This is a genomic window from Sphingomonas sp. NIC1 (genome assembly GCF_001638925.1).
GTDB lineage: Bacteria > Pseudomonadota > Alphaproteobacteria > Sphingomonadales > Sphingomonadaceae > Sphingomonas > Sphingomonas aquatilis.
Genome location: NZ_CP015521.1, coordinates 568369 through 621182, shown reverse-complemented (window position 1 = coordinate 621182; position 52814 = coordinate 568369). Strand labels below are relative to the sequence as shown.

63 protein-coding genes (2 of these 63 only partly in view) are annotated in these 52814 nt (G+C 66.6%); 31 read left to right on the top strand and 32 right to left on the bottom strand.

The genetic code is table 11. The annotated features are described in order from the left end of the window. The 9 genes from A7E77_RS03175 to tatC all read left to right on the top strand — a co-directional run. Positions 1-744, top strand: partial view of a DUF1501 domain-containing protein gene (locus tag A7E77_RS03175; protein ID WP_063685799.1) — the 3' portion only. Its footprint begins 405 nt before the window's first position; the window shows 744 of its 1149 coding nt (coding positions 406-1149); its start codon lies off the left edge, out of view; it ends in the stop codon at positions 742-744. Between the two features lie 267 nt (positions 745-1011). Continuing rightward, the gene (gene argS / locus A7E77_RS03170) at positions 1012-2739 is read left to right on the top strand and encodes an arginine--tRNA ligase (protein WP_063685798.1); all 1728 of its coding nucleotides are present in this window, start codon (positions 1012-1014) and stop codon (positions 2737-2739) included. Then, complete coding sequence (locus tag A7E77_RS03165; protein ID WP_017979570.1) at positions 2739-3458, top strand: SPOR domain-containing protein; 720 nt, start codon at positions 2739-2741, stop codon at positions 3456-3458. The genes argS and A7E77_RS03165 overlap by 1 nt, the downstream gene beginning before the upstream one ends. A 59-nt stretch (positions 3459-3517) precedes the next feature. Continuing rightward, entirely contained in the window at positions 3518-4519 is a 1002-nt protein-coding gene (locus A7E77_RS03160) for a glycoside hydrolase family 3 N-terminal domain-containing protein (protein WP_063685796.1), read from the top strand. A 10-nt stretch (positions 4520-4529) separates the two neighbouring features. Then, complete coding sequence (locus tag A7E77_RS03155) at positions 4530-5255, top strand: segregation and condensation protein A (protein ID WP_063685794.1); 726 nt, start codon at positions 4530-4532, stop codon at positions 5253-5255. After that, on the top strand, positions 5252-5830 hold the full coding sequence (gene scpB, locus A7E77_RS03150; protein WP_063685792.1) for an SMC-Scp complex subunit ScpB: 579 nt from the start codon (positions 5252-5254) through the stop codon (positions 5828-5830). Before A7E77_RS03155 ends, scpB begins: the two co-directional genes overlap by 4 nt. Before the next feature lie 27 nt (positions 5831-5857). Beyond that, positions 5858-6097, top strand: a complete 240-nt coding sequence (locus A7E77_RS03145) for a Sec-independent protein translocase subunit TatA (RefSeq protein WP_063685790.1) — start codon at positions 5858-5860, stop codon at positions 6095-6097. Between the two features lie 29 nt (positions 6098-6126). Continuing rightward, positions 6127-6534, top strand: coding sequence for a Sec-independent protein translocase protein TatB (tatB, locus tag A7E77_RS03140; protein WP_017979565.1), 408 nt, complete (start codon positions 6127-6129; stop codon positions 6532-6534). Further along, on the top strand, positions 6531-7310 hold the full coding sequence (gene tatC, locus A7E77_RS03135) for a twin-arginine translocase subunit TatC (protein ID WP_063685788.1): 780 nt from the start codon (positions 6531-6533) through the stop codon (positions 7308-7310). The genes tatB and tatC overlap by 4 nt, the downstream gene beginning before the upstream one ends. 66 nt (positions 7311-7376) lie before the next feature. On the opposite strand, the gene A7E77_RS03130 is transcribed toward tatC, so the two are convergent. The 3 genes from A7E77_RS03130 to A7E77_RS17870 form a co-directional block, all read right to left on the bottom strand. Beyond that, positions 7377-7511 carry an entericidin A/B family lipoprotein gene (locus A7E77_RS03130; RefSeq protein ID WP_017979563.1) on the bottom strand — a complete coding sequence of 45 codons (135 nt, stop codon included), beginning with the start codon at positions 7509-7511 and terminating at the stop codon, positions 7377-7379. A gap of 278 nt (positions 7512-7789) precedes the next feature. Then, positions 7790-9328: a sensor histidine kinase gene (locus tag A7E77_RS03125; RefSeq protein ID WP_063685786.1), complete on the bottom strand. Its 1539-nt coding sequence runs from the start codon at positions 9326-9328 to the stop codon at positions 7790-7792. Positions 9329-9390: 62 nt separating this feature from the next. Beyond that, positions 9391-9561, bottom strand: coding sequence for a NepR family anti-sigma factor (locus A7E77_RS17870; RefSeq protein WP_192930009.1), 171 nt, complete (start codon positions 9559-9561; stop codon positions 9391-9393). Positions 9562-9804: 243 nt separating this feature from the next. On the opposite strand from A7E77_RS17870, the gene A7E77_RS03120 reads away from it, so the two are divergent. From A7E77_RS03120 to A7E77_RS03115, 3 genes are all read left to right on the top strand, one after another. Continuing rightward, positions 9805-10614: a response regulator gene (locus tag A7E77_RS03120; protein ID WP_043060725.1), complete on the top strand. Its 810-nt coding sequence runs from the start codon at positions 9805-9807 to the stop codon at positions 10612-10614. A 95-nt stretch (positions 10615-10709) separates the two neighbouring features. After that, the gene (locus A7E77_RS17865; RefSeq protein WP_024310409.1) at positions 10710-10847 is read left to right on the top strand and encodes a hypothetical protein; all 138 of its coding nucleotides are present in this window, start codon (positions 10710-10712) and stop codon (positions 10845-10847) included. Between the two features lie 99 nt (positions 10848-10946). Further along, positions 10947-11603, top strand: a complete 657-nt coding sequence (locus tag A7E77_RS03115; protein WP_017979558.1) for a sigma-70 family RNA polymerase sigma factor — start codon at positions 10947-10949, stop codon at positions 11601-11603. Between the two features lie 23 nt (positions 11604-11626). Here A7E77_RS03115 and A7E77_RS17860 read toward each other — a convergent pair whose 3' ends face one another. After that, entirely contained in the window at positions 11627-11797 is a 171-nt protein-coding gene (locus A7E77_RS17860) for a hypothetical protein (protein WP_192930008.1), read from the bottom strand. Between the two features lie 73 nt (positions 11798-11870). Between A7E77_RS17860 and glnE the strand changes: the two genes are divergently transcribed. From glnE to A7E77_RS03085, 6 genes are all read left to right on the top strand, one after another. Then, positions 11871-14561, top strand: coding sequence for a bifunctional [glutamate--ammonia ligase]-adenylyl-L-tyrosine phosphorylase/[glutamate--ammonia-ligase] adenylyltransferase (gene glnE / locus A7E77_RS03110; RefSeq protein ID WP_063685784.1), 2691 nt, complete (start codon positions 11871-11873; stop codon positions 14559-14561). Further along, positions 14554-15009, top strand: a complete 456-nt coding sequence (locus A7E77_RS03105) for a peroxiredoxin (RefSeq protein WP_063685781.1) — start codon at positions 14554-14556, stop codon at positions 15007-15009. The genes glnE and A7E77_RS03105 overlap by 8 nt, the downstream gene beginning before the upstream one ends. A gap of 73 nt (positions 15010-15082) precedes the next feature. After that, the gene (locus A7E77_RS03100) at positions 15083-16351 is read left to right on the top strand and encodes a multidrug effflux MFS transporter (RefSeq protein WP_043060723.1); all 1269 of its coding nucleotides are present in this window, start codon (positions 15083-15085) and stop codon (positions 16349-16351) included. A 54-nt stretch (positions 16352-16405) separates the two neighbouring features. Next, positions 16406-16747, top strand: coding sequence for a hypothetical protein (locus A7E77_RS03095; protein ID WP_063685779.1), 342 nt, complete (start codon positions 16406-16408; stop codon positions 16745-16747). 349 nt (positions 16748-17096) lie between these two features. Beyond that, a complete protein-coding gene (locus A7E77_RS03090) occupies positions 17097-17756 on the top strand; it encodes a hypothetical protein (protein WP_017979552.1) in 660 nt (219 codons plus the stop codon). Positions 17757-17871: 115 nt separating this feature from the next. Further along, positions 17872-18207, top strand: coding sequence for an HNH endonuclease (locus A7E77_RS03085; RefSeq protein WP_226341829.1), 336 nt, complete (start codon positions 17872-17874; stop codon positions 18205-18207). 48 nt (positions 18208-18255) lie between these two features. On the opposite strand, the gene A7E77_RS18185 is transcribed toward A7E77_RS03085, so the two are convergent. Together A7E77_RS18185 and A7E77_RS03075 are read right to left on the bottom strand one after the other, a co-directional pair. Beyond that, positions 18256-18903: a hypothetical protein gene (locus tag A7E77_RS18185; RefSeq protein WP_226341828.1), complete on the bottom strand. Its 648-nt coding sequence runs from the start codon at positions 18901-18903 to the stop codon at positions 18256-18258. A gap of 176 nt (positions 18904-19079) precedes the next feature. Continuing rightward, positions 19080-19280 carry a hypothetical protein gene (locus A7E77_RS03075; RefSeq protein WP_017979549.1) on the bottom strand — a complete coding sequence of 67 codons (201 nt, stop codon included), beginning with the start codon at positions 19278-19280 and terminating at the stop codon, positions 19080-19082. Positions 19281-19399: 119 nt separating this feature from the next. On the opposite strand from A7E77_RS03075, the gene A7E77_RS03070 reads away from it, so the two are divergent. Beyond that, a complete protein-coding gene (locus tag A7E77_RS03070) occupies positions 19400-19825 on the top strand; it encodes an ExbD/TolR family protein (protein ID WP_017979548.1) in 426 nt (141 codons plus the stop codon). A 45-nt stretch (positions 19826-19870) separates the two neighbouring features. Continuing rightward, a complete protein-coding gene (locus A7E77_RS17855; RefSeq protein WP_157846246.1) occupies positions 19871-20038 on the top strand; it encodes a hypothetical protein in 168 nt (55 codons plus the stop codon). 159 nt (positions 20039-20197) lie between these two features. Here A7E77_RS17855 and A7E77_RS17225 read toward each other — a convergent pair whose 3' ends face one another. Genes A7E77_RS17225 through A7E77_RS03055 form a run of 4 tightly spaced genes read right to left on the bottom strand, consistent with a single transcriptional unit; the run spans position 20198 to position 22802 of the window. After that, positions 20198-21325 (bottom strand): DUF4238 domain-containing protein, encoded by a 1128-nt coding sequence (locus A7E77_RS17225; protein ID WP_192930007.1) that lies wholly within the window; start codon positions 21323-21325, stop codon positions 20198-20200. Between the two features lies 1 nt (position 21326). Then, the gene (locus A7E77_RS03065; protein WP_017979546.1) at positions 21327-22388 is read right to left on the bottom strand and encodes a ribonucleotide-diphosphate reductase subunit beta; all 1062 of its coding nucleotides are present in this window, start codon (positions 22386-22388) and stop codon (positions 21327-21329) included. Between the two features lie 4 nt (positions 22389-22392). Continuing rightward, positions 22393-22605, bottom strand: a complete 213-nt coding sequence (locus A7E77_RS03060) for a hypothetical protein (RefSeq protein WP_043060720.1) — start codon at positions 22603-22605, stop codon at positions 22393-22395. Further along, the gene (locus A7E77_RS03055; protein WP_063685777.1) at positions 22602-22802 is read right to left on the bottom strand and encodes a hypothetical protein; all 201 of its coding nucleotides are present in this window, start codon (positions 22800-22802) and stop codon (positions 22602-22604) included. Before A7E77_RS03055 ends, A7E77_RS03060 begins: the two co-directional genes overlap by 4 nt. A gap of 74 nt (positions 22803-22876) precedes the next feature. Between A7E77_RS03055 and A7E77_RS03050 the strand changes: the two genes are divergently transcribed. After that, the gene (locus A7E77_RS03050) at positions 22877-23125 is read left to right on the top strand and encodes a DUF2171 domain-containing protein (RefSeq protein WP_024310411.1); all 249 of its coding nucleotides are present in this window, start codon (positions 22877-22879) and stop codon (positions 23123-23125) included. 110 nt (positions 23126-23235) lie between these two features. Here the strand turns inward: A7E77_RS03050 and A7E77_RS03045 are convergent, their stop codons facing one another. Beyond that, entirely contained in the window at positions 23236-23652 is a 417-nt protein-coding gene (locus tag A7E77_RS03045; protein ID WP_063685775.1) for an endonuclease domain-containing protein, read from the bottom strand. A gap of 245 nt (positions 23653-23897) precedes the next feature. After that, positions 23898-25808 (bottom strand): ribonucleoside-diphosphate reductase subunit alpha, encoded by a 1911-nt coding sequence (locus A7E77_RS03040; protein ID WP_063685773.1) that lies wholly within the window; start codon positions 25806-25808, stop codon positions 23898-23900. Positions 25809-26221: 413 nt separating this feature from the next. On the opposite strand from A7E77_RS03040, the gene A7E77_RS03035 reads away from it, so the two are divergent. Further along, on the top strand, positions 26222-27127 hold the full coding sequence (locus A7E77_RS03035) for a protein-L-isoaspartate(D-aspartate) O-methyltransferase (RefSeq protein ID WP_063685771.1): 906 nt from the start codon (positions 26222-26224) through the stop codon (positions 27125-27127). A gap of 58 nt (positions 27128-27185) precedes the next feature. Here the strand turns inward: A7E77_RS03035 and A7E77_RS03030 are convergent, their stop codons facing one another. The 4 genes from A7E77_RS03030 to A7E77_RS03015 all read right to left on the bottom strand — a co-directional run bounded on the left by A7E77_RS03030 (position 27186) and on the right by A7E77_RS03015 (position 31607). Beyond that, positions 27186-27713: a hypothetical protein gene (locus tag A7E77_RS03030; protein WP_063685769.1), complete on the bottom strand. Its 528-nt coding sequence runs from the start codon at positions 27711-27713 to the stop codon at positions 27186-27188. A gap of 78 nt (positions 27714-27791) precedes the next feature. After that, a complete protein-coding gene (locus A7E77_RS03025) occupies positions 27792-28112 on the bottom strand; it encodes a hypothetical protein (protein ID WP_063685767.1) in 321 nt (106 codons plus the stop codon). 13 nt (positions 28113-28125) lie between these two features. Continuing rightward, the gene (locus A7E77_RS03020) at positions 28126-28863 is read right to left on the bottom strand and encodes a prolyl hydroxylase family protein (RefSeq protein ID WP_063685765.1); all 738 of its coding nucleotides are present in this window, start codon (positions 28861-28863) and stop codon (positions 28126-28128) included. A 149-nt stretch (positions 28864-29012) separates the two neighbouring features. Further along, entirely contained in the window at positions 29013-31607 is a 2595-nt protein-coding gene (locus A7E77_RS03015) for a putative bifunctional diguanylate cyclase/phosphodiesterase (protein ID WP_063685763.1), read from the bottom strand. Between the two features lie 160 nt (positions 31608-31767). Here A7E77_RS03015 and A7E77_RS03010 point away from each other — a divergent pair, with 160 nt between their 5' ends. After that, positions 31768-33300: a fumarate hydratase gene (locus tag A7E77_RS03010; protein WP_413243586.1), complete on the top strand. Its 1533-nt coding sequence runs from the start codon at positions 31768-31770 to the stop codon at positions 33298-33300. 162 nt (positions 33301-33462) lie between these two features. Here A7E77_RS03010 and A7E77_RS03005 read toward each other — a convergent pair whose 3' ends face one another. The 4 genes from A7E77_RS03005 to A7E77_RS02990 are packed head-to-tail and all read right to left on the bottom strand — an operon-like array spanning position 33463 to position 35244. After that, a complete protein-coding gene (locus A7E77_RS03005) occupies positions 33463-33981 on the bottom strand; it encodes a hypothetical protein (RefSeq protein ID WP_063685761.1) in 519 nt (172 codons plus the stop codon). Continuing rightward, the gene (locus A7E77_RS03000; RefSeq protein ID WP_063685759.1) at positions 33978-34484 is read right to left on the bottom strand and encodes a hypothetical protein; all 507 of its coding nucleotides are present in this window, start codon (positions 34482-34484) and stop codon (positions 33978-33980) included. Before A7E77_RS03000 ends, A7E77_RS03005 begins: the two co-directional genes overlap by 4 nt. Next, positions 34481-34993: a hypothetical protein gene (locus A7E77_RS02995; RefSeq protein WP_063685757.1), complete on the bottom strand. Its 513-nt coding sequence runs from the start codon at positions 34991-34993 to the stop codon at positions 34481-34483. Before A7E77_RS02995 ends, A7E77_RS03000 begins: the two co-directional genes overlap by 4 nt. Further along, positions 34993-35244, bottom strand: coding sequence for a helix-turn-helix transcriptional regulator (locus A7E77_RS02990; protein ID WP_063685756.1), 252 nt, complete (start codon positions 35242-35244; stop codon positions 34993-34995). The genes A7E77_RS02995 and A7E77_RS02990 overlap by 1 nt, the downstream gene beginning before the upstream one ends. 127 nt (positions 35245-35371) lie before the next feature. Between A7E77_RS02990 and A7E77_RS02985 the strand changes: the two genes are divergently transcribed. After that, on the top strand, positions 35372-35800 hold the full coding sequence (locus tag A7E77_RS02985; protein WP_226341827.1) for a hemerythrin domain-containing protein: 429 nt from the start codon (positions 35372-35374) through the stop codon (positions 35798-35800). Next, on the top strand, positions 35797-36288 hold the full coding sequence (locus A7E77_RS02980; protein WP_063685752.1) for a GNAT family N-acetyltransferase: 492 nt from the start codon (positions 35797-35799) through the stop codon (positions 36286-36288). The genes A7E77_RS02985 and A7E77_RS02980 overlap by 4 nt, the downstream gene beginning before the upstream one ends. A gap of 365 nt (positions 36289-36653) precedes the next feature. Here A7E77_RS02980 and A7E77_RS02975 read toward each other — a convergent pair whose 3' ends face one another. Continuing rightward, the gene (locus tag A7E77_RS02975; protein WP_063685750.1) at positions 36654-37196 is read right to left on the bottom strand and encodes a hypothetical protein; all 543 of its coding nucleotides are present in this window, start codon (positions 37194-37196) and stop codon (positions 36654-36656) included. 103 nt (positions 37197-37299) lie between these two features. On the opposite strand from A7E77_RS02975, the gene A7E77_RS02970 reads away from it, so the two are divergent. Beyond that, positions 37300-37677 carry a PRC-barrel domain-containing protein gene (locus tag A7E77_RS02970; RefSeq protein ID WP_017979527.1) on the top strand — a complete coding sequence of 126 codons (378 nt, stop codon included), beginning with the start codon at positions 37300-37302 and terminating at the stop codon, positions 37675-37677. On the opposite strand, the gene A7E77_RS02965 is transcribed toward A7E77_RS02970, so the two are convergent. Continuing rightward, positions 37641-38549 (bottom strand): acyl-CoA desaturase, encoded by a 909-nt coding sequence (locus tag A7E77_RS02965; RefSeq protein ID WP_226341826.1) that lies wholly within the window; start codon positions 38547-38549, stop codon positions 37641-37643. The two genes, A7E77_RS02970 and A7E77_RS02965, sit on opposite strands and share 37 nt — an antisense overlap. Before the next feature lie 119 nt (positions 38550-38668). Here A7E77_RS02965 and A7E77_RS02960 point away from each other — a divergent pair, with 119 nt between their 5' ends. Continuing rightward, positions 38669-38989 carry a metalloregulator ArsR/SmtB family transcription factor gene (locus A7E77_RS02960; protein WP_063685747.1) on the top strand — a complete coding sequence of 107 codons (321 nt, stop codon included), beginning with the start codon at positions 38669-38671 and terminating at the stop codon, positions 38987-38989. Positions 38990-38991: 2 nt separating this feature from the next. Here the strand turns inward: A7E77_RS02960 and uvrB are convergent, their stop codons facing one another. Then, entirely contained in the window at positions 38992-41181 is a 2190-nt protein-coding gene (uvrB, locus tag A7E77_RS02955; RefSeq protein ID WP_063685745.1) for an excinuclease ABC subunit UvrB, read from the bottom strand. Positions 41182-41318: 137 nt separating this feature from the next. On the opposite strand from uvrB, the gene A7E77_RS02950 reads away from it, so the two are divergent. Further along, a complete protein-coding gene (locus A7E77_RS02950; protein ID WP_043060734.1) occupies positions 41319-42140 on the top strand; it encodes a ferredoxin--NADP reductase in 822 nt (273 codons plus the stop codon). A gap of 49 nt (positions 42141-42189) precedes the next feature. On the opposite strand, the gene A7E77_RS02945 is transcribed toward A7E77_RS02950, so the two are convergent. The 9 genes from A7E77_RS02945 to A7E77_RS02905 all read right to left on the bottom strand — a co-directional run bounded on the left by A7E77_RS02945 (position 42190) and on the right by A7E77_RS02905 (position 51272). After that, on the bottom strand, positions 42190-43095 hold the full coding sequence (locus A7E77_RS02945; RefSeq protein ID WP_063685743.1) for an SDR family NAD(P)-dependent oxidoreductase: 906 nt from the start codon (positions 43093-43095) through the stop codon (positions 42190-42192). Between the two features lie 100 nt (positions 43096-43195). Next, the gene (locus A7E77_RS02940) at positions 43196-43618 is read right to left on the bottom strand and encodes a hypothetical protein (protein ID WP_017979521.1); all 423 of its coding nucleotides are present in this window, start codon (positions 43616-43618) and stop codon (positions 43196-43198) included. A gap of 110 nt (positions 43619-43728) precedes the next feature. Continuing rightward, positions 43729-44421, bottom strand: a complete 693-nt coding sequence (gene phoB / locus A7E77_RS02935; protein ID WP_020486556.1) for a phosphate regulon transcriptional regulator PhoB — start codon at positions 44419-44421, stop codon at positions 43729-43731. Beyond that, complete coding sequence (gene phoU, locus A7E77_RS02930; protein WP_017979519.1) at positions 44421-45125, bottom strand: phosphate signaling complex protein PhoU; 705 nt, start codon at positions 45123-45125, stop codon at positions 44421-44423. The genes phoB and phoU overlap by 1 nt, the downstream gene beginning before the upstream one ends. After that, the gene (gene pstB, locus A7E77_RS02925; RefSeq protein WP_017979518.1) at positions 45125-45883 is read right to left on the bottom strand and encodes a phosphate ABC transporter ATP-binding protein PstB; all 759 of its coding nucleotides are present in this window, start codon (positions 45881-45883) and stop codon (positions 45125-45127) included. Before pstB ends, phoU begins: the two co-directional genes overlap by 1 nt. Continuing rightward, positions 45880-47130, bottom strand: coding sequence for a phosphate ABC transporter permease PstA (pstA, locus tag A7E77_RS02920; protein WP_063685741.1), 1251 nt, complete (start codon positions 47128-47130; stop codon positions 45880-45882). The genes pstB and pstA overlap by 4 nt, the downstream gene beginning before the upstream one ends. Further along, complete coding sequence (gene pstC / locus A7E77_RS02915) at positions 47123-48499, bottom strand: phosphate ABC transporter permease subunit PstC (RefSeq protein ID WP_063685739.1); 1377 nt, start codon at positions 48497-48499, stop codon at positions 47123-47125. The genes pstA and pstC overlap by 8 nt, the downstream gene beginning before the upstream one ends. Positions 48500-48668: 169 nt before the next feature. Then, positions 48669-49739, bottom strand: a complete 1071-nt coding sequence (locus A7E77_RS02910) for a substrate-binding domain-containing protein (protein WP_063685737.1) — start codon at positions 49737-49739, stop codon at positions 48669-48671. A 297-nt stretch (positions 49740-50036) separates the two neighbouring features. Then, positions 50037-51272 carry an ATP-binding protein gene (locus tag A7E77_RS02905; RefSeq protein ID WP_063685735.1) on the bottom strand — a complete coding sequence of 412 codons (1236 nt, stop codon included), beginning with the start codon at positions 51270-51272 and terminating at the stop codon, positions 50037-50039. Between the two features lie 166 nt (positions 51273-51438). Between A7E77_RS02905 and A7E77_RS02900 the strand changes: the two genes are divergently transcribed. The 3 genes in view from A7E77_RS02900 to A7E77_RS02890 are tightly spaced (at most 4 nt apart) and all read left to right on the top strand, a layout consistent with a single transcriptional unit that may run on beyond the window. After that, positions 51439-51876: a hypothetical protein gene (locus A7E77_RS02900; RefSeq protein WP_063685733.1), complete on the top strand. Its 438-nt coding sequence runs from the start codon at positions 51439-51441 to the stop codon at positions 51874-51876. A 4-nt stretch (positions 51877-51880) separates the two neighbouring features. Further along, entirely contained in the window at positions 51881-52162 is a 282-nt protein-coding gene (locus A7E77_RS02895; RefSeq protein ID WP_063685731.1) for an HPr-rel-A system PqqD family peptide chaperone, read from the top strand. Next, on the top strand, positions 52159-52814 hold the 5' portion of the coding sequence (locus tag A7E77_RS02890) for an HprK-related kinase A (RefSeq protein WP_063685728.1). It continues 199 nt past the right edge of the window; 656 of the gene's 855 nt are visible here — the first part of the coding sequence; the start codon lies at positions 52159-52161; its stop codon lies off the right edge, out of view. Before A7E77_RS02895 ends, A7E77_RS02890 begins: the two co-directional genes overlap by 4 nt.

The window sequence follows — 52814 nt, the reverse complement described above, 5'->3', positions numbered from 1 at the left end:
CTCGGGATCGTGCCGACCGACGATGCCAAGGCGATCGCCGTCGCCGCCACCGTGCCGATGGCGCTGCGCGGCGCGCGCGAGGTCGCCAGCTACGCGCCATCGTCGCTCCCCGATGCGTCGGGTGACCTCATGGCGCGGGTGACGCAGCTCTATCGCGGCGACGACCAGCTCCACCGTCTGTGGGGCGAGGCGATGCAGACGCGCGCGCTGACCGACGATCTGGCCAAGGACAATGGCCGCAACGCCGCCGCCACCGGCGCACTCGCCGCCCGGCTGCTCGCCCCCGCCAATGGCGCGCGGATCGCGACGATCGAAACCGGCGGCTGGGACACGCACGCCGGCCAGCGCGGCCGGCTGGCGCAGCAGTTGAAGGGGCTCGATGCGATGCTCGCCGCGCTCCAGACGGGACTCGGCCCAGTGTGGGATGACACGTTGGTCCTCGTCGCGACCGAATTCGGCCGTACCGTCGCGGTCAACGGCACCGGCGGCACCGATCACGGCACCGGCACCGCCACGATGCTGTTCGGCGGCCCGGTGAAGGGCGGCCGCGTGCTCGCTGACTGGCCCGGCCTCGCCACCGCCAACCTGTACGAAGCACGCGACCTGAAACCGACCACGCAGCTCGATGCGCTGATCGGCGGTGCGGTGGCGGACCATTTCGCCGTCGACCCCTCCCGCGCGATGACTGCGCTCTTCCCGGCCAGCCAGCGCACTGCGGCGATCGGGGGATTGCTGCGCGTCTGATCGAGTGTCGGAGGGTGTGTGGCGTAACCCGCCGAGTACGAAGTTTAATCGAGCGGCTCTGTCCTGCAGGGCAATTTTCTGTCTCATCGCCCACGCCGTCACCCGAGCGCAGGCTATGGTCTCACACGGTTCGTTCTCAATGTCTCGCAACCGCAAACGATAACCCCGGATCGTTTCGCCCAAGGTGTTCATGTTGTCTATGTCCGGGCGATTTGAACCCACCCCCGTCTTGCGGTAGAGCGCGGCGCTTTCGCCGAACGGACGCTCATGACGCTTTACACCCGCTTTGCCGCGCATGTCGCCGCGGCCCTCGATACCCTGGTCGCCGCGGGCACGCTGCCTGCCGATCTCGACCGCCGCAACGTGACGGTCGAGCCGCCGCGCGACGTGACGCATGGCGACCTCGCCACCAACGCCGCGATGGTGCTTGCCAAGCCCGCCAAGACCAACCCGCGTGCGCTCGCCGAAGCGCTGGCGGCCGAACTCGGCACGCTGGACGAAGTGGCCGAAGCGACCGTCGCAGGCCCCGGCTTCATCAACCTGCGCCTGACCGACGCGGCGTGGCGCGATGAACTGACCCAGATCGCGGCGGCGGGCGACGATTACGGCCGCTCGACCAGCGGCAAGGGCGTGCGCGTCAACGTCGAATATGTCTCGGCCAACCCGACCGGCCCGATGCACATGGGCCATTGCCGCGGCGCGGTGGTCGGCGATGCGCTCGCCAGCCTGCTCGAATTCGCCGGACACGACGTGATCCGCGAATATTACGTCAACGACGCTGGCGGCCAGGTCGACGTGCTCGCCCGCTCGGCGCACCTGCGCTACCGCGAGGCGCTGGGCGAAGACGTCGGCACGATCCCCGAAGGCCTGTACCCGGGCGACTATCTGGTCCCGGTCGGCAAGGCGCTCGCCGACGAATTTGGCGACCGCTATGCGTCGGCGCCGGAAGGCGAATGGCTCGCGCTGTTCCGCACCCGCGCGGTCGCGGCGATGCTGGTCATGATCAAAGACGATCTCGCCCTCCTCGGTATCCACCACGACCTGTTCTCGTCGGAGGCGGAATTGCAGGCGGCGGGCAAGCCCGAAGCCGCCGAGGCATGGCTGCGCGATCATGGCCTCGTCTATGACGGCGTGCTCGAAGCCCCCAAGGGCGAAACGCCCGAGGATTGGGAGCCGGTCGAGCTGCCGCTGTTCCGCTCGACGCAATTCGGCGACGATCAGGACCGCCCGATCAAGAAGTCGAACGGCCAGTGGACCTATTTCGGCGCCGACCTGGCCTATCACTTCCAGAAGAGTCAGTCCGCCGACCAGCTGATCGACATCTGGGGCGCCGACCATGCCGGCACCGTCAAGCGCATCCAGGCCGCCGTCGCCGCGCTGACGGAGGGCAAGACGCGCTTCGACGTCAAGCTCGTCCAGATGGTCCGCCTGCTGCGCGGCGGCGAGCCGGTGAAGATGTCGAAGCGCGCCGGCAATTTCGTGACGCTTGCCGATGTCGTGCGCGAGGTCGGCAAGGACGTCGTCCGCTTCACGATGCTGACGCGGCGGTCGGACGCGCAGATGGACTTCGACTTCGCCAAGGTGGTCGAGGCGTCGAAGGACAATCCAGTCTTCTACGTCCAATACGCCCACGCCCGCGTCGCCTCGCTCCATCGCCGCGCCGAGGAAGCGGGGATCGCGGCCGAGGGTGCCGACCTGTCCCGGCTTGATACGGAAGAGCTGGCGCTGGTGAAGCTGGCGGCGCAATTCCCGCGTATCGTCGAAACCGCCGCGACGGCGCGCGAGCCGCACAGAATCGCTTTTTATCTGTATGACTTAGCTGCTGCGTTCCATGCCCTGTGGAACGTCGGCAACGACCGTCCGGAGCGGCGTTTCCTGGTGGTCGAGGATCATGATGCCACGCGTGCGCGTCTCGCCTTGGCGAGCGCCATTGCACAGACTATTCGTAATGGCCTCAGCATCATGGGTGTTGTCGCGGTTTCGGAGATGAAGTGATGACGGACGGTCTGGACCTGCGCGACGAGGAGCGGCTGCCCTGGCTCGAAACGGTCGAGCCGGACGAGGAGCGCGGCGCACCGATCGGCAAGGTGCTCGCATTGGTCGTGCTGGGCCTGGCCGTGCTCGCCGCGATCATCTTCGGCATCTACAAGCTCCAGAACCGCGCCACCCCCGACGGCGATCTGATCGCCGCGCAGGAGGGTGATTACAAGGTCAAGCCCGACGATCCCGGCGGCCTGAAGGTGAAGGGCGAGGGCAATGCCGCCATCGCGACCAGCGCCGGCAAGGCGGGCAACGGCTCGATCGACTTGAGCGCGGTGCCGGAGAAGCCGATCGACGGCCATCGCGTCGCGCCGACCGCAAAGCCCAGCGGTACGGGCGGTGCCAATGCGGTAGCGCAGGTGCCGGCTTCGGGCGGTCGCCTCGTCGCGGCACAGCCAGTGAGCGCGCAGCGCAGCGCGGCGGCGGGCCCGGCGGCCAGCGGCTCGCTGGTCCAGCTCGGCGCCTATCCCAGCGAGGCGGCGGCGAACACGGCATGGACCGGCTTTTCGAAGCGGTTCAGCTATCTCGCGCCACTTGGCAAATCGGTCCAGTCGGTCGCGATCGGCGGACGGACGCTGTACCGTCTGCGCGTGAATGCGGGCAGCGCCAACCAGGCGGCGGACATCTGCGGCCGCCTGCGCGTCGCCGGCGAAAGCTGCTTCGTCGCCAGCTGAGGCGTGATGCGGTGGCGCGGCGCTCGCATATTGGCGGCGTCCGCGCTAACCGGTCCGGCATGAAGCCCGTCATCTTCGGCATCGCCGGCCTAGAGCTCTCCCCCGACGAACGCGCCTTTTTCACCGAGGCGGAGCCCGCCGGCTACATTCTGTTCAAGCGTAACATCGCGACCCGCGAACAGGTGCGGGCGCTGACCGATTCGCTGCGGGCGCTGTCGGGCAACGATCGCCTGCCGATCCTGATCGATCAGGAAGGCGGCCGTGTCGCGCGCATGGGGCCGCCCGAATGGCCGGCCTTCCCTGCCGGTCCGGCCTTCGCCAAATTGTACGACACCGCACCCATGTCGGCGATCCAGGCAATGCGCGCCAACGGGCAGGCGCTGGGCCTGATGCTGGCAGAGGTCGGCATCACCGTCGATTGCGCGCCCATCCTCGACATCGCTCAGCCCGATACCACCGAGGCGATCAGCTGCCGGACCTATGGCGCCGGGCCGATGCAGGTCGCCGCCTTAGGGCGTGCGATGCTGGAGGGGCTGGCGGCCGGTGGGGTTGTCGGCGTCGTGAAGCATATGCCGGGCCATGGCCGCGCGGTGGTGGACAGCCACCATCTGCTCCCCACGGTCAGCGCGTCAGCGGAGGCGCTGGAGGCGGACCTCGAACCATTTCGTACGCTACGCCATGCGCCGATGGGCATGACCTCCCACATCGTGTTCGAGACCTGGGATACCGAGCGCCCGGCAACCCTTTCCCCGACCATCGTCAACGATGTGATCCGCGGGATGATCGGCTTCGACGGACTACTCATGACCGACGACATCGATATGAAGGCGCTGTCGGGCACCGCAGGCGAGAAGGCGGCAGGCGCGATCGCGGCGGGATGCGACCTCGTCCTCGACTGCTGGGCGCGGATGGGCGAGATGGTCGAGATCGCTGACCGGCTGGGCTCGATCAGCGACGCGGCGCGTGCGCGGCTGGACACGGCAATGGCGAGCGTCGGCGCGCCCGAGGGCGATTTCGCGGAGCTGATCGCACGCCGCGACGCCTTCCTCGCGCTGGCCTGACGGCGGATCGGTGGCGCAACCCGAACAGCTGACGCTCGACCTCGAGGGCTGGGAAGGGCCGCTCGACCTGCTACTGACGCTGGCGCGATCGCAAAAGGTAGATCTGCGCAGCATTTCGATCCTGGCGCTGGTCGAGCAATATCTGCGCTACATCCACCAACGGCAGTCGGTGCAGCTGGAGGTCGCGGCCGATTACCTCGTGATGGCGGCATGGCTGGCGTATCTGAAATCCGCGCTGCTCTTGCCGCGCCAGGCGGAGGACGAAGCGGACCCCGAGGAACTGGCGCTGCGGCTGCAACTGCGCCTCGAACGGTTGCAGGCGATGCGCGAGGCGGGCGCGCGACTGATGGCGCGCGACCGGCTGGGCCGTGACGTTTTCGTGCGTGCCGCGCCGGAGGGGCTGCGCACGATCCGCCATGCGCAATGGCAAGCGGAGATCTACGACCTCATCGCCGCCTACGGCCGCGTCAGCGCGCGAACGCGGCCCGTGATGCACGTCGTCGCCGATCGCGAGGTGATGACGCTGGAGGCGGCGCTGGAGCGCGTGGCGCGCCTCGTCGGCGAGCGGCTCGACTGGTCGATGCTCGAGAGTTTCCTGCCGGAAGGGTCGGGGCGGTTGCGCAAGTCGGCGCTCGCCTCGTCGTTCCTGGCCGCGCTGGAGCTCGCCAAGCAGGGGCGCGTCGAACTGCGCCAGCAGGCCGCGTTCGCACCGCTCTACGTTCGGGCGCTCGCATGACTCCGTCGGACGATGGCGTGCGGGCGGTGGAGGCGCTACTGTTCGCCGCCGCCGAACCATTGGCAATCGATACGATCCGTGCGCATGTCGGCGGCATCGACGTGCGCGCGGCGCTGGCCCGGCTGGAGCAGGATTATGCGGGGCGGGGCATCACGCTCGTCCACCGCGGTGGTCGCTGGCATTTCCAGACCGCGCCCGATCTGGCGCACCTGCTGCGCCGCGACCGCGACGAGGTGCGCCGCCTCAGCCGCGCCGCGACCGAGACGCTGGCGATCATCGCCTATCACGAGCCCGTCACGCGCGCCGAGATCGAAGCGATCCGTGGCGTGCAGACCGCCAAGGGCACGCTCGACGTGCTGATGGAGGCGGGCTGGGTGCGCCCCGCCGGTCGCCGCGAGGTGCCCGGGCGCCCGCTGATGTTCGCGACGACGCCCGGTTTCCTCGCGCATTTCGGGCTTTCCAGTCGGCGTGATCTGCCGGGCATCGACGACCTGCGCGCCGCCGGCTTGCTCGACCCCGTCGATCTTGCACTGGAGGAAGCTTTGGAGGTGGCAAAGGACGATGAGAGCGACTAGATAGTTGGGCATTCTAGGAGATATGCCATGGGCAGCTTCAGCCCGATCCATCTGCTCGTCCTCGCCGTCGTCGCGATCCTGTTGCTCGGTGGCGGGCGGTTCTCGAACCTGATGGGCGACGTCGCCAAGGGCGTGAAGAACTTCAAGAAGGGCATGGCCGAAGACGACGACGCGGCCACCAAGCCTGCTGCGCGTATCGAGGCGCAGAAGACCGCCGATCCCGCGTTCGATCGCGACGGTAACCGCATCCGCGACGAACAGCGTTGATCCGCGTCGCCCGATAGTATCCGGCGTCCATGTTCAACATCGATTCGAGCGAGTTCCTGCTGGTCGCGATCGTGGCGCTTGTCGTGATCGGGCCGAAGGACCTGCCAAAGGCGATGCGCGTCGTCGGCTATTGGGTCGGCAAGGCGCGCGGCGTCTCGCGCCAATTCCGGCAGGGCTTCGACAATATGGTTCGCGAGGCGGAACTAGCCGAGATGGAAAAGCGCTGGGCCGCCGAAAATGCGCGGATCATGGCGGAGCATCCGATGACCTCCGATGCGGAGTCCGAGGCGGCGGCTGGTGTCTCGCCCGCGCCGACGCCTGCCGGGCAGCATGAGGTCCAGCACGACGAGGCAGAGCCGGTTATGGTGGAAAAGCCCGTGGTTGCCCCTGCGCCCGAGCATAAACCCGCCCCACAGTCCGACGTTACGCCGTCATGAGCGACGTGGAAGACGAGATCGACGCCAGCCGCGCGCCCCTGCTCGATCACCTGATCGAGCTGCGCCGTCGCCTGCTCTATTGCATCATCGCGGTCGTCCTGGCCTTCGGCGTCAGCTATTTCTTTGCCGAAAACATCTTCGCCTTCCTCGTCCAGCCGCTGCTGGCCGTGGGGCAGAAGACGTTGATCTACACGCAGATTTTCGAAGCGTTCTTCGTTAAGGTGAAGGTCGCCTTCTTTGCGGCAATGATGATCGCCTTTCCGGTGATCGCCAACCAGCTGTGGCAGTTCGTCGCGCCGGGCCTGTACCGTAAGGAAAAGCGCGCGCTGCTGCCGTTCCTGCTCGCGACACCAGTGCTGTTCATCGCCGGCGCGGCGCTCGCTTATTATATGGCGATCCCGATGGCGCTGCATTTCCTGCTAGGTTTCCAGGGAAATATCGGCGGCGTGCAGCAGGAGGCATTGCCGGGCATCGGCAACTACCTGTCGTTCGTGATGCAGTTCCTGTTTGCCTTCGGTCTCGCCTTCCTGCTGCCGGTATTGCTGATGCTGCTGGAGCGCGCGGGTATCGTGACGCGCAAGCAGCTGATCGGCGCGCGCCGCTATGCCATCGTCGCGGCAACGGCGATCGCGGCGGTGCTGACGCCGCCCGATCTGATGAGCCAGGTGTTGCTCGCCGTGCCGCTGATCCTGCTCTACGAACTCGCCATCGTCGGTATCTGGTTCACCGAGCGTCGCCGCAGCAAGGATACCGGCACCGATATCGTCGAGGCATAAGAAAAGGGCCTTCGCTCGTCGAGGAGCGAAGGCCCTGCGCAGCCGGGTGAGGCTGAGCCCGAAGGCTTACTTGGACTTGTCGGCCGTCTTGGCGACCGTCTGGCCCGCCGAGCTGACGTCCTTGCCGACGCCTTCCACCGTGTTGCACGCGCTGACCATGAGCGCGCCCGCGACGACCGCAAAACCGAGAACCTTGCGCATAAAACCTCCTGAGCGTGATAGCCCGAGAACAATGATCGGTCGGGCCATTCGTTCCGGCTCCGCAACTGAGCGGGCAGGGAGGCGAAAGTTTTCCAGCTGGAAATGAGTAAGGCCCGAAAGCATCACCGGGGGGGGGAGGGTGGATGCTTCCGGGCCTATGTCGTGGATCGCGAGAGCGGGGGGCATAAGGTCGCGATCCGCAGTGCATAACACGGCCGACGGATCGCGGTTCCACGTCCGCCAGCGAATTTTTACGAATCTTTATCGTCGATAAGCCGTCAATCGCGGCCCATCACGGCGATCGCAATCTCATAGGCGCCGGTCATCGGATCGTGATGCAGGGGCGCGCGCAGCTGCCGCGACAGGCCCTCGATCACGCGGCCGTAGCGGGTCGACAACAACGTCTCCAGGCGTTCGCTTTCCACGAAGGCGCGCGAGACGACGCGCAGCTTTGCTTTCTTAGCGTCCTCGCCGGGTTTGACTGCGACCCGGACCTGGGCGGCGGCATCGCAGTTCATCGCCAGTTCGATCGTCTCGGTGACGAGGAAGGCAACGGCGACGGCGACGTCCTGGTTCACAAGGTAGGGATCGACATCCAGCACGATCGACAGACTAGTGGCCCCTTCCGGTGCGGTCGCGCGGATATTGGAGGCGAGTTCGCCAATCACCGATCGCAGGTTGAGGCCGCGATTGTCCTCCATTTCGGCGAAATGGTTGCGGTGGACGACCGCGAGCGCATCGACGCGGCGCTGGATGGAGGCATAGGCGGCGGTTGCATCGGGGCTGGGTGCGCCGCGGGCGTGGAAGTTGATCAGGCTGGAAATGACCTGGAGGTTGTTCTTCACGCGATGATGGACTTCGCGCGTTAGCTTGGTCTGACGCACCACCGCTTCGGCTAGGCCGGCCTCGTGCAGCGCGACCGTGCGGCTGATCGCGCGGAAGGTGTCGCCGAGTTCGCGGATCTCCTGGGCGGGGAGGGGGCCTAGCTTGCCCGGATCGATGACCTCACCGGGCGTATAAGCCGCGACACTTGCGCGGAGCACGCGCAGCGGCCGGATGAGCAGCCGGTCGACGATGAACCACGACAGGCCTGCCGCAGCCGCCCACATCAGCAGGGGCAGCATCAGCGCCACGAGGAAGGACGAGGTGATCGGTGCGCTGCGGATGCTCGTACGCAACGCCAGGCCGCCGAGGCCCAGATCGGTCTGTACCGTCTCGACGCGGTCGAACGCCCCGAGGTCAGGAATGCGCGAGAGGGTCAGCGTCTCGTCGTCATGCACCAGCGCGCTCGCGAGCGGCATGGCCCGCGTGCCGGGGGCCGCAAGTTGCGTCAGAAAGGCTTTGGGGAAGAAGACGCGTGCCGAGGGGCCATGGCGCAAGCCGGGCAGTGACAGGATCAGGCCGCGATCGGGTACGATGGCCGCGCCGACCGGCGTGCTGGTATCAAGCGCGACATTGGCGTCGAACGGTTCGCCGCACAGCAATCGGCCATTGCGATCGACGATCGAAAAGCGCGTGCCGATCGTCGATTGCTGCGCGAACACCCCCTGCGCACGGGCGCAGCTGGGCGCGTCACCGGCGTCGGCCTGCAACGCGGTGACGGCGACGCGCAACGCGGTCATGTCGCCGACAAGCTCGATGGCGATGCTGCGCGCGCTTTCGTTGGCGGCGATACGCAGACGGGCGCGCGCCTCGGCGTCCGCGGTCCGCCCGGTCTGCAATGTCGCGCCGATCGCGATCAAGGCGAGCAACAGCAGCGCAATGCTGAGCGTGATGAAGAGCTTGGCGCCAGTTGGCAGGCGCGACAGCATGGACATAGGGGCCATCGCCGTACGGCGCGGTAGAGAGGCTGCGTCGGGTTGGGAGGCCATGCCCCCTGCTAGGCGAGCTTGTTCAGCAGGTCGAGCATTTCGTCCGGCACCTGTTCCTCGATCGTCTTTTGATAGGCCGAGCGCAGGGCCGCGCCCATGTCGCGATCCTTGCTCTGAACCTTGGCAGGAGACTTCTTGGAAGACGCCTTCTTGTCCTTGTTGTCGGGCAAATCCAACATGTCCCCCTGGTGACCCGGCTGAACCCGGGCAGTCGACGCTACACGAACGGCCCCGCTTTGCAGGTGCGGTCTGGCCGTTCAAGTGGCGATGAAACCAAAGTCGCGTTCGTTGGTTCCATTGCAGCGCGAAAATTCCGCAGGTCCGAGGGGGCGGGTGGGTTCTTCGACAAACACCGTTGTAAAGGTACGGGCGCCCGCTCAGATGGGGTGCCCGTTCAGTATCTCAGGGAGTGAACACGACCCATGTCGCTTGGACAGCAACTCGCACCGCACCTTCCTTTCCTGCGGCGCTACGGCCGGGCCCTGACCGGCAGCCAGAATCAAGGCGACAAATACGTCCGTGCGACGCTGGAGGCGATCGTTGCGGCGCCGGATCAGTTCCCGCGCGACGTCGATCCGCGGCTTGGCCTGTATCGCATGTTCCAGGGCATCTGGGCGTCGGCCAATGCCGATGGTGAAGCGCAGACGTCGCAGAGCGATGCCGAGGGCACCGAAGCGGTGGCGCGCGCGCGCCTCGCTCGCATGACGCCGCTGTCGCGACAGGCGCTGCTGCTGACCGCGATGGAAGGCTTCTCGCCCGAGGACGCCGCCTATCTGATCGAAGTCGACACCAGCGAGGTGGAAACTCTGGTCGCCGAGGCGCTGGCCGAGATCGAGAAGCAGACGCGTGCGCGCGTGCTGATCATCGAGGACGAGCCGATCATCGCAATGGATATCGAGACGATCGTGCGTGATCTGGGCCATGAGGTGACTGGTGTTGCCGTCACCCGCGACGAAGCCGTCGCGCTGGCGATGGAGGATCGCCCCGGTCTGGTGCTGGCGGACATACAGCTGGCCGACGACAGCTCGGGCATCGACGCGGTGAAGGACATCCTCGCCGAGTTCGAAGTGCCGGTGATCTTCATCACGGCCTTCCCTGAGCGCCTGCTGACCGGCGAGCGGCCCGAGCCGACGTTCCTCATCACCAAGCCGTTCCAGCGGTCGACGGTGAAGGCGGCGATCAGTCAGGCGCTGTTCTTCGACGAAGCGACGGTGCCGACGGCGGTTGCGTGACGGCGTAGCGGGCGTGGTCGGGCGCTGTCCCGCCCGCCCGTGAGGCATTGACGAAAAGTTACGGACCCAAAACGGGTTTCGGGGGTTTGATGATCATGGCTGATCCGAACGAACCAGTGCATGTCACCGCAACCGAGGCCCGTGCGGGCGCGACTCCGGGAGTTGCCCGCTATGTGCTCGGCATTTCGCTGGTGCTCGTCATCGCCATATTCGCCTTTCTGATCTTGCGCTGACCGCAAGGCTTTTCGGCCGCACGACTGGTATTTGCCGGAAGAGACACCTATTTTCGCCAGACAGGCGGCGATGTTGTCCCCGGCTTCGAACGGATTTGCATGACCCAGCCCGCTACGCGTGACGACCAGTATGACGATGACGACGATGCGGTGGTCGAGCCGGTCGAACACGTTGCGCTGTCGGATCCCGAGTTCAAGAAACAGCTGGCGCAGGTCATCCCGCATCTGCGCGCCTTCGGTCGCTCGTTGTCGGGCAGCCGCGATCTCGCCGACGATCTCGTGCAGGAAACGCTGCTGAAGGCATGGGCGGCGCGTCAGCGCTTCCAGGCGGGCACGAACATGCGCGCTTGGACCTTTATCATCCTGCGCAATCTATATTTGTCGCAGATGCGGCGTGCGCGCTTCAAGGGCGAGTGGGACGATCTGGTCGCGGACCGCATTCTGGCGGCGCCGGCAAGCCAGGATCGTCACGTCGAACTGGGCGACATGCAGCGTGCCTTGCTCCACCTGCCGCAGCCGCAGCGCGAGGCGTTGATCCTCGTTGGTGCCGGCGGCTTCGCTTATGAGGAGGCCGCTGAAATCTGCCAGGTCGCGGTCGGTACGATCAAGAGCCGCGTCGCGCGGGGACGCGTGGCACTGGAAACGATCCTGAACGATGGCACGCTGCCGTCGCGTCGTGAGCATGAGCAGGACGTCAACAAGACGGCGCTCGATACGATCATGGGGGAAGTCGACGAACTCAGCCGCGGGCGTTGAAGCACCCGCTGCTGGCGCGCGGATCAGTGGGTCGCGCGGTCGATCCGCTTTAGCAGCATCGCGAAGTCATCGGGCATGTCTGGACTGCCGAATGCGCCGCGCAGGCTATGGCCGAGTGCGTCGGTCGAGCGCGGGCGCCGGACGACATAGTCGCCCTGACGGCTTTTCTCGACGGGATGCGCATCGGCGTTCATAATCGTTCCAACGGCCGGATACGCGAATTGTTGCGTGCGAACGAAACCGGTCGTTCGCGGAGGATGTGACGCGATGCCCCCCGGTTCTGGCCCCGATTTTACCGATGCCATCCAGCGTGCGCGGTCACATGCGCCGTTCCTGTCGCTGTTGCTCGATCGTGAGTCGGTGCTGGCGGAGCGACTCGCGGCGGGGCAGATCGACCTGGGATTCACCAGCGCCGAGGCGGATATGCCAGTCGCACGGCAATTACGTTTGGATCGGCGGGCGCTGGCGCTGTCAGTGGCGATCGGCGATCTGGCCGGTGCGCTCAATCTCACCGCGGTTACGCACGCCTTGACGGATTTCGCCGACGCAGCCCTCGATCGCGCGATCCGTGCCGCGATTGCGGAACGTACCCCGGGGGAGGAGCCGCGCGGCTTCGTAGCGATCGCGCTGGGCAAGCAGGGCAGTCGCGAGCTTAACTATTCATCCGACATCGATCCCATCCTGCTGTTCGACCCCAAAACACTGCCGCACCGGGCGCGTGAGGAACCGGAAGAGGCGGCGGTGCGGATCGCCAAACGTGTCGTCGAGTTGCTGCAGGCGCGCGATGGCGACGGCTATGTGCTGCGCGTCGATTTGCGGCTGCGCCCATCGCCCGAAGCGACGCCGATCGCGCTGCCGGTCGAAGGGGCGATCGGCTATTATGAAAGTCAGGCGTTGGCGTGGGAACGGGCGGCGTTCATCCGGGCCCGGGTGGCGGCTGGTGATAAGGCGCTCGGCAGCTATTTCCTCGACGCGATCCGCCCGTTCGTGTGGCGGCGCGGGTTGGACTTTGGCGCGATCGGCGAAATCCGCGACCTGTCGCGACGCATCCGCGACCATTATGCGAGCGGTCAACGCTTCGGCCCCGGCTACGACCTGAAGCGGGGGCGGGGCGGTATTCGCGAGGCGGAGTTCTTCGCGCAGATCCATCAGCTGATCCATGGCGGGCGCGATCCTGCGCTGCGGGCACCAGCGACGCGCGATGCCTTGGCGGCGCTCGCCGGGGCGGGCTGGATTGGCGCCGACGAGGCTGCTGCGCTCGCCCGATCCTACACCTTGCTGCGCACGATCGAGCATCGCGTTCAGATGGTGGACGATCGGCAGACGCACACGCTGCCGACCGGCGAGGCGCTGGACGGGGTGGCACGGCTACACGGGCTGGCGGACGGCGCAGACTTGGTCGAGCTGTTGCGCGAACCGGTGGCGACCGCCGGGCGGATCTATGATGCGCTCGACGACGGGCAGGCTGCGGGACTGCCGCACGAGCCGCGGGCGCTGGCCGATTGGCTCGAGACGGCAGGGTTCGCGGCAGACGGCGAGGGGGCGAGCAAGGCCGCCGCGCGCATCGCAGGGTGGCGGGCAGGACGCTATCCCGCTCTCCGCAGCCCGGCGGCGCGCGCGGCGCTGGAGGCGGTGCTGCCCGTGCTGATGCCGGCGCTGGCCGGAGCGCCGGACCCCGCCGCGGCCCTGCTGCGGCTGGATGTCTTGTTCGAGCGGCTGTCGAGCGCGATCAACATCCTCCGCTTGCTGGAAGCGCGGCCGGGGCTGGCGACGTTGCTCGCGACGATCCTCAGCCATGCTGCGCCGCTCGCCGACGCTTTGGCGACACGGCCGGAACTGATCGACTGGTTGATCGACGCGAGCGCGTTCGAACCCCTTGGCAGCGTTGCCGAACTGGCCACCGAATTGGGGGCGGCGGACGAGGGCGATTATCAGGCGCTGCTGGATACCGTGCGGCGCTTGGTCGGCGAGAAGCGCTTTGCCGTGGGGGCGCAGATCGTCGCGGGGGCGGCGGACCCGCTCGACGCGGCGGGCGGTTATGCGCGGCTGGCAGAGGCGGCGATCGAGGTGCTGGCGGCGGGGACGGTCGCCGAATTCGCGCGGGCACATGGCCGGGTGCCGGACAGTGAATTGGTGATCCTTGCCTTCGGTCGCACGGGCGGTGGTGCGTTGACGCATGCCAGCGATCTCGATCTCGTCTATCTGTTCACGGGCGACTTTGCGGCGGAATCGGATGGTGCGAAGCCGTTGGGTGCGACGCTCTATTACAACCGACTGGCGCAGCGGATCACGGCCGCACTGTCGGTGCCGACGGCGGCGGGGCCGCTCTATCCGGTGGATACGCGGCTGCGGCCGTCGGGAACGCAAGGGCCGCTGGTGGTGTCGGTCGAGTCCTTCGCGCGCTACCAGCGGGAAGACGCGTGGACGTGGGAGCATATGGCGCTGACGCGGGCGCGGCCGGTGTTCGCATCGCCCGCGGCGCGTGCGGCCGTCTCCAAGGTTATTGCCGAGGTGCTGAAGGGCGCGCGGCCCGAGCGGGACCTGCCCGCAGAGGCGGCGACGATGCGAGTCGATATGGCGCGGCACAAACCGCCCGCCGGGCCGCTCGATGCGAAGCTGCTACCGGGAGGGCTCGTCGATCTGGAGTTCGCCGTCCATCTGGCACAGCTGCTGCACCGGAGCGGCTTCGACCCGGATCTGCGCGTCGCCATCCCTGCTCTGAATGCGGCGGGGGCGTTGCCCGATGGGCTGTTGACCGCGCACGATCTGCTGACGCGGCTGCTTGTGACGCTGCGGCTGGTCGCGCCGGACGCGCAGGAGCCGCCGCCCGCGACGCAGGCGCTGATCGCGCGGGCGTTGCGGCTGCCCGACTGGCCGGCGGTGCTTGCTGCCTTCGCGGCAACGCGGCAGGAGGTGGAGGCCGCATGGCGCGGCATGACAGGAGGATGCGATGGATGACGGCGCGCCGATGCCGGCGGTGAGCGTGACGACCCCCGATGGCCAGACGATCCGGCTGACCGATCTGCCGCTGCCGGCCGTCGTCTATTTCTACCCCAAGGACGACACCAGCGGCTGCACCCGCGAGGCACAGGATTTCTCCGCGCTTGCCGAGGACTTCGCCGCGGCGGGCGCGCGTGTGATGGGGATCAGCAAGGATTCACCGGCTGCGCATACCAAGTTCATCGCCAAGCATGGCCTGACCGTGACCCTGGCCAGCGACGAGGATGGCAGCGTCTGCGACGCCTTCGGCGTGTGGGGCGAGAAGAAGCTCTACGGCAAGACGTATATGGGAATCGAGCGCGCGACCTTCCTGTTCGGTGCCGACGGCACGCTGGTGCGCGCGTGGCGCAAGGTGAAGGTGCCGGGCCATGCCGCTGCCGTGCTGGAGGCCGTGCGCGCCCTTTGACACCGGCGAGGCGGCACCATCGGTGCCGTAGCGGGTTCCTGTTCGCGTCGCTTGCGCCTACAGGGAAGCCATCGTGACCCGTCAGACCTTGTCCACCGCGCCGGCCGTTGCCGGCGCCCCGTCCATCGTTGCCCCGGAACCTGCGGGCGCCCCGATCGGCTTCGTCGAGTTCGTCGCGCTGGTGGCGGCGCTGATGTCGCTGGCGGCGCTGGGTATCGACTCGATGCTCCCCGCGCTGCCGGCGATGGGGCGGTCGCTGGGCGTGGCGACCGAGAACCAGCGGCAGTTCATCATCACCGCCTTCATCCTGGGCTTCGGCATCGCGCAATTGGCGCATGGGCCGCTGGCCGATCGCTATGGGCGGCGGGCGGTGCTGCTGTGGGCGATCGGGGGCTATGTGGTCGCCAATATCGCCTGCGCGGTGTCGGCGAGCTTCACGCTGCTGCTCGCGGCGCGGGTCTTCGGCGGCGCGATGGTCGCGGCGACGCGGGTAGCGACGGTGGCGATCGTGCGCGATTGCTATCACGGCCGGCCGATGGCGCGGGTGATGTCGATCGCGTTCATGGTGTTCATGGTCGTGCCGGTCATGGCGCCGGCGTTCGGGCAGACGGTGCTGCTGTTCGCCAATTGGCGCGGCATCTTCTGGGTGGTTGCGGGCCTCAGTCTCGGCATCTGGATGTGGTTCTTTGTCCGCATGCCCGAGACACTGCGCCCCGAAGCGCGGCAGCCGCTGTCGGTGTCGCGGATCTGGGCGGGGTGGAAGCAGACGCTCGGCGACCGTTTGTCGCTGGGGTACACGCTGGCGTCGACGTCGCTGATGGGGGCGCTGTACGGCTATCTCAATTCGGTGCAGCAGATCATGTTCGACACGTTCGACCGGCCCAAGCTGCTCGCGGTAATGTTCGCCGTGACCGCGACGCTGATGGCGGGCGCGAACCTGACCAATGCGCGGCTGGTGATGCGGCTGGGCACGCGGCTGATCAGCCATAGCGCGGTGACGATGCTGGTGGTGCTGAGCGCGATCCACCTCGCCATCGCGCTGGCCGGATATGAGACGCTGGTCGGCTTCGTCGTGTTGCAGGCGCTGACCATGGGCTGCTTCGGCCTCGCCACGTCCAACTTCTCGTCGATGGCGATGGAGAATATGGGCGGGATCGCCGGCACCGCCTCCAGCGTGCAGGGGTTCACCAGCATTACCGTCGGCGCGGTGGTGGGCGTCGTCATCGGGCAGGCGTTCAACGGCACCACCGCGCCGCTGGCCGCGGGGTTCCTGATCTGCGGCCTGATGTCGCTGCTGGTCGTCGCGATCACCGAGCGGTTCCGCCTGTTCCGTCCCGCCTGACGGAACCCGGCCCGCATCCCCGCCGTTCGACCCGGGTAATCCAGGAGAGATACGATGGGTGGACATCAGGTGCAGAGCCACGGGTCGGGCGACGACGGCTATGACGAGGAAGGCTATGACGAGAGCCAGCGCGCCGAAATCCTGGAGGCGACGCGCAACGGCCCCAGCGACGGCCTGGTCCTGACCGATCTGAACCCCGACCTGGGCGATGACGATGTCGAGGACGAATCGATCGACGAGGTCGACATGGATTCCGAAGAGGTCGGCGAGACCGACGCCAGCGTGACCATGGACGAAGCCGACATGGACGAGGACGACGCCCAGGACGATTTCGACGCCGGGGCGACCGACGACGACACGCTGGACGATGCCGACGACGCCGCGCTGCGGCCCTGATCGTCCCCCCGTTCCACCATGCGCTGACGGCGCTGCCTTCCGCCCGGAAGGTGGCGCCGTAGCCACGTCTGGCCCCGATCCTTTCGCACCTGCGTTAGTAGATTTGCCAGTGCCTTGGTATTTCCGTCACACCCCAATTGCGGCACTGCTGGGGCATCTGCCTTGGAATTGCGCGCTTTCGTTCATCGGTTAGACAGGAACTGTGGCAAGTTTGTCACGTTTCCCGGCCGATCCGGTAAAAGCCGTCCCGCGCTGCAACAAAGCCGTAATCTCCGTGTTTGGAGGGGCCTGGGCAGCGAGCGGACACGGTCCCCGCCGCCCGAGTTGAGGCAATAAAGGTATTCACATCATGCGTAAGCTCGCCCTCGCGGCCGCCGTTGCGGCAGCGTCCTTTGCCGTCCCCGCCTTCGCGCAGGACATGTCGACCACCGCGACGACCGACGCGACCGCGCCGGCCCCCGTCGACGCGCAGGCCGACACCGCGCCCAAGGCTCCGGACGGCACGCGCGCTTTCGGTATCGAGCCCTATGTCGCCGTGATGGGCGGCTGGGAGCAGTTCGATCGTCAGACCGTCGCCGGCATTCCCGCGCAGCCCAAGGGCTACAACCTGGACGGCGCGCTGATCGAAGGCATCGTCGGCTTCAACGTGCCGCTGGGCCCCGTGTTCGTCGGCGCCGAGGGCGCGGTCGCCAAGGGCGTGTCGGGTGACATCGACTGGCAGTATGGCGCGTACGGCCGCTTCGGCTTCCGCGCCGGCGACAGCGGCCTGTTCTACGGCAAGGTCGGCTACCGCTGGAACAACTTCAACAACTTCGCACCGGGCGTGCAGGGCGACCTGAAGCGTGACTATCACGCGACCGTGTACGGCATCGGCACCGAAGTCGGCCCGAAGGACATCGGTCTGGGCGGCCTGACCGGCAATTCGGGCCTGCGCCTGCGTCTCGAAGTGTCGACCTTCGACAACGCGCACAGCTTCCGTCCGATGGGCGGCGTGGTCGCGCACTTCTAAGTGCATGACGCACCCGGCAACGGGTGACGACTGACACGCGAGGGGGCGGATCTGCTGCGGGCAGGTCTGCCCCCTTTGCATTGGGGCGGGGCGCGGGCGTCCCTATATCCGGGCGATGACCGGACGCGTGAAGCGCAAGGCGGGGCTGGCCGCCGCCCAGGCCCTGGCCGCCCGCGCCGCGGCGCCCGCGACGTGCGCGCTGTGCGAGCGGCCGCTGGGTGCCAAGGTGGAGTGGCACCATCTGGTCCCCAAATCCGAAGGCGGCCGCGTGACCGCGCCGGTCCATCCGATCTGCCATCGCACCATCCATGCGACCCTGCCCAACGCGCAGCTGGCCCGCGACTATGCCGAGCCCGCGGTGCTGCGCGCGCACCCCGACATCGCGCGCTTTCTGGCGTGGATCGCCGACAAGCCCGCCGATTTCCATGTGCCGGTGCGACGGCGACGCTGAGCCGCGGACGGTTCGAAAAGTCACAAAAGTCACGCCGACGCACGTGTTTTACGGTTCATGGTCGGGCGGCGGGTGCGGGCGGTAATCGTCGATGTCGATCAGGTCCGCCTCGACATCGGTGTCGGTGATCGCCTCCATCGCCGGCCCGAAGCCCATCGCGCGCACGGCGAGATGATGCGCGCGCAGGTTCGCCGCATCGCGCGAATCGAACAGCCCCGGGTTGAGGTGCCGCAGCAGGAACATCAGCATCCGGTCCGACGGCCGGCAGATTTCGGCGGCGATGCGGCCTTCGCGCCAGACGACCTGCGGCGTGCCGCTGATCGCGCGCTCCATCGCGACGCTGAGCAATCGGCCGCTGGCCCGCATCATCGCGGCATCCCACGCCTTGGCAAAGGCCGCGCCCTGCGGATGGTTGCGCAGGCGATAGGCGGAGCGCGGTGTGATGTCCGCCATCTCCGCCGCTTCGGTGATGCGGCCGGTGTTGGCCAGCGTGTTGAGGAAGATGCGCTGGCGTTCCGCGGTCCAGCCGTCGTGACGACGGCGCAGCTCGACGGTCAGGCGATCCTCGACGATCTCGCGCGGCGCGCGGGGCGGGGGTTTGCGCTTGGGCCGGCGATAGGACGGCGGGTCGAAGGCGTCGTCGTCCGCATGCGAGCGCGGGATGGGGCCGGGATCGTCGTCGGGGAAGGATGACATACACGATGCTCCTGTTCGAGGAGCCGATCCAGCTACGCGCGATCGGGCGTGTAGGACAGGGGGCCTCATAGGGCGCCGGAAAAGCCGCGATCGATCAGCGGCTTGGCCGGGCGGCGGGCGCGGTGCGATCCAACAGGCCATGCCGGATCGCCGCGGCGCAGCCCTGGGGCGCGCGATCAGGGGGCGAGCAGGTTGGCGACGGCGGCGACGTCGGCGGCATTGGCGCCCGTGGCGGTCGCATCGGTGGTGGTCGCAGGGGTGGCGGCGCCGTTGCCGGCGGGCGCCGATCCGGCGACGTCATAGGCGAACCACAGCACGCCGCCCGCCCAGAGCAGCGCCGCCCAGCGGCTGCGGAAGAGGCGCGGGTTGGGGAGCATCGCGGCAGTCTGGCGCGGTCCGTGTTGTCAGACGGTTGCGGGGGAGGGTTAATCACCGGCCCTTGACGGCGGACAGGCATCGTGATGGTCTACCATCACATCGATGAGGAGACGTCAGGATGCCACGCAAGCGTGCCTTCTCCGCCCCGGCCGGCCCCGCCTTCGACGCGCCGCTGTCCGACCTCAACATCACGCCGCTGATCGATGTGATGCTGGTGTTGCTGGTGATGATGATCCTGACGCTGCCGACCGTGCTGCACAAAGTGCCGATCGACCTGCCGCAGGGCAAGGCACCACCGTCCGAGACGGTGACGCACCCGCTGGTGCTGGCGCGCGACGGCACGGTGACGCTGGATGGCGTGGGCCTGAGCGATGCCGGCATGCCCGCGCGGTTCAAGGCCCTGGACGCCGACCCCAAGGCGCTGCTGGTGATGCGCACCGACCCGGAGGCGCGCTACGCCCGGTTCGACGCGGTGCTGGCCGAGGTGAAGCGCGCGGGGATCACGCGGCTGGGGTTCGCGGGGAACGAGGCGATGGTGGAGTGAGGGGCGGGTCTTACATTGCTGCTGCGCATGAGGTATCCTTCTAGCATGGCATCCGTGGTCGATCAGCGCGACAAACTCGACGCCGAGCCGGTCGCGACCGAGGCCGGGTACGACGCGTGGAAGCGCGCCAAGATCGAGCGGGGGCTGGAGCAGAGCCGCGATCGCGCTGCGATGATCCCGGTAGATCAGGTGCTGCGAAACCTCTCGCTTTGAGAGTCAGTTTCACTCCGCAGGCGCAGGACAACCTTTGGGCGATCCGCGACTGGATCGGGAGGCGCTAAGCATGGGTCGAAACGTTGCTAACCGGGGTTAAGCGCCTGTAGCATGCGGGTGAGACTCACAGAATGAAGCGATGGGGGAGTTGGGAAGACGTTACTCCGCCAGTTTCAGAATGCGCCGCAATCCTCTTGTTAGTTCATTGCCCGCCAAATGCCGGCGCTCATTTTCTACCGAAAACTCATACCTTGCTGTGACAGGACCTCGCTTTTGCGATCTATTGGTTTCTGTCCGAACATCCACTTGGCCCTTATCAACCGCGGCGCTGTAATTAGCAAAGCCAAATGATAGTTCGATTGGCGCATGAGGTCGAAAGTGTAATATTAAAGAGGAAGTCTCTCCATCTTGCCTGCTTACGGGCGCGCTTTCCCGAATGGATACGCGCTCATAATTCATATAATTGTCTGATATCTCTGCAATCAAATGCACCATATGAGATTGATCAATAGAACTTAAATAAACGTTTTCATCGCTCCATAAAAAATTGAGTAAGTTTATCTTCGCGGCATCATCCTTCCTGATTTTCCGCGACGGTGTATTTGATGGATTGGCATAGACGTCGCTATCATACAGATATATAGCGAGGCGTGGGCTGATAGGAAATATAATCTGAATTCCCGCAGAATCTAGCCCTATAACTCCCCTATCTTGCCAGTGAGATCTCTGACTATTGTAAAGAATTATCGGATTGTCCGAGCAGATAAATGGCAGCTTTTCGCTGTTTACCAGTAGGCAGCGGCCAAGGCTGGCTAAATATTCATATGACTGTACTGAGATCTGTATTGGCATCGCTGTTGGATACGTCTCTCTGACCTCAAACTCATCAATATTAATATTTTTTAGTTCGGGCGCCCCTCTTGCCATTGTTTTGGCAAAATAATCGGTCATGGCGTTATTCGAGTCGCCGCTCATTTTGGTTCTGGCTGATTGGATGGCTATAAAGACAAGGAGTATCTGCCATTCATCAGAGTGAACTGGAGGAAGCGTATTGGAATTGTCAATCTCTTTAAGAAGAGAGGCAATGTACCCTTCTAAAATTCCAAGCGATGGTTCAACCTGATCATTCCAACTATAATAGTTATCTATTGCGCACTGCCCCTTTATGGACGCTCTCGGAATTAAGAGGCGCTTGGCCTTGTTGTAGCAAATAATTGATCTCCGGTCGGTTGAAAACCGCCGGAGATAGAATTGTGGTACATAGTGATGCCGCTTGGGCTTGTTCATCTTACTCCGCCGCAACCCCAGCGCGCGAGAACATGTCACCGCCATCAAGCAGCCCCAGGTCTTCGTTCGCGGGCTTGACCGCCTTGGCCTTCTGGCGCTTGTCGAAGCTATCCCAGACGTCGTTCCACTGGCCCTTGGTCGCGGCCTTCGAATATTCGGTCGCGCGAGTTTCGAAGAAGTTGGCGTGCTCGACGCCGTTGAGCAGCGGGGCGAGCCAGGGCAGGGGGTGTTCGTCGATCATGTAGATCGGCTTCAGGCCGAGCTGGCCGAGGCGCCAGTCCGCGATGTAGCGGATGTACTTCTTGATCTCCTTGGGCGTCATGCCGTTGACCGGGCCCATTTCGAACGCGAGGTCGATGAAATTGTCCTCGAGCCGGATCGTGGTCTGGCAGACGTCGGCGATATCGTCCTTCACCGCCTTGGTCAGGCACTGACGTTCCTTCACGAAGGTGTGGAACATCTTGATGATGCCTTCGCAGTGCAGCGACTCGTCGCGCACCGACCAGCTGACGATCTGGCCCATGCCCTTCATCTTGTTGAAGCGCGGGAAGTTCATCAGCATCGCGAAGCTGGCGAACAGCTGCACGCCTTCGGTGAAGCCGCCGAACATGGCGAGCGTGCGGGCGATATCCTCGTCGCTGTCGACGCCGAAGTTCTGCATGTAATCATGCTTTTCCTTCATCTCGGCATATTCGAGGAAGGCGCCGTACTCGCTCTCGGGCATGCCGATCGTGTCGAGCAGGTGGCTGTAGGCGGCGATGTGGACCGTCTCCATGTTGCTGAACGCGGTCAGCATCATCTTGATCTCGGTCGGCTTGAACACGCGGCCGTATTTCTCGTGGTAGCAATCCTGCACCTCGACGTCCGCCTGCGTGAAGAAGCGGAAGATCTGCGTCAGCAGGTTGCGCTCGTGATCGGTCAGCTTCTGCGCCCAGTCGCGGCAATCCTCGCCCAGCGGCACCTCTTCGGGGAGCCAGTGGAGCTGCTGCTGACGCTTCCAGAATTCGAACGCCCAGGGGTATTCGAACGGCTTGTACTGCTTGGAGGCTTGGAGGAGGGACATGGGGTTACTCCGGGATAAGCTTGGAAGAATAACTGGCCAGGGTCATCGCGCCGAGAAGGATCGCGACGATGCCGAGGCCGCGGATCGTGCGGGGTACGGTGATGGGAATCACGCCGTGGCCGACGAATCGGTTCGGGTGGCGCGCCCAGCGATAGCCGAGAACGATCAGCCATGCACCGAACGCGACGCGGATCCATGGTTCGATCGCGGCGATCATGGCTGCGCACTCCACTGCCACATCGCATAGGCTGAAAAGCCGAGGACGATGCCGCCGGCGACCATCATGATGCCGGCCATGCGATAGACGTAGACGCGCGCCGGGCCCTGGGGCGCTCGCAGCTGGAGCAGCAGCCACAGGCCGGCAAGGCCCAGCACCGCGGCGACGGCGAACATGATGAGGCTCTCGCGCGGCATCAGTGCTGCGCCTCCGATGCATCCATTTGGAACACGGGTCGTTTCACCGCCGAACCCAAGCCAGGAGACGCATGATGCACGATCACAGCAACATCAAGGAACACATGAAGGTCATCGGCGCGGACGGCGTCCACGTCGGCACCGTCGATCATGTCGAGGGCGAGCGCATCAAGCTCACCAAGACCGACAGCCCCAGCACCGAAGACGGGCAGGGCGCCAAGCACCATTACCTCCCGGCCGGCCTGGTCGCCGAGATCGAAGGCGACACGGTCCGCCTGTCGGCCACCGCGCAGAACGCCCAGGACATGTTCGAAGAGGCGTGATGGGCGGGCGCACCCGGATCGCATAAGCGATCCGGGAGACGCCACGGCGGGCAGCGGGGCGGCATAGCCGTCCCGTCTGACGGCGTGGCGGAGGAGAGGGGTGGTGCCGCTCATGCGGTGCCGCCCTTTTTCTTTGGTGCGACACCCTCATCCTTCCGCGGCTTCGCCGCTCCCTCCTTCTCCCGGAGGGAGAAGGAGATGTGTTCGATCACGCCTTCGAGATTTGTCATCACGTCCGTGTTCGAGACGCGGATCGTTCTGTAGCCTTCACGGGCCATGAAACCTGCGCGGGACGCGTCTGAGCCTTCCGCGCCGGCGTGGGTATCGCCGTCGACCTCGATGACCAGCTTTTCGGAAAAGCACAGCATGTCGGCGTAGAAAGGTCCCAGCGGCGCCTGATGGCGCCATTTCAGATGCGGATAGGTGTCGCGGAGCGCTCGGAGCAGGTGGCGTTCGGGCCCGGGGGCATTGCGGCGTAGATCTCGAGCGCGTTGGACGGTGCCGGACGGTGCGTCTTTGTATCGCATGTCACCCTCACCCTTCCGCGCCCTGACGGGCGCTCCCTCCCTCTCCCAGGAGGAGAGGGAATTGGCGGCACCTCACCCCTCTCCCCCCGGGAGAGGGAGGGGCCCGCCCGCGTCAGCGGGTGGGAGGGTGAGGGTGGCCCCTCGCCGGCTACGCCACGCCGTCAGACATCGTCGGCTCATGCCGACGCTGCTGCCCGCCGTGGCGAGTCTTCGAATGGCTTACGCCATCCGAAGCCGCCCACACCTCACTGACACGCCAGGCATTCGTCATAGTCCGTCGTCTCGCCGATTTCGAACTTCGGCGCGGCGATGGTGTTGTCTGCTTCTACGCCGCCCGATCCGGCGAAGCCCGCGCGCTGCACGCTCTTCGAGCGCAGATAGTAGAGCGACTTGATGCCGAGCTCCCAGGCGCGGAAGTGGAGCATCAGGAGGTCCCACTTCTCGACGTCCGCCGGGATGAACAGGTTCAGCGACTGCGCCTGGTCGATATAGGGCGTGCGGTCGCCGGCGAGTTCGAGCAGCCAGCGCTGGTCGATTTCGAAGCTGGTCTTGTAGCAGTCCTTCTCTTCCACCGACAGGAAGTCGAGGTGCTGAACCGAGCCGCCGTGTTCGAGGATCGAATTCCACACCGCGTCGCTGTTCTTGGATTTCTCCTTGAGCAGCTTTTCCAGGTACGGATTCTTGACCGAGAAGCTGCCCGACAGCGTCTTGTGCGTGTAGATGTTCGCCGGGATCGGTTCGATGCAGGCGCTGGTGCCGCCGCAGATGATGCTGATCGACGCGGTCGGCGCGATCGCCATCTTGCAGCTGAACCGCTCCATCACGCCGACGTCGGCGGCGTCGGGGCAGGGCCCGCGCTCGGCGGCGAGCGTCATCGACGCCTGGTTCACCTGCGCGCTGATGTGCTTGAAGATGCGCAAGTTCCAGCTCTTCGCCATCGCGCCTTCGAACGGCAGGCCGCGCGCCTGGAGGAAGGAGTGGAAGCCCATGACGCCGAGGCCCACCGAGCGTTCGCGCGCGGCGCTATAGGCGGCGCGTTCCATGCCCGGTTCGTGGCGGTCGATATAATCCTGCAGCACGTTGTCGAGGAAGCGCATCACGTCTTCGATGAAGACCTTGTCGTCCTTCCAATCGTCCCACGTTTCGAGGTTGAGCGACGACAGGCAGCAGACCGCGGTGCGATCGTTGCCGAGATGGTCGCGGCCGGTCGGCAGCGTGATTTCCGAGCACAGGTTCGACGTCGAGACCTTCAGGCCCAGGTCGCGGTGATGCTTGGGCATCGCCTTGTTCACGTGATCGGCGAAGACGATGTACGGCTCGCCGGTCTGCAGGCGGGTTTCGACGAGCTTCTGGAACAGCGAGCGCGCGTCGAGCGTCGCGCGGACGGTGCCGTCCTTGGGGCTGAGCAGATTCCATTCGCGGCCGTCGCGCACCGCTTCCATGAAGGCGTCGGTCAGCAGCACGCCATGGTGCAGGTTCAGCGCCTTGCGGTTGAAGTCGCCGCTCGGCTTGCGGATTTCGAGGAATTCCTCGATCTCCGGATGGCTGACGTCGAGGTAGCAGGCGGCCGAACCGCGGCGCAGCGACCCTTGCGAAATCGCGAGCGTCAGGCTGTCCATCACGCGGACGAAGGGGATGATGCCGCTGGTCTTGCCGTTGAGGCCGACGGGCTCGCCGATGCCGCGCACGCTGCCCCAATAGGTGCCGATGCCGCCGCCGCGCGAGGCGAGCCAGACGTTCTCGTTCCAGGTGTCGACGATGCCGTTCAGGCTGTCGGGCACCGAATTGAGGTAGCAGCTGATCGGCAGGCCGCGCCCCGTGCCGCCGTTCGACAGCACCGGAGTCGCGGGCATGAACCACAAGCGGCTGATATAATCGTACAGGCGCTGCGCATGCGCGGCATCGTCGGCATAGGCCGAGGCGACGCGGACGAAGAGGTCCTGATAGCTTTCGCCCGGCAGCAGGTAGCGATCGTTCAGCGTTTCCTTGCCGAAATCGGTCAGCAGCGCATCGCGGCTATGATCGACCTCGACGGGATAGGGGCGGGCGTGGATCGCCTTGCTGCCGCCATTCGCCTCTGCGGCGGGCGCCTCGGCGGCGACGGTGGCGTCGATCGTATCGGTCATGGCCTCACCCTGCGTGTCCCTGAAATCCATCGATTACCGTCCCTTGTTCCATACATGTTCGACTCGGGGCGACATGCGCAGCATATCACCCGGGCGCCCCGATGGTGAGAACAAAAAGGGGTCGCGGTTCACGGCCGCATTGTGCCCTATGGCGAATCCGACAAGGTATGTCGCCATCGATCTCTACCAGCGATTGGGTTCACCCCCGAACGCAACCCCCACAAATTGTGGCAAAGCGTCGCCGCGGGCAAGAGGCTTAATGACGCGACAGCCGTGCGGTTCCGGTGCGAACGGGGCGCGGCGGGTCGGTCGAGGGGCCGCGACGCGTGGACTTCCGCGGCTTCCGGAAAGTGCAAGCGGCGAGTGGCGGCATGAAATTTTTTTTAGCGGCCGAAGAGGCCAATTCGGACGCGATTCAACCCATGTCGTCCCGTCCGCCTAACATGAACGAAAGTTTCGTTGCGGCGGCCGGGGATACCGTCGAAGCCGCGGCGATGCGCCGTCGTTCGTCCCTCGTCCTCTCCGCCCTGATACTCGCTGGCTGTGCGCAGCGACCGGTGGCGGGGGTCGATATGCTGACCATGCTGGCCAAGGCGCGGGCGCACCAGACCCCGGCGCAGCAGCGCGCGGCGATGGTCACCGACATCCGTGCCGACATTCGCAGCAACGATCCGGCGGCGGACACGCCGGCCCTGGCGCGCGCGCTGGCGGCGATCGGCACAATCCCGCGCGAGAACTTCGTCGACGCCAGGGGACGCGCGGCGGCCTATGTCGATCTGCCGCAGGACATCGGCCACGGTCAGACGATCTCCGATCCCTATGTCGTCGCGGTGATGACCGCGGCACTGGACCTGCCCGCGGATCGCAGCGCTCATGTGCTCGATATCGGCACGGGGTCGGGCTATCAGGCGGCGGTGCTTGCGAAGGTCGCGGCGCGCGTCGCCTCGGTCGAGATCGTCGCGCCGCTCGCCCGCATGGCGGCCGCGCGCCTGCGCCGCATGGGCTATGCGACCGTCACCGTGCGGGCGGGCGACGGCTTCCTCGGCTGGCCGGAGCAGGCGCCCTTCGACGGGATCGTCGTCGCCGCCCGCGCCACCGCAGTGCCGCAACCGCTGGTCGACCAGCTGAAGGTCGGCGGCCGCATCGTCATGCCGATCGGCCTGTCCGACACGAGTACGCAATTGCTGCGCATGACCAAGCGCGCCGACGGTACGCTGGATCGATGCACGCTGGGCCCCGCGCTGTTCGTCCCCTTCACCGGCGGCCGCGTTCCCCCGTTCGCAGCGCGTGCGCTGACGGACCGGACGATCCCGCTGTGCTTCCGCGCGCCGATCGTGGGGGTGGTCTGAGGGGGGCGCGTCTCCTGTTCGAGCTGACCCCGCCGTCCGTCAAATGACGGTTGCGACCTTACCGCCGCAGGCCGTTGGTGTGGTAGAAGGCGGTCAGCGCTGCGGTGGACGCGATCTGTATCTTGGGCAGGGTGATGCCGTCGAACAGGGTGCGGTAGCGGGTCCGGTTGGCTCGGGTGGCGATGGTGATGTGCCGGATCATATCCCATTTCACGCTATCGCGACCGCCTTCCAGCCCGCCGCGGCGGTCGCGCTCGAACCAGCAGCGTCGGATGTATCGATACAGGCTGGTCGTCATCGGAACGTCGAGCAGGATGATGCCGGTCGCGCGTTGCAGGCGTTGCGGGAGCAGCCGCGAGTAATTGCCGTCCATCACCCAGCGGTTGCCGGCGATCGCGGCATCATGGAGCGCCGCGAACTCGGCTGGCGGTCGTGGCACCCAGTCGGTGTGCGGGAGATGGTGGAGCTGATCGAGGTGGACCACCTGCAAGCCCCGGACCTTCGCGATCGCCTGCGCGAGCGTCGACTTGCCGCTGTTCGACGGTCCCATGATGCAGATGCGTGTGCCCAGCTCGGTCAGCGTCATGGCGCGGCATAGCTCCTCGCGGGATGTACTATGCCTGCGGGTGGGGCTTCACAACGGATGGTGGAGGGGGATCGAGACTTAACGTTCCATGCCATTGATGCTGCCTGGCGTTCCATCATGCGCCCGCACGGCGGCGCCGATGCGCTGGTCGATGCAGGCGAGCAGGGTGGTGCTGGTCCGCGGCCGCTGCGCGACGCAGGTGCGGGCGGCGGGACAGGCCAGCGCGTCGATGAGCGCATCGCCGCTGGAGACGGCGATGCGGCAGGCCTTCAGCACGCCGCCGTCGAGGTCGAGTGACAGGCGCAGGCGCGAGAGGTGGCGGCCGGTGACTTCTATGTCGGGCTGCGGCGGCGCGGCGGGCGCGGTGGCGAGCTGGGCGAGGAGGAGGGCGAGCAGCACCGGCGCGCCCGTGTCAGCGGCGGCCCTTCAGCGCGCGCATTGCGCGGACCGAGCTGTCGACGGCGGGGGGCGCTACCGGCGCGGGCGTGGGCAGCGGGCTGTTCCAGGGGCGCTCGCGGAACCACTTGGTGATGATGTACTTGGTGCCGGCGATCACCGGCTTGCCCTGATGGACCGTGTAAGGGTTGGGCTTGCCTTCGGCGTCGATGTTGTTCCAGCACAACATGGTGCCCATTTCGGGCACGAAATCGTGGTCGAGATGGTGGAAATAGGTCTCGCCGCCCGCCTCGGGCTCGTTGAGGTAGATCATCGCGGTCCAGGTGCGCTGGCCGCAGCGCCGCAGGTGCGATGTATCTTCGGGATCGGTCGATTTGAAATAATCGGCGTGGCTGCGGAATTCCTGGCCGACGGCATAACGCTGGCCCTGCACGCTCTCACCGAATTGCGGACCAACGCCGAGGAACAGCGAGATGCGCAGGTCGAGCAGCTGGATGAGCGGTTCGTCGACGTCGAACGCGCAGGTTTCGCTGGTGCGCATCTGCGACACGCCATCGGCGACGCGTGACCGCTGGCGGTTGGCGTCGATCATCGTACACATTAGCGCGCATTCGTCGGCATTGAGGAATCCGCGCGCCATGACGAGGTCGATGTAGGGATTGTGCAGTTCGACCCCGCCCGCAAAGCGCATGGCGTGGATGGCGGCTTCGTCGAGACCGAGCGTGGTGATGTCGATCGGCGCGTGCATGCTCATCGAGGGCGGTTCCTGCCACCCGGTCGGCGGAATGCCGGCGGGTGCGGACCGGGTTAGCGGGTGATGGTAAATGCGTGTTTAACGCCGGGACGGCGTGAGGGCGGCGGCGCTTGGGGCACTGTGGCGCGCGCGGCCGGGGTGCCGTCGGGTCAGCCGTGGCGCAGGCGGTTCTGTAAAGTGCTGAGCCGGTCGAGGTCGATGCGTTCGTTGAAGGCAATGCCGGCGCGGCCGTCATGCGCCCAGGCGATGCGCGCGGCGACCATCATGTCCTCCGCCACCTCGAGCATCACGTCGACGCCCACCGCCTCGCCATCGATCGTGATGCCGTCGATCAGCGCGCCGCTGCTCGACATGTTGCGGATGCGCACGTCGCCCTGCTTGCGGCCGATCTCGATCCGGGCGGAGCGCAGCATGCGCGTGCGCGGCGCACGGCTGATGCGGTGGCCGACGGGGTGGGCGGGCGCGGCTTCGCCGAGCTGCGCCATGACGTCGGCGGCGGGCACGCCGCGGCCATAGACATAGCCCTGGATGTGGCTGCAGCCGAGATCGCGGACCAGATCGATCTCGTCCTGGATCTCGACGCCCTCCGCGGTCGTCTCCATCCCCAGCGTCTCGGCGAGCGAGACGATCGCGCGGATGATCGCGGCGTTGCGGTTGCCCGGCGCGGCGGCACCGCGCACGAAGCTCTGGTCGATCTTGATCTTGTCGAACGGCGCGGTGCGCAGATAGCCGAGGCTGGAATAGCCGGTGCCGAAATCGTCCAGCGCCAGGCGGACGCCGATCGCCTTCAGCGCCTTGAACATCGCATCGGTCGAGCCCGAGCCGGCGAGGAACACGCCTTCGGTGATCTCCAATTCCAGGCGGCGCGCGGGTAGGCCGCTATGCGCGAGCGCGGAGGTGACGAGCGCGGGGAAGGCGGGATTGGCGAACTGGATCGGCGAGACGTTGACCGCGACGCGCACGTCCCCCGGCCAGCGCGCGGCATCGGCGCAGGCGGTGCGCAACACCCATTCGCCCAGAGGCTCGATCAGTCCGCATTCCTCGGCAACCGGGATGAAATCGGCCGGCGAGATCGGCCCGCGGACCGGATGGTGCCAGCGGATCAACGCTTCATAGCCGACGATCTTCGCGTCTTTGGTCGACACGACGGGCTGATAGTGGAGGACGAAGCCCCCCTCGGTCAGCGCGAGGCGCATGTCGTCTTCGAGCGCCTTGCGGCTCTTCGCGCCGGCCAGCATGTCGTCGGAATAGAAACGGTGGACGCCGCGCCCGTCCGCCTTGGCGGCATAGAGCGCGAGGTCGGCGTTGCGGATCAGCGCCTCGGCATCCTTGCCGTCCTGCGGCGCGATCGCGATGCCGATCGAACAGCCGATCGTCACCGACGTGGCGGCGACGAAATAGGGCTGCGACAGGCCAGCGATCAGGTCGCGGGCGAGAAGCGCGAGCGCGTCGCGGCGGTCGTTGCCGGGCAGCAGGACCTGGAATTCGTCGCCGCCGAGCCGCCCGACGAGGCCGGCGTCGCCGACGATCCGTTGCAGGCGCTGCGCCACCTGTTTCAGCAGCTCGTCGCCCGCCTGATGGCCCAAGGTGTCGTTCACCGCCTTGAACCGGTCGAGGTCCATCAGGAATAGCGCGGCGGGGCTGTGCGTGATCGCCTGCTGTTGCAGCGTCTTGTCGAGGCTGTGGCGCATGCGCTGACGGTTGGCGAGGCCGGTCAGGCTGTCGAACAGGGCGAGGCGCGTGATCTCGGCATCCGACCGCCGCTTTTCGGTGAGGTCGCTGCCCGAACCGATGAAGCCGCCGAAGCGGCCGAGATCGTCGATCATCGGTCGGCCGGACATCGACCACCAGCGTTCGGCGACCTCCGGCGCGTCGCCCGCGCCGCAGATCATGTAATCGGCAAAGGCGGTGCGCGACGACAGATGGAAGGCGAGCGTGCGCTCGGTCCCGATCGCGGCGCCGTCCATGCGGAAGACGTCGGTGAGAAACTGGCCGATCGGATGCGGCTGGCCGTTCTGGACCAGATCGTCGGCGACCTTGCGCGACAGATAGGTCAGCCGGCCCTGCCGGTCGCTTTCCCAGAACCAGCCCGTGCCGTGATCTTCAAATTCGGCGATCATCTTGAGCGCCAGGCGGCCGTTGCCGCTGTCGATCATATGATCATAAGCGGTGCGCGCATCGATCCGGGCAAGACGGACGATCACGAAGCCGAAGGCAATGACGAAGGGGAGCGCGGCGAGCGTGGCGAGGATATGACCCGCCGCCGCGGGCATCAGCGAAAAGCCGACTGCCAGCGACAGCGTGGCGATACGGATCGGCTGGAGCGCCAGGGCGACCAGCGCGATCGTCGCCGCGATGCTGACCCAGCAGACGATGGCGAACGACCCGTGCGGCAGATCGGCGGCGAGTACGGCCAGCGCGCCACCGATAGAGAGCGCGGCGACCCCGGTGACGCGCACGCGCTGGAACACCGGCCAGCGATCGCTATGCTGCCCGAACGCGGCGAACCACAGCACGCTGGCGCTTGCGATCATCAGCAGGATGGCGATCACGAAGGGCAAAGAGAGGCCGGTCGCATGGGCGCCCACGCCCAGCAGCACGGACATTGCGGCGAGCGACGCACAGGCCAGCGGCCACAGCGTCGCGACCATGCCGAGCCGCTGCCCGAGCGACACGACGACATAGTCCGGGCTGTCGTAGCGCACGCCCAGAATCGTCATCGCCGACGCGTCCGGTCCCCGCATATCGAGAGGTTGAGGTCGGGTCATGCGATTCATACGACCCGAATAGCGCCCCGATCCTTGATAAATCCCTGCAAAGGGAGCCGAAGCGGCCGCATCGCGGCGATGCTTGGCGGGGGCGCAGCCGGGGGGTAAAGGCTGCTTCCCGAAGGAGCTATCGCCCGTGACCAGCCTGCCCGTGACCATCCGCGCCGCCGACCTGATCGACAGCGTCGCCGACGCTTTGCAATTCATCAGTTACTATCACCCGATGGATTACATCCGCGCGCTGGGCGAAGCCTACGAGGCCGAACAGAGCCCGGCCGCCAAGGATGCGATCGCGCAGATCCTGACCAACAGCCGCATGTGTGCCGAGGGGCATCGCCCGATCTGCCAGGACACCGGCATCGTCAACGTCTTCGTCAAATGGGGCATGGACTGCCGTCTGGACGACAACAGCCGATCGATGCAGGAGGTGATCGACGAGGGCGTGCGCCGGGCGTACCTGCATCCTGAAAACAAGCTGCGCGCCAGCGTGCTCGCCGACCCCGCCTTCACCCGCCGCAACACCCGCGACAACACGCCCTGCGTGCTGCATGTCGAAATGGTGCCGGGCGCGACCGTATCGGTCGACGTCGCGGCCAAGGGCGGCGGCAGCGAGAACAAGTCGAAGTTCAAGATGATGAACCCCAGCGACTCGATCGTCGACTGGGTGATCGAGATGCTGCCGCAGATGGGCGCGGGCTGGTGCCCGCCGGGGATGCTGGGCATCGGCATCGGTGGCACTGCGGAGCATTGCGTGCTGCTCGCCAAGCAGGCGCTGATGGAGCCGATCGACATGGGGCCGCTGAAGGCGCGCGGACCGAAGAACGATATCGAGGCGCTGCGCATCGAGATTTTCGACAAGGTCAATGCGCTGGGCATCGGCGCGCAGGGGCTGGGCGGCCTCTCGACCATCCTCGACGTCAAGATCAAGGACGCGCCGTGCCATGCCGCGGGCAAGCCGGTTGCGATGATCCCCAATTGTGCCGCGACCCGCCATGCGCATTTCACGCTGAACGGCAGCGGCCCGGCCTATCTGGAGGCGCCGAAGCTGGAGGAATGGCCCGACGTCAATTGGACGCCGGACAAGGCTGCGATCCGGGTCGACCTCGACACGCTGACGCCCGAGGTGGTGCAGTCGTGGAAGCAGGGCGACCGGCTGCTGCTCAACGGCAAGATGCTGACCGGCCGCGACGCCGCGCACAAGCGCATCGCCGACATGCTGGCGAAGGGCGAGGAACTGCCGGTCGAGTTCCGGGGCCGGGTGATCTATTATGTCGGCCCGGTCGATCCGGTCGGCGAGGAGGTCGTCGGTCCCGCCGGCCCCACCACCGCCACCCGCATGGACAAGTTCATGCGCATGATGCTGGACCAGGGCCTGCTCGCCTGCGTCGGCAAGGCAGAGCGCGGCCCCGCCGCGACGGACGCGATCCGTGAGGCGAAGAGCGCCTATCTGATGGCGGTCGGCGGCGCCGCCTATCTGGTGGCGCGCGCGATCAAGGGCAGCAAGGTCGTCGGGTTCGAGGATCTGGGGATGGAAGCGATCTACGAATTCGAGGTCAGCGACTTCCCCGTCACCGTCGCGGTGGATAGCGAGGGCAACAACGTCCACCAGCTCGCGCCGCTGGTGTGGCGCGAGAAGATCGCAAAGGAAGGGTTGCTGACGCCGGCGTGAAGTAGACGCCGGCGCCAAACGGCTGAGAACGCTGCCTCCGGGCTCGTGCGACTCTCGCGGGCCGTTTCCAGTTCGTCATTGCGAGCGTAGCGAAGCAATCCAGAGCCGGACCAGGACGCCCTGGATTGCTTCGCTACGCTCGCAATGACGGATGAGGAGATGTCACCCCGCCTGATCGTCGTCCTGCTGCCAGCGGACTGCCCAGCTTGCCTGGGCGGCGGGGGTCGCGTTGAGGATGGTGAAGAGCAGAAACAGCGTCTGTGCCGCGCCCTGCATCAGCGCAGGCTTGGGCCAGTCGAGCGCGAGGCCGGCCATCAGCGCGAACAGCGCGAGCATTGTGGTGATCGCGAAGACGGCGAAGGTCGACAGATAGGCGCGGGCGCGAACCGCGCGGTCCCATTCGTCGGCCTTTTCGACACCGCCATACGGTTTCAGCGGGCCGACGATCTTGACGATCATGCCGACCATGAAGCCCAGCATCTCGATGCCATAGCCGGCGAGCGCGAGCGGCGTCTGCATGCCGCGGCTGAGCGACAGGGCGATGCCGGCGAAGGCCAGGGCCAGCGCGATCGTTGCGGGCCAGCGCAAGGGGCGGCGGCGGGGCGGGTGCTGCGACAGCGCCGGAATGCCGGTCCAGCCGACGAGCGCGTCGAGGCGCTGAAGGGTCGTTTTGTCGGTCACAGCGGCTCATCCTCCAGGTCGGGCATCGGCACCATGAATTCAGCGAAGAGGATGGGGAGCGTCAGCATGGTCATCACCGTGGCGTAACCGATTGCGCCCCATTGGCTGGTGGTCGCCGGCATCGGCCAGCCGAGACGGCTGGCGAGCATCAGCCAGACGAACAGCATGCTGACGGCGAGGATGTCGATCAGATAGGCGCGGCGCATCGCGTCCGACAGCGCGGTACGTTCGAACTCGTCGAAGGTCGCAAAACCGGCCGGACTCAGCCACGCCTCGCGCGTGAAAGGGGACTGGAGCGAGGTGATGAGCAGCAGCATGCTCATCGGCATGACGTTCGGCAGCACGGTGCCGCGATCATAGGCGCCGACCATCGCGAGGACGGGAATCGTGAGGACGAAGAGGAGGCCAGCGCTCATGCCCCAGCGAACCCAGTATCGACGCGGACGCTGCTTGATCTCGTTCGCCTGCCATTTGCGGATGTCGTAGCCGTCGCGGTAGGTCATGCGGCGTCCTCGGGATCGGGGAAGGGGATCGCCCATTCGGCGAACAGGGTCTGCAAATTGGAGGCGGTGGCGGCAAGCGCGAGGCCCCAGACTGCCCAGTCGCCCCAGCGGTGCGGCATCGGCCAGCCGTAGGACGTGGCGAGTGCGCACCAGCCGAACGCACCGGCGCCGAGCAATGTGACGACCCAATAGGCGCGCTGTGTCGCGCGCATCAGGGCCGCGCGTTCGAACTCGTCGTACGAGTCTTGCATCCAGCCTCCCTTGGCGAAGGGTGAGCGGCCCGAGCCCATGTTCATGATGCCGATGACGACGAACCATCCGATTGGCAGGCCGGTTCTTTGGTCGCCCGGCACCCAGAACTGGACGAGAGCTAGGCCAAGGCTGACGACCACGGCGGCCATCAGCCACCATCGCAAAGAACGACGCCGATAGGGCCGGCCACCGGCAAACTCCGGCGGCATCTCGCCCGGTGCATAGCGCCCGGTCCAGCGGCGGCTGTCATAGCCCATCAGGCGTCTCCGGCCCGGCGCAGCGCGTCGGTGAGCGAGGGGAAGGGGGTGAGCGAGAAGATCAGCTCGACCGGCACGTCGAAATAGGCGGCGATCTTCAGACCCAATTCGAGGCTGGGGTTGTAGTCGCCGCGTTCGAGATAGCCGATCGTCTGCGGGTTGACGCCGACCGCCTCCGCCAGCTCGCGCCGCGACACGTTGCGGTCGTTCCGGAACAGGGCGATGCGGTTGTGCATGCGTCCATTCTGCATGATCTGTTGTGTTTGCACAACGATTCGTTTTGGCTTCAAGAAGGGGCTTGGTGGCCTCCCGCATTTACCCGCCAGAAACCGAGACGGCTTAGTATTTGATTCGACGCGAAATATGTGGGGATGGCTCATGTTAAGCAGGAGGACTTTGTCCGCCGAGCATGACGGGCTGCGCGAGCTGGCCGCAGCGCTGCTGGCCTGCGTGGCGGCGCCGCAGCCTGATTTGACGACATTGGGGAAGGCGCGGTGGCTGCTGACCCGCAAGCTGCTGGCGCATCTCGCGAAGGAGGATGCGTTGCTCTATCCTCGGCTGTGCGCGAGCCCCGATCCGCGGGTGGCGGCCGTCGCAACCCGCTTCGCCGCCGAGATGGGGTCGCTCGCCGACCGCTACCGCGCCTATGTCGCAGCCTGGCCGGCGGAGCGGATCGCGGACGACTGGATTGCCTTCGGGGCTGCCACGCGGCAGATCCTGCAGCTGCTGCTGCGTCGGATCGAAGGGGAAGAGACAATGCTCTACACGCTGATCGAGGAGACCCCGTCGCGGCGGACAGCGGCGTGACGGCGCCGACGATCCGCCCGGCAAGTTCCGACGACGTGGCGGGCGTCGTCGCGATGCTGGCGCCCGTGATCGCCCTGGGCGAGGCCTATGCCCTGCCGCGCGACATGACCCCGGCGGCCATCGCGGACCATTGGTTCGCGGCGGCGCATCAGGTGTTCGTGGCCGAGCGCGATGGCGTGCTGCTGGGCAGTTATTACATTCAAGCCAATCAGGCGGGCGGCGGCGCGCATGTCGCCAATGCGGGCTATGTCACGGCCGAAGCGGCGCGCGGACAGGGCGTCGCGCGGGCGATGGCGGAACATTCGTTCGATGCGGCGCGGGCCGCGGGCTTTCGCGCGATGCAGTTCAATTTCGTGCTCGCCAGCAACACGGTCGCGGCGAAGCTGTGGCAGGCGCTGGGCTTTGCGATCGTCGGGCGGGTGCCTGAGGCGTTCGACCATCCGCGGCTGGGCCCGGTCGATGCGTTGATAATGCACCGCTTCCTGTAGCCCGAAATGAGAAGAGGGTGCCGGGCGCCTCCCGGCGACCCGACACCCCCCAAACATGGTCAGCGGCCGGAGAGCTCCAGCCCGGGAGACCATGAGGCCTCTTCAACCCATGACAGCATCGTTGATTGGGGGAGGATACCCCCCGGTGCCGCCGTATCGGGTGTTAGAGGCCAGTCCCCCGAACGAACTGAACCGACCCCACTGCTGAACCATGAGACATCGGATCACCTCCTTTCGCTTGTGATAGCCATGTGCCGGGGACCCCCGCCACACCGGCAATGTGCGCATCGCCGCAGCCACATGCAAGACTTGTAATGCGACGCGTTTTGCACGAGCATCGCGCCCCTTGGCCCCGGGCCTTTGGGCTAGCGCCGGCAATCCTCGGTCACGCGCTCGATCTCCGCCCAGGCGGGCAGGACCAACGTGCCGCTGCCGGGCTGCTCCACCACGAACCGTCCGCGGCTGAAGCCCATCGCGTCGAGCAGGCTATCGTTGGGCGCGAGCGTGGTCGCGACATACGGCGGCGTGCCGCCGGTCGGGCGCATCGCCAGTGCGCGGGTGGTGCTGGTGGTGCGGATCGTCAGCGGTGCGAGCACGCTGCCGGCGCGCGACAGGAAGATCTGTCGGCCAGACAGATCGCAGCGCAGCGTCACCAACGCGTCGCTGCCCGCCATCCCGAACAGCGCCAGGCTGCCGCGCGCATCGCGGCGATAGGTCCAGGTGCCCGGCGTCAGCGGCCAGTCGCGCCAGTCGCTGCCGCGCGGCGCTGCGACTGGCGCAGGCTGCGGGCGAACGGGCACGGGCGTCGGCGTGGCCGGCGGCGCGATCGGCTGGGGCACGCAGGCGCCGAGCGCGGCGAGCAGGGCGATGGCGAGACCGGGGGCAGGATTGAAGGCGAGACGGCGCATGGGCGGGGCTTATGGGCGAAGCGGCAGGCGCGCTCAAGGCGCGTGAACATGGAACCGGCGCGGCCACAAGGCGGTTCACCCGGCACGAAACAGGAGCCTTTCGATGTCCACCGACACGCAGACCGCCACCACCCAGCTGCTCGCGCAGGCCAATATCGCCCATTCGCTGAAGGTCGAAAGCCGCGACGGGGATCAGGTGGGCGCGGTCTATGCGCTGATGGTCCACAAGGGATCGGGCCGCACGACGCACGCCGTGCTGAGCCTCGGCGGGTTCCTGGGGATGGGCAAGAGCTTCTACCCGGTGCCGTTCGGCCTGTTGCAGTTCGATCCCGTCCGCGACCTGTACGTCATCACCATCGACCGCCGCATCCTGGAAGGCGGCCCCAGCTGGGCGAACAACGCCCCCGTATTCGACCAGGCCTATGCCGATCGCGTCGCGAGCTACTACGGTGTCGGCAGCGAGAATTTGGCCGCGGGATGAGCGGCGCGACGCAGGCCGGCGCGCGCGGTGAGGTCCTTGGGTTGAACCAAGCCATGGACCAAGCCGACCCAGTGTAGAGCACACAGGACCCACCAGCCGGGATCGGGCTGTCCCGGTTCAATCCCAAGGCGGGCAGAGCCCGGCCAGGCGTGGTGATTGCCATGCCACGCTTCGCCAAATGTTAGCAGGGCCGCCGCAGGCCAGTCGTGGCCCTGGACTGCCACATCGTCGACAGTCCAGCCCTGCGGCCCCCGATGATGGGTGACGTGGCCGACGAACCAATGGCCAGTGACGCTGACAGCAATGCGGACCGGCACGCCCCAGACGACCCACGGCCATCCGCCCGCCGCGAACAGTAATGCGGCAACGGGAAGTTGCTGCAGCATCCACGTTGCCTCGAGAAAACCTAACCAGCGATCGTCGATCAGCCGATCTTCAGGAACGAACCGGGGCGGCTTTGCGAGAATAAGGCGGCAGTGCATCTGCCACCACGCATCCTTCCAGATCTTCGCGCGATGCGCATGGAGATCATGGCATTCGGATTGGCGCTGCGCCCAGTCGCGCATGTCGTGCAAACGCACCATGCCGATCGGACCGGCCATGCCGACGAGCGTTCCGAGATAGACCAATATCCGTTCGAGCCAGAGAGGGGCGACGAAGCTGCGATGGATCAGCAGCCGGTGCAGACCGATGCTATGGCCAAGGCACAGGGTCAGACCGGCAGTCAGGCCGAACACGATGACGGCGCCAGGCGTGGTGTAGAACGGGATAAGCGATGCCGCGGCCCCGGTCATGCCCGTCATCCAAAGCGAGCGCGCAGGCGCCCAGCGCACGATGCCCTCCACCGCGTCGGTATCCGCATCGCCGATCATTCGATCCGTTGACAGGCACGTCATAGCGCATCCTTCAATAGTTAGCTATTAAGCTAACTATCTAGGCACGTTTGTCAACGTTTAGTGAAATGCCTATCTGACCAGGATAAGGAGCTTATATGCAGCGTGTTTTCGAGGCACTGGCGTCGGTGCCGCGGCGGAAGATTCTGGCCTATCTGGCACACGCGGAGTTGAGCGCCGGCGACATCGCGTCCCGATTCGATATGTCCAAGCCATCGATTTCGCAGCATCTTTCGGTGCTGGAAAGCGCGGGACTGGTCACGAGTGAGCGGCGCGGTCAGTTCGTCTTCTACCGCTTGGTTCCCGAAAGCCTGGCGAATACGCTGAACGGGTTCGTGCAAGAGGTGTGTCCAGTATCGCGCCCGCTGAAGAGCGAAAGCGCGAAACTGGCCGCGGGAAAGACGCCTGGGGACGTCTGAGCTCAGACCTTCCGCCCGCTCGCAAATTTCTTGGATTTTCCGTACCGCGTTTTGCGTGTCCCCGGTTTGCCTTCGTTGCTGCGGCCCATGATCGGGGCCTTTTGTTCGTGTACGGGCAGGCCGAGTTCTTCGTTTTCGAGCTGGCGGATTTCGTCGCGGAGGCGGCCGGCGGTTTCGAATTCGAGGTCGGCGGCAGCCTTGCGCATCTGCTTTTCGAGGTCCTCGATATAGGCGCGCAGGTTGTGGCCGACCATGTGGGGGCGGTCTTCGTCGATGGGGACGGTGACCTGGTCGCCCTGGCTGACGTGCGCGATGATGTCGCCGATGTTGCGGCGGATCGTCGTCGGCGTGATGCCGTGTTCGGCGTTATACGCCTCCTGCTTCTCGCGGCGGCGCTGCGTCTCGTTCATCGCCCGCTCCATCGAGCCGGTGATGCGGTCGGCGTAGAGGATCACACGACCGTCGACGTTGCGCGCGGCGCGGCCGATCGTCTGGATCAGCGAGGTTTCGGAGCGCAGGAAACCTTCCTTGTCGGCGTCGAGGATCGCGACCAGCCCGCATTCGGGGATGTCGAGGCCTTCGCGCAGCAGGTTGATGCCGATCAGCACGTCGTAGACGCCGAGGCGCAGGTCGCGGATCAGCTCGATACGCTCCAGCGTCTCGACGTCGGAGTGCATGTAGCGGACCTTGATCCCCGCTTCGTGCATATATTCGGTGAGGTCCTCGGACATCCGCTTCGTGAGCGTCGTCACCAGCGTGCGATAGCCCTTGGCGGTGGTCGCCTTGCACTCCTGGATCAGGTCCTGCACCTGTTCCTCGACCGGGCGGATTTCCACGGGCGGGTCGATCAGGCCGGTCGGGCGGATGACCTGTTCGGCGAAGACGCCGCCGGTCTGCTCCATCTCCCAATTGCCCGGCGTCGCCGAAACGCTGACCGTCTGCGGACGCATCGCGTCCCATTCGTTGAACCGTAGCGGGCGATTGTCGATGCACGAGGGCAGGCGGAAGCCATATTCGGCGAGCGTGATTTTCCGTCGATGGTCGCCGCGCGCCATCGCGCCGATCTGCGGCACGGTCTGGTGGCTTTCGTCGACGAACAGCACGGCGTTTTCGGGGAGATATTCGAACAGGGTGGGGGGCGGTTCGCCGGGCAGGCGACCGGTGAGGAAGCGGCTGTAATTTTCGATGCCGGCGCAGCTGCCGGTCGCCGCGATCATCTCGAGGTCGAAATTGGTGCGCTGTTCGAGGCGCTGGGCTTCGAGCAGTTTCCCTTCCGCGATCAGCTCCTTGAGGCGTTCGGACAGCTCGTGCTTGATCGCCTCGCCGGCCTGCTTCAGCGTCGGGCCGGGGGTGACATAGTGGCTGTTCGCGTAGACGCGCACGCTGTTGAGCGACGCGACCTTCTTGCCGGTCAACGGATCGAATTCGGTGATCTCTTCGATGTCATCGCCGAAGAAGCTGATCCGCCACGCGCTGTCTTCATAATGCGACGGGAAGATTTCGAGCGTGTCGCCCTTCACGCGGAAGTTGCCGCGCTGGAAGGCGGCGTCGTTGCGCTTGTACTGCAACGCCACGAGCTTGCGCACGATCTCGCGCTGATCGACCGTCGTGCCTTTTTTCAGGTCGAAGATCATCGCCGAATAGGTTTCGACCGAGCCGATGCCGTAGAGGCACGAGACCGAGGCGACGATGATGACGTCGTCGCGTTCGAGCAGCGAGCGCGTCGCCGAATGGCGCATGCGGTCGATCGACTCGTTGGTCGACGATTCCTTTTCGATATACGTATCCGACCGCGGCACGTACGCCTCGGGTTGATAATAATCGTAATAGCTGACGAAATATTCGACGGCGTTTTCGGGGAAGAAGCTTTTGAACTCGCCGTAGAGCTGCGCCGCCAAAATCTTGTTGGGGGCGAGGATCAGCGCCGGCCGCTGCAATTCCTCGATCACCTTGGCCATGGTGAAGGTCTTGCCCGAGCCGGTGACGCCGAGCAGCACCTGGTCCTTCTCACCCGCGCGCGCGGTCGCGGTCAGCTCGGCGATTGCGGTCGGCTGGTCGCCGGACGGCTGATATTCGCTGACCAGCTTGAACGGGCGGCCGCCCTCCACCTTGTCGGGGCGCGCCGGGCGGTGGGGGATGAAGCTCTGGCCGGTTTCCGGCTCGTCGAGGGTGGTGCGAATCTGGATGGCCATATCGGGAACGGATATGGGGTGGGGGGCAAGACTCGGCAATGTCCGGGCGGGGTCCCGACAAGCTTTGCTTCGGTTGACCGTGGGGCGCGTGCTTCATATTGCGAACGCTTCTCGAACAACCCGAAGTCCTGCCCGCGATGACCGATACCCGCACGCCGAAGACAATCCCCGAAACCAAGGCGTTCGCCAACGTCAAGGTGCTGTGGGTGCGCCACTGGAACGACCGGCTGTTCAGCTTCGCGGTCGAGCGCCCGGCGAGCTTCCGCTTCCGCTCGGGCGAATTCGTGATGATCGGCCTGCCCGGTGACGGCGAGGGCGCCAAGCCGATCATGCGCGCCTATTCGATCGCCAGCCCGCATTATGCCGAGGAATTGGAGTTCCTGTCGATCAAGGTCGAGGACGGGCCGCTGACGTCGAAGCTGCAGCTGATCGAGGCGGGCGACGAAGTGTATATGGGGAAGAAGCCGACGGGGACGCTCGTCACCGACGCGCTGATCGGCGGCAAGCGGCTGTTCTTCTTCTCGACCGGCACGGGCCTTGCGCCGTTCCTCAGCCTGGCGCGCGATCCCGACGTGTACAGCATGTTCGACCAGGTGATCCTGGTCCATTCGGTGCGGCAGGTCAGTGACCTGGCCTATCACGACGAATTGCAGGCGCGCCTCGCCGACGATCCGTTGGTGTCGGAGGAAGCGGCGACGCAGTTCCACTATATCCCGACGGTCACGCGTGAACCGTTCCGCACGACGGGGCGCATCGGCGATCTGATCGAGAGCGCGGCGCTGTTCGGCGATCCGGTGCAGGGCGCGAAGAAGCTCGATCCGGAAACCGACCGCATCATGCTGTGCGGGTCGATGGCGATGATCCGCGAAACGGCGGCGATGCTGGACGGCATCGGCTTCGAGGAAGGCTCGAACGCCAAGGCCGGGACGTATGTGATCGAGCGCGCGTTCGTCGACTGATCCCTGGCGCCCTGCCGGCCCGAGCCGGCGGGGCGCGCAGGCTGGCGGCTCAGCCGCCCTGGAGCAGTTTGCCGATCGTCATCGCCTGTTCGGCCCCGGTCTTCGGTACGATCTCGCCATGGCGGTCGGCGATCGCGTCCCAGGCGTCGGCGACGCCTTCGGGTGACAGCGCCTCGCCGGTCAGCAACGTACCGGGCGTCAGCGTGACATAGGAGGCCTGGAAGACGCCGGCGCCGGCGCCGAGGATGACGTTGCTCGGCGCATTCTCGCTGACCAGATACAGCGCGCCGGGCGCGACCTTTTCGGGTGCGAAGGCTTCGAAGGCGGCAGCGGGGAACAGATCCTCGGTCATGCGCGTGCCGGCCGTCGGGGCGATCGTGTTGACGCGGATGTCGTTCTTAGCGCCCTCGATCCCCAGCGTCTTGGCGAGGCCGGCGAGGCCCAATTTGGCGGCGCCATAGTTCGCCTGGCCGAAATTGCCGAACAGGCCGCTGGACGACGAGGTCATCAGCACGCGGCCGTAATTCTGCTCGCGGAACGTCTCCCAGCACGCCTTGGTGGCGAAGGCCGAGCCGAGCAGGTGGACGCGGACCACGAATTCGAAATCGGCAGGCTCCATCTTCGCGAAGGTCTTGTCGCGCAGGACGCCGGCGTTGTTGATGAGGACGTGGACGCCGCCCCAAGCCTCTTTGGCGCGGGCGACCATCTCGACCATCTGATCGTATTCGGCGACGTTTCCGCCGTTCGACATGGCCTCGCCGCCAGCCGCGCGGATTTCCTCGACTACGGCGAGCGCCGCGTCGGAATGGCCCGTGCCGTCACGGGCGCCGCCGAGATCGTTGACGACGACCTTGGCGCCACGCTTGGCGAGTTCAAGGACGTAATGACGGCCGAGGCCGCCGCCGGCTCCGGTGACGATGGCAACGCGATCATCGAAGCGGATCGGACTGGACATGGAAAAGGCGCTCCTTCCACGATGGGATGAAGCGCCTTCCATACCGGACCTTCGAACGGGCGCAACACAGGATGTCGCGCCCGTCGATGGTCAGCCGTGCTTAGCGACGCGCGCGGCGCTTCGCCTTGTGCGGGGCTTGGCTCGCCTGCATGCAGCCGTCATACTGGCCCTTCTTGCAGATCGGGTAGCTTTCCTTCGCCGGGGGCGGCGGGAAGGCCTGATCCGGGGTCGGCGCCTGACGGAAGACCGGGGGCAGCGTCGAACCCGGCGTACCGCCGGTCACGGCCGGGCCGGTCGGCGCATAGCCGCCGGCGGGCGAGCCGGTGGTTTCGGCGGGCGGCATGCTCGCCTGCGGTGCCGGGGCGGCGGGCGGCGGCGGCGGGGTCTGCGCGTCGGCGGGCGCCGCGGCGGGATCGGCCGGAGCCGGGGTCATCGTCTGGTCGGCGGGCGCGGGGGCCGGCGTGGTCTGCGCCATCACCGGCGCTGCGATCATCGCCGTGGCGGCGAGCAGAATGAGCTTCATCGCGGGAATCTCCTTTGAAACCTCATGCGCCGACAGGTGTCAGCACCGAGGCCCAACGTCCCATCGCAGACTTTTCTCCTTCGTTTCGCCGCCGATTCGATTCTTTGCGATTAAGTCCCTGAATCGAGGGAATAACCCGCAGAGCGCACGGTGCGGATCAGATCGGGCCGGTCGCCGATGTTGATCGCTTTGCGCAGGCGGCGGATGTGGACGTCGACCGTCCGGCTCTCGATATCGCTGTCATGGCCCCATACCGCGTCGAGCAGGCGTTCGCGGCTGAACACCCAGCCGGGGTGCTCCAGGAAGTGCTTGAGCAGGCGGAATTCGGTGGGGCCCAGCGGCACGACCTCGCCGCCGCGACGTACCTTGTGGCCGACCGTGTCCATCTCGATGTCGTCATAGGTCAGCGCTTCGCCGGCGAGCGCAGGGCGGACGCGGCGGAGCACGGCGCTGACGCGGGCAACGAGTTCGCGGGGGGAGAAGGGCTTGGTGACATAATCGTCGGCGCCGGTCTCCAGGCCGCGGATGCGATCCTCTTCCTCGCCGCGCGCAGTCAGCATGATGATCGGCACGTTCTGCGTTTCGGTCATGCGGCGCAGGCGGCGGCAGACCTCAATCCCCGACAGCCCTTCGACCATCCAGTCGAGCAGCACGATGTCGGGCGTCTTCTCCTTGGCGAGCAGCAACGCTTCCTCGCCATCGGGCGTATGCGCGACGTCGAAATCCTCACGCTTGAAGTGATAGATGAGCAATTCGGCGAGAGCGGCATCGTCCTCGACGAGCAGCATGGATGCGCGTGCCATCAGAATATGTCCTCGTGCGTAGCGCCGTCGCGGTCGCGATCGGCCATCTGGGTTCCGGTTGCGGCAAAATAGACCATCTCGGCGACGTTGGTGGCGTGATCGCCGACGCGCTCCAGGTTCTTGGCGACGAACAGCAGGTGGGCGACCTGGCTGATCGTGCGCGGGTTCTCGACCATGTAGGTGACGAGCGTGCGGAAGATGCTGTCGTAGAAATCGTCGAGCGCGGCGTCGCTTTCGACGACGCGGATCGCGGCTTCCGGGTCGCGCGCCGCGAAAGCGTCGAGCGCGGCGCGGACCATGTCGCTCGCCATGCGCGCCATCGAGGGAAGCAATGACAAAGGTTCGATGCGGTGGCTGCCGCCGTCGGCATCGATCATCGGCACGCGCTTGGCGATATTCTTGGCGTAATCGCCGATGCGTTCGACGACGGCGGCGATCTTGAGCGCCGCCACCACTTCGCGCAGATCGACCGCCATGGGCGCGCGCAGCGCGATGATGCGCACCGCGAGCCGCTCCACCTCCGCCTCGATCGCATCGATCGCCTTGTCGTCGGCGCGCACGCGCGCGGCGAGTTCGGGGTCGGGGCGGGCGAGCGCCTGCATGGCGAGTGCGATGGCATCCTCGGCAAGCCCGCCCATCTGCGAGATCATGCCGCGCAGCTGGCCGATATCGGCGTCGAATGCCTTGACCGTATGATCCACCATTAGCCGTACCGTCCGGTGATATAGTCGCGGGTCCGTTCCTCCCGCGGGTTGGTGAAGATGTCGCTGGTCGCGCCGCATTCGACCAACTGGCCGAGGTGGAAGAAGGCGGTGCGTTGCGAGACGCGCGCGGCCTGCTGCATGTTGTGCGTGACGATGACTATCGCGTAGCGGCCGCGCAGTTCGTGGATCAGCTCCTCGATACGCGCGGTGGCGATGGGATCGAGCGCGCTGCACGGTTCGTCCATCAAAATGACTTCGGGTTCGACCGCGATGGCGCGGGCGATACACAGCCGCTGCTGCTGGCCGCCCGACAGCGCGGTGCCGCTGTCGGACAGGCGGTCCTTCACCTCGTCCCACAGGCCGGCGCGCAGCAGCGATTCCTCGACCAGATCGTCCAGGTCGGCGCGTGCGGTCGCCAGGCCATGGATGCGCGGGCCATAAGCGACGTTTTCGTAGATCGATTTGGGGAAGGGGTTCGGCTTCTGGAACACCATGCCGACGCGCGCGCGCAGCTGCACGACGTCCATGTCGGGGGCGTAGATGTCCTCACCGTCGAGCAGGATCTGGCCCGTGACGCGCGCGCTCGCGACGGTGTCGTTCATGCGGTTGAGCGTGCGCAGGAAGGTCGACTTGCCGCAGCCCGACGGGCCGATGAAGGCGACGATATTGTCCGAATCGACGTCGATCGAGACATGGTCGATCGCCTGCGTATCGCCGTAGCGGACGCTGACGTCGCGAGCGGAAATCTTGGGGGTCACCAGCGGGTCTCGAAACGGTTGCGGAGGTAGATGGCGAGGCCGTTCATCGCGAGCAGGAAGACGAGCAGCACGATGATCGCGGCGCTGGTCTTTTCGACGAAGCCGCGGTCGACCTCGTCCGACCAGAGGAAAATCTGCACGGGCAGGACGGTCGCCGGATCGGTCAGGCGCGAGGGCGGCGCGGCGATGAAGGCGCGCATGCCGATCATCAGCAGCGGTGCGGTTTCGCCCAGCGCGCGGGCCATGCCGATGATCGTGCCGGTCAGGATACCGGGCAGCGCGAGGGGGAGGACATGGTCGAACACCACCTGCACCGGCGAGGCGCCGATCGCGAGCGCGGCGTCGCGGATCGACGGCGGCACCGCCTTGATTGCGTTGCGGCCGGCGATGACGATGACTGGCATCGTCATCAGCGCCAGCGTCAGCCCGCCGACCAGCGGCGCCGAGCGCGGCAGGTGGAAGGTGTTGAGGAAGACCGCGAGGCCGAGCAGCCCGAAGATGATCGAGGGCACGGCGGCGAGGTTGTTGATCGATACCTCGATCAAGTCGGTCCAGCGGTTCCGCGGCGCATATTCCTCAAGGTAGAGCGCAGACAGCACGCCGATCGGGAAGGCGAGGCCGAGCGTCACCGCCATCGTCAGCAGCGATCCCTTGAGCGCGCCCCAGATGCCGACGCGCACCGGATCGGTCGCATCGGCGCCGGCGAGGAAGCGCATGTCCCATCCTTCGGACAGTACGCCGCGTGCCTGCAGCCGGGCGACGATCGCCTCGGCCCTGCGCGTGCCGTCATGCTTGGCGGCGACGTCGATCTCGGTCGAGGTGGGGAGGGCGAAGGTGGTGCGCGTGGCGAGCAGCGCGGGGTCGCGCTTGATCGCGTCGCGCACGGTGAGCCAGGCGGCGTCGGACAACAGCTCGGGCCCGCGCGAACCATAAGCACGGATCGCCGCGGCATCGACCACCTGTTCGAGCCCCGCATCGGCGAGCGCGAGATTGGCGCCGCGGCCCCTCAGCTGCGCCGGCGCGATCGGCAGGCGCGCGGCGGCGAGATCGATCGGCAGCGCGATGCGGGTTTGGCGGAAGCCGCTCGCCCCCTGCCAGATCATCGTCGCGAGCAGGAAGGCGAGGAACCCCGCCGACAGCCACACCGCGGCAAGGCCGAGCCGGCGGAAGCGACGTTCCGCGGCATAGCGACGCTGCGTCCGCCGCTTCACCGCGGCGGGATCGCGGAGGGGGCGGGGATCAGTCATAGGCCTCCCGATACCGTTTCACGACGGTCAGCGCGACGACGTTGAGCGCCAGCGTGATGACGAACAGGGTGAGGCCGAGCGCGAAGGCGGCGAGCGTCTTGGCACTGTCGAACTCCGCCTCGCCGGTCAGCAGGTCGACGATCTGCTTCGTGACGGTGGTGGTGCTGGCGAAGGGGTTGGCGGTGAGCGTCGCGACGCCGCTCGCCGCCATGACGACGATCATCGTCTCGCCGATCGCGCGGGAGACGGCGAGCAGGATGCCGCCGACGACGCCGGGGAGGGCGGCGGGCAGGATCACCTTGCGGATCGTTTCCGATTGCGTCGCGCCCATCGCCAGGCTGCCGTCGCGCATCGCGGCGGGGACGGCGGCGATCGAATCGTCGGCCATCGACGACACGAAGGGAATGATCATGATCCCCATCACCACGCCCGCCGCCAGCGCGCTTTCCGACGAGGCGTTCGTGATGCCGAGCGCAAGGCCCAGCTGGCGGACCGCGGGCGCGACGGTGAGCGCAGCGAAATAGCCGTAGACGACGGTGGGGACGCCCGCGAGCATCTCCAGCACCGGCTTCATCCAGCGGCGCGTCGCGGCATGCGCATATTGGGTGAGATAGATCGCGCTCATCAGGCCGAAGGGGACGGCGACCGCCATCGCGATCACCGCGCCGATGAAGAACGTGCCCCAGAACAGCGGCACCGCGCCCAGGCTGGCGCCGGGATCGTCGGGCAGGATGACCTGCGGGCTCCAATGCGTGCCGAACAGGAACTGGCCGATCGGCACGATGCCGAAGAAGCGCCCGGATTCGTACAGCAGCGATGCGACGATGCCGACCGTGGTGAGGATCGCGATGAGCGACGCGCACAGCAGCAGCAGCATCACGACGCGCTCCACCTGCGTGCGGGCGGCGAAATCGGGGCGGACACGCGTGAAGGCGAAGGCGCCGCCGCCGATCGCGAGGCACAAGGCCAACGCGGTGGCGATCCAGTCGTAGCGCGCCTGCGCGGCGGCATAGGCGGGGGCGAGGCGGACCGACAGCACGTGGAACGGCACATGGCTGCGGCCGCTGGCGAGTGCGCGTGCTTCCGACAGGATCGAGGCGCGCTCGAAGCCCGGCGGGGGCAGCGTCGCGGCGGCGGGCGTGGCGATCACCGCATCGGTGACGAGCGCGGGCGAGGTGAGGCTCCATGCCGCGAGGAACAGCAGCGGCGGCACCAAAGCGGCGAGTGCGACGAAATAGCCGTAATGGACGGGCAAAGCGGTGAAGCGCGCGACCCCCGGCTTGCGGAACGTCGCCGCCCGCATCCGCGCGGCGAGCCAGCCGATCAGCGCGAGGCCGAAGACGACGATGACGAGGGCGAGGCCGCTCATCCGGCGGCTCGCTTGGGGTTTGGGACGTAGGCCATACAAACACCGTCACCCCGGACTTGGTCCGGGGTCCACTCTGCGGCCAGGGGGCAGGCTAGAGGCTCCGGCGCCGCCCTCGCGGCCCGGTGGACCCCGGAACAAGTCCGGGGTGACGGGACGAAATTGGCGAAGGTCACGACGGCAGGTCCGCCGGGTTTAGCGGCGTCTCGTTCGCGATCACCGCCGCCGACGCCGCACGCACCGCAGCGGGCGCGGCGATCAGGCCGCGGCGGACGAGCGGGCCGCCCGGTCCCCAGGCCGCGGCGTACAGGCGCAGGAACGTGTCGAGGCCGGGGATGGCGCGCAGATGGCCCTTCTTGACGTAGAGGTACAGAGGGCGCGACCCCGGGTAGCGGCCGTCAGCGATCGCCGCATAGGTCGGCAGCACGCCGTTGATCGCGACGCCGTTCACCGTATCCGCATTGTGTTCGAGATAGCTGTAACCGAACACGCCGATCGCATCGGGGTTGGCGCTGAGTTTCTGGACGATCAGATTGTCGTTCTCACCCGCGTCGACATAGGCGCCATCCTCGCGCACCCGCGTGCAGAGTGCGCGATGTGCGTCGGGCTTGGTCCGTGCCAGCAGGCGCGCGCGCGGATCGATCGCGTCGCAGCCGCGCGTCAGGATCAGTTCGGCGAGCGCATCGCGCGTGCCGCTGGTCGCGGGCGGGCCATAGACCTGGATCGGCGTCGCGGGCAGCGCGGGGTTCACGTCGTGCCATGTCTTCGCGCGATTGGGCTTGCCGAAGGGCGTCGCGGCGAGCGCGCGATACAAATCGGCGGGGGTCAGGCGCATGCCGGGCCCGTTCTTCGCCTCGGCAAAGGCGATGCCGTCGATGCCGATCTGGATTTCGAGCACCGGCCCGACGCCGTGTGCCTCGCAGGCGGCATATTCGCTGCGCTTCATCCGGCGCGAGGCATCCTCGATATCCGGGTGTCCCGCACCGATGCCCGCGCAGAACAGCTTCATCCCGGCGCCCGTACCGGTCGATTCGATCACCGGCGATCGTGCGTCGGAATTGTCCGCGACGAACGCCTCGGCCACCGCGGTGGTGAAGGGATAGACGGTGGACGAACCGACGACGGCGATCTGATCGCGCGCGCCGCTGCCGCCGCCATTCGCCTGATCCTTGCACCCTGCAAGGCAGAGCGCCAGCGTCAGCAGAGAGCCGGCCAGCAAGCGGCCGGAAGGAAGACAGCGCATCGGATCCCCGCGGGCGACTCGCGCGTCGCCCAACCCGCCTCTGTGACGGTTTTGTTGCCTTTTAATGACATGGGTGGTGGGTGCGGCGGCGGGTGCGGCCGTAAGGGCATTTTTAATGTGCAGGCGGCCGACGCACCTACTCCGTCACCCCGGACTTGTTCCGGGGTCCACTCCGCGGCGAGGGGGACGGTAGGAAGCTCGCACGCTGCCCCCGCGGCCCGGTGGACCCCGGAACGAGTCCGGGGTGACGGGGTGGAGGGGGGACGCTTCGCGCTACTCGCAGCCGAACGGTCGGCGTCAGGCCTTCGCCGCCGCTGTCGTCACTACCGCCGTCTCCGCCTCCGCTGCCGGTAGCGCGATCGTCACCGTGGTGCCGATGCCGACGCGGCTCGCGATATCCAGCCGGCCGCGGTGGCGTTCGACGATATGCTTGACGATCGCGAGGCCCAGCCCCGTGCCGCCGACGCTGCGGCTGCGGCCGGCATCGACGCGGTAGAAGCGTTCGGTGAGGCGGGGGATGTGCTGCGGCGCGATGCCTTCGCCTTCGTCGCGGACGACGAGCTGGACCAGTTTCGAGCGGTTGAGGCTCAACGACACGCGCACCGGCGTGTTCGCCCGGCCGTATTTCATCGCATTGCCGATGACGTTGTGGAACAGCTGCGACAGCTGCGCTTCGTCGCCGGTGACCGCGGGCAGGCCGGGATCGATCGTGACCGACACATCGCCGGCGCGCGGGCTGCGCGCGGCGGCGATCTCCGCGGCGACGTCTTCCAGCAATTCGCCGAGGTCCAGTCGTTCGCCGGGCAGGCGGTATTTCTCCGCCTCGATGCGGGACAGCGAGATGAGGTCTTCGACCAGCCGCTGCATGCGCCGGGCTTCGTCGAACATCACCTTCAGGAAGCGGGCGCGCAGGGCGGGGTCTTCGCCGGCCTCCTCGTTCAGCGTCTCGATGAAGCCGAGGATCGAGGCGAGCGGGGTGCGCAATTCGTGGCTGGCGTTGGCGACGAAATCGACGCGCATCTTTTCGGCGGCATAATTGCCGCTCTGGTCGACGAGATGGACGATGCGCATGCCGTCGGCGGTTTCGCCGGTGCGCATCTCCCAGCGCTGGTCGGGCGCGCCGACGCCGACCAGTTCGACCGGGCGGCCGGGCAGCGTGCCGTTCGGGCCCAGGCGGTCGGCGGCGGCGGGATGGCGGATGGCGACGCGCACGTCCTCGCCGACGATATGCTTGCCCAGCACCGATCGCGCCGACGCGTTGGCGCAGGTGACGATGCCGCGGCGGACGAGCAAGACGGGTTCGGCGATGACGTCGAGCACCTCGCCGAGCAGGGTATCGGCGTCCGGCCCCCGTGCGCGGGCGGCCGCTTGACCCTGATCGCCGCGGCCCATGGCGGCGAGCGCGGCGGCCATGGCGCCGACCACCGTCACCGCCGCGCCGTCGACGCTGCCGCCGACCGCATAGACGCCCACGCCCGACCCCAGCGCGATGACGAGCGCGCCGCTGAGCCGCCGGGCGAATCGGGTTAGCATGGTGCCCTCGCTAGCGGAGGATGATTGCTTGCGGGAGGGGGATCGCAACGCAATTTGCGGGGTGGCCGGCGCCGGCGCCGCGGTCGGCCGTCCCGCCACGGTACGCGCGCCATACTTGCCAGTGGCTTACGAATATGAAAGGCACGCTTGCGATAACAGGGGTGTCATGAGCGACGAAACGCCGATCGACGTTGCGGACCAGACCGCCGGACAGCCTGATGCTGCGCCGGTGACGGAGGGCGTGTCGACGCGTCGCCGGGTGCTGATGCTCGGTGCGGTGACCGCGGGTGCGGTCGTCTCGATCCGCCCGGCGCTGGCGCAGAGCGCGGCGTCGGTGATGACCTGCGAAATCCCGGTGCCCGACCTGGGCCGGGCGGGCCAGTATATCGACCAATATGGCAATGTCGTGCCGGCGGGCACCAAGGGCGCGTTCGCGCCGCCGGGTCGCCCATTCAAGGGCGACGAGGTGAAGCGCGCGCTCGCCCGCGGGCAGTTGCCGGGTACGACCTACGACAGCAGCCGGGCCTATATGGCCTATATCCGGCGGCTGCAGCGCGGGCAGGGCGGCTTTACCTGTTTCGCCTCGTTGCAGATGCCGCGCTGACCCGATGCGCTATCGCGCCGCGGCGCCCGACACGCTGCTGAGGCGCGAGCTGGATATGCTGGTCGCGGTCTTCCATCGATCGTCGGGGATCACGCATCTGCTTGCCAGCCCCGCACCCGAAATCCTCGAGGTATTGGCAGGAGAATTACTCGATCGGGACGCGCTGCTCGCGCGGCTGGGCGAGGCGTTCGAGCTGGGCGATGGCGGTGCCGATGCACTGGCGGCGCGGCTCGACGAACTGGTCGCGGCCGGGCTGGTCGAGGCGGAGCCGATCGGGGCGGCATGAGGCACGTCTTCTGCGTTCGGATCGGACCGATCGGCTTTCGGATCGGCAGCGACTGGCGCGCGCCGATCGCGGCGCTGGAAGAGCTGTATCGTTATTATCCCTCGCCGAACCTGCCCGACTTCACCGTGCGGCTGGAGGCGGTGCGGCCGTGGCGGCGCTGGGTGCGGCCATCGGTGCGGATCGGCGGCGATTACATGCTGCCCGAAGCAGCGCCGCTGCCGCTGGCGCAGGGCCTGCTCGCCGCCGAGATGGCGATGAACCTGCAATTGGCGCTGGGCTGCCGGCGCTATCTGCTGATCCATGCCTCGTGCGTCGAACGCGACGGGCGGGCGCTGCTGATGACGGGCGAATCGGGTGCAGGCAAATCGACTCTGGCGACGTTGCTCGCCGCGCGCGGCTGGCGCTTCATGGGCGATGAGTTCGCGCTGATCGATCCCGAGACGGGGCTGGTCCACGCCTTTCCGAGGCTCATCAGCCTGAAGAACGACGGGATCGCCGCGGCGATGGCGGCTTGGCCGAGCGCACGCATGGGGCCGCTGCTGGCGGCTACGCCCAAGGGTGATATCCGCCACATGGTGCCCGATGCGCTGAGCGTCGGCGCGATGGACGAGCCGGCGCAGCCGGCACTGCTGCTGTTCCCGCGGCACGGCTT

Excerpts from the sequence above, each read along its gene's own strand:
- argS (WP_063685798.1), top strand. The coding sequence starts at position 1,012 with ATGACGCTTTACACCCGCTTTGCCGCGCATGTCGCCGCGGCCCTCGAT.
- A7E77_RS03165 (WP_017979570.1), top strand. The coding sequence starts at position 2,739 with ATGACGGACGGTCTGGACCTGCGCGACGAGGAGCGGCTGCCCTGGCTC.
- A7E77_RS03160 (WP_063685796.1), top strand. The coding sequence starts at position 3,518 with ATGAAGCCCGTCATCTTCGGCATCGCCGGCCTAGAGCTCTCCCCCGAC.
- scpB (WP_063685792.1), top strand. The coding sequence starts at position 5,252 with ATGACTCCGTCGGACGATGGCGTGCGGGCGGTGGAGGCGCTACTGTTC.
- A7E77_RS03145 (WP_063685790.1), top strand. The coding sequence starts at position 5,858 with ATGGGCAGCTTCAGCCCGATCCATCTGCTCGTCCTCGCCGTCGTCGCG.
- tatB (WP_017979565.1), top strand. The coding sequence starts at position 6,127 with ATGTTCAACATCGATTCGAGCGAGTTCCTGCTGGTCGCGATCGTGGCG.
- tatC (WP_063685788.1), top strand. The coding sequence starts at position 6,531 with ATGAGCGACGTGGAAGACGAGATCGACGCCAGCCGCGCGCCCCTGCTC.
- A7E77_RS03130 (WP_017979563.1), bottom strand. The coding sequence starts at position 7,511 with ATGCGCAAGGTTCTCGGTTTTGCGGTCGTCGCGGGCGCGCTCATGGTC.
- A7E77_RS03125 (WP_063685786.1), bottom strand. The coding sequence starts at position 9,328 with ATGTCCATGCTGTCGCGCCTGCCAACTGGCGCCAAGCTCTTCATCACG.
- A7E77_RS17870 (WP_192930009.1), bottom strand. The coding sequence starts at position 9,561 with ATGTTGGATTTGCCCGACAACAAGGACAAGAAGGCGTCTTCCAAGAAG.
- A7E77_RS03120 (WP_043060725.1), top strand. The coding sequence starts at position 9,805 with ATGTCGCTTGGACAGCAACTCGCACCGCACCTTCCTTTCCTGCGGCGC.
- A7E77_RS17865 (WP_024310409.1), top strand. The coding sequence starts at position 10,710 with ATGGCTGATCCGAACGAACCAGTGCATGTCACCGCAACCGAGGCCCGT.
- A7E77_RS03115 (WP_017979558.1), top strand. The coding sequence starts at position 10,947 with ATGACCCAGCCCGCTACGCGTGACGACCAGTATGACGATGACGACGAT.
- A7E77_RS17860 (WP_192930008.1), bottom strand. The coding sequence starts at position 11,797 with ATGAACGCCGATGCGCATCCCGTCGAGAAAAGCCGTCAGGGCGACTAT.
- glnE (WP_063685784.1), top strand. The coding sequence starts at position 11,871 with ATGCCCCCCGGTTCTGGCCCCGATTTTACCGATGCCATCCAGCGTGCG.
- A7E77_RS03105 (WP_063685781.1), top strand. The coding sequence starts at position 14,554 with ATGGATGACGGCGCGCCGATGCCGGCGGTGAGCGTGACGACCCCCGAT.
- A7E77_RS03095 (WP_063685779.1), top strand. The coding sequence starts at position 16,406 with ATGGGTGGACATCAGGTGCAGAGCCACGGGTCGGGCGACGACGGCTAT.
- A7E77_RS03090 (WP_017979552.1), top strand. The coding sequence starts at position 17,097 with ATGCGTAAGCTCGCCCTCGCGGCCGCCGTTGCGGCAGCGTCCTTTGCC.
- A7E77_RS03085 (WP_226341829.1), top strand. The coding sequence starts at position 17,872 with ATGACCGGACGCGTGAAGCGCAAGGCGGGGCTGGCCGCCGCCCAGGCC.
- A7E77_RS18185 (WP_226341828.1), bottom strand. The coding sequence starts at position 18,903 with ATGTCATCCTTCCCCGACGACGATCCCGGCCCCATCCCGCGCTCGCAT.
- A7E77_RS03075 (WP_017979549.1), bottom strand. The coding sequence starts at position 19,280 with ATGCTCCCCAACCCGCGCCTCTTCCGCAGCCGCTGGGCGGCGCTGCTC.
- A7E77_RS03070 (WP_017979548.1), top strand. The coding sequence starts at position 19,400 with ATGCCACGCAAGCGTGCCTTCTCCGCCCCGGCCGGCCCCGCCTTCGAC.
- A7E77_RS17855 (WP_157846246.1), top strand. The coding sequence starts at position 19,871 with ATGGCATCCGTGGTCGATCAGCGCGACAAACTCGACGCCGAGCCGGTC.
- A7E77_RS17225 (WP_192930007.1), bottom strand. The coding sequence starts at position 21,325 with ATGAACAAGCCCAAGCGGCATCACTATGTACCACAATTCTATCTCCGG.
- A7E77_RS03065 (WP_017979546.1), bottom strand. The coding sequence starts at position 22,388 with ATGTCCCTCCTCCAAGCCTCCAAGCAGTACAAGCCGTTCGAATACCCC.
- A7E77_RS03060 (WP_043060720.1), bottom strand. The coding sequence starts at position 22,605 with ATGATCGCCGCGATCGAACCATGGATCCGCGTCGCGTTCGGTGCATGG.
- A7E77_RS03055 (WP_063685777.1), bottom strand. The coding sequence starts at position 22,802 with ATGCCGCGCGAGAGCCTCATCATGTTCGCCGTCGCCGCGGTGCTGGGC.
- A7E77_RS03050 (WP_024310411.1), top strand. The coding sequence starts at position 22,877 with ATGCACGATCACAGCAACATCAAGGAACACATGAAGGTCATCGGCGCG.
- A7E77_RS03045 (WP_063685775.1), bottom strand. The coding sequence starts at position 23,652 with ATGCGATACAAAGACGCACCGTCCGGCACCGTCCAACGCGCTCGAGAT.
- A7E77_RS03040 (WP_063685773.1), bottom strand. The coding sequence starts at position 25,808 with ATGGATTTCAGGGACACGCAGGGTGAGGCCATGACCGATACGATCGAC.
- A7E77_RS03035 (WP_063685771.1), top strand. The coding sequence starts at position 26,222 with ATGAACGAAAGTTTCGTTGCGGCGGCCGGGGATACCGTCGAAGCCGCG.
- A7E77_RS03030 (WP_063685769.1), bottom strand. The coding sequence starts at position 27,713 with ATGACGCTGACCGAGCTGGGCACACGCATCTGCATCATGGGACCGTCG.
- A7E77_RS03020 (WP_063685765.1), bottom strand. The coding sequence starts at position 28,863 with ATGAGCATGCACGCGCCGATCGACATCACCACGCTCGGTCTCGACGAA.
- A7E77_RS03015 (WP_063685763.1), bottom strand. The coding sequence starts at position 31,607 with ATGCGGGGACCGGACGCGTCGGCGATGACGATTCTGGGCGTGCGCTAC.
- A7E77_RS03000 (WP_063685759.1), bottom strand. The coding sequence starts at position 34,484 with ATGACCTACCGCGACGGCTACGACATCCGCAAATGGCAGGCGAACGAG.
- A7E77_RS02995 (WP_063685757.1), bottom strand. The coding sequence starts at position 34,993 with ATGGGCTATGACAGCCGCCGCTGGACCGGGCGCTATGCACCGGGCGAG.
- A7E77_RS02990 (WP_063685756.1), bottom strand. The coding sequence starts at position 35,244 with ATGCAGAATGGACGCATGCACAACCGCATCGCCCTGTTCCGGAACGAC.
- A7E77_RS02985 (WP_226341827.1), top strand. The coding sequence starts at position 35,372 with ATGTTAAGCAGGAGGACTTTGTCCGCCGAGCATGACGGGCTGCGCGAG.
- A7E77_RS02975 (WP_063685750.1), bottom strand. The coding sequence starts at position 37,196 with ATGCGCCGTCTCGCCTTCAATCCTGCCCCCGGTCTCGCCATCGCCCTG.
- A7E77_RS02970 (WP_017979527.1), top strand. The coding sequence starts at position 37,300 with ATGTCCACCGACACGCAGACCGCCACCACCCAGCTGCTCGCGCAGGCC.
- A7E77_RS02965 (WP_226341826.1), bottom strand. The coding sequence starts at position 38,549 with ATGATCGGCGATGCGGATACCGACGCGGTGGAGGGCATCGTGCGCTGG.
- A7E77_RS02960 (WP_063685747.1), top strand. The coding sequence starts at position 38,669 with ATGCAGCGTGTTTTCGAGGCACTGGCGTCGGTGCCGCGGCGGAAGATT.
- uvrB (WP_063685745.1), bottom strand. The coding sequence starts at position 41,181 with ATGGCCATCCAGATTCGCACCACCCTCGACGAGCCGGAAACCGGCCAG.
- A7E77_RS02950 (WP_043060734.1), top strand. The coding sequence starts at position 41,319 with ATGACCGATACCCGCACGCCGAAGACAATCCCCGAAACCAAGGCGTTC.
- A7E77_RS02945 (WP_063685743.1), bottom strand. The coding sequence starts at position 43,095 with ATGTCCAGTCCGATCCGCTTCGATGATCGCGTTGCCATCGTCACCGGA.
- A7E77_RS02940 (WP_017979521.1), bottom strand. The coding sequence starts at position 43,618 with ATGAAGCTCATTCTGCTCGCCGCCACGGCGATGATCGCAGCGCCGGTG.
- phoB (WP_020486556.1), bottom strand. The coding sequence starts at position 44,421 with ATGGCACGCGCATCCATGCTGCTCGTCGAGGACGATGCCGCTCTCGCC.
- phoU (WP_017979519.1), bottom strand. The coding sequence starts at position 45,125 with ATGGTGGATCATACGGTCAAGGCATTCGACGCCGATATCGGCCAGCTG.
- pstA (WP_063685741.1), bottom strand. The coding sequence starts at position 47,130 with ATGACTGATCCCCGCCCCCTCCGCGATCCCGCCGCGGTGAAGCGGCGG.
- pstC (WP_063685739.1), bottom strand. The coding sequence starts at position 48,499 with ATGAGCGGCCTCGCCCTCGTCATCGTCGTCTTCGGCCTCGCGCTGATC.
- A7E77_RS02910 (WP_063685737.1), bottom strand. The coding sequence starts at position 49,739 with ATGCGCTGTCTTCCTTCCGGCCGCTTGCTGGCCGGCTCTCTGCTGACG.
- A7E77_RS02905 (WP_063685735.1), bottom strand. The coding sequence starts at position 51,272 with ATGCTAACCCGATTCGCCCGGCGGCTCAGCGGCGCGCTCGTCATCGCG.
- A7E77_RS02900 (WP_063685733.1), top strand. The coding sequence starts at position 51,439 with ATGAGCGACGAAACGCCGATCGACGTTGCGGACCAGACCGCCGGACAG.
- A7E77_RS02895 (WP_063685731.1), top strand. The coding sequence starts at position 51,881 with ATGCGCTATCGCGCCGCGGCGCCCGACACGCTGCTGAGGCGCGAGCTG.